Genomic DNA, 56,892 nt, shown 5'->3' on the forward strand with positions numbered 1-56,892 from the left:
TCCCCGCAGGCCGCCATGCGGATACCCCGAACTGAGCAAATATTGCGCAGCACCCTGTTTTTCTGGGAGAATGCACGGCTCGACTATGCCGACCCGACACCTCGGGCACGTTCGCGACGCGATGCGGACCTCACGGCAGACCCCGAAATCAACACCCTCCAGCATCGCGTGGCGCAAAGCGCCGCTGGGCCGATGTCGCCCTGGCTAATGGGCGGTACACCGATTACGGAGGTCATCATGGCCCGTGTATGTCAAGTCACCGGAAAGGGTGTGCAGACCGGCAACAACGTCTCGCACGCCAACAATAAAACCCGTCGCCGCTGGTTGCCGAACCTGCATGAGCGTCGCTTCTGGGTCCCGAGCGAGAACCGCTGGGTGAAGCTGCGCGTTTCCAACCACGCACTGCGCACCATCGACAAGAATGGCATCGAGGCCGTGATCGCCGACCTGCGTGCTCGCGGCGAAAAGGTCTGAGGATTGAGCCATGGCTAATAGCAAACAAGACAAGATCCGCCTGATCTCCTCGGCCGGCACCGGCCACTTCTACACCACGCAGAAGAACAAGAAGAACACGCCGGAAAAGTTCGAGTTCAAGAAGTACGATCCGGTCGTCCGCAAGCATGTGATCTACAAGGAAGGCAAGATCAAGTGAGTAACGGTCCACGCGCCTAGCGCGTGGCTTATACCGTTGCCCACCCCTGCGAAAGCAGGGGTCCAGCTCCTTCACAAAAACCCGCCGCAAGGCGGGTTTTTTGTTGCTCAATCCCACCGTCTTTCTTCGCTCCTTCTCCCCTTTGGGGAGAAGGAGTCCGCTCGGGGTTGGCCCGTCGAGTCTTGGCCACAACGCAGCAGCCAAAAAAAGCCCGCCTTGCGGCGGGCTTTTCATGACTTCGGCAGCAAGGCCAATCAGGCGTTGGCGACCGAATAGCTCTTCAGGCGAGAAGCGAACTCCTGCAGCGAGCGGATGCCGCTCTGCTCCGCTTCGGCGATCCACTGTTGGAGACCCTTCAGTGCCTGGTCGGCACCGCGCTGCTCCATCAGGGCGGCGAGGCGGGCGCGGAAATCGCACACCGTGCTCAGGGTCGGGCGCTTGGCCAGCACGGCCTGCATGCGGTCGCGGCCTTCGCTGTCCAGCCAGCGGCCACCGTCGGCCAGGGCGCGACGCATGCGACGCGGCACCGACTTGATGTTCTCGCCCGCGTGCTGCGCTTCGTCGCGCATGGTCGGGATGATCACGTTGCGGTAGTAGTCGGTCATCGCCTGGAAGCGATGGGTGAGCACGCCCTTCAGCGTCTCGGCATCCGGCAGGTGCACGTTCGGGCGGACGTCCAGCGACGGCGCCACGCGCAGCACCTTGGCCAGGCCCACTGCGCGCAGGACGCAGATGGCGGCCCAACCGATGTCGAATTCCCACTTGCGCAGGGCGAACTTCGCCGAGCTCGGGAAGGCGTGGTGGTTGTTGTGCAGCTCTTCGCCGCCGATCCAGAAACCCCAAGGGATCAGGTTGGTCGCGGTGTCGGCGCTTTCGAAGTTGCGGTAACCCCACCAGTGGCCGATGCCGTTGACGAAACCGGCGGCCCAGAACGGGATCCACATCATCTGCACGGCCCACAGTGCGGCGCCGATCACGCCGAACAGGGCGAAGCTGATCACCAGCATCAGGGCCGGGCCCCAATACGGATGGGCGCCATAGACGTTGCGCTCGAGCCAGTCGTCCGGCGTGCCGCGACCGTACTTCTCGAGGTCTTCCTTCACTTCGCTGGCGTCGCGGTACAGCGAGACGCCGTCCCAGAACACCTTCTTGATGCCGTAGATCTGCGGGCTATGCGGATCTTCCTCGGTCTCGACCTTGGCGTGGTGCTTGCGATGCACGGCCACCCACTCCTTGGTGACCATGCCCGTGGTGAGCCAGCCCCAGAAGCGGAAGAAATGCGATACCACCGGGTGCAGGTCCACACCGCGGTGCGTCTGGCAGCGGTGCAGGTACAGCGTCACCGTGAAGATGGTGAGCTGGGTCATGACCAGCATGTAGATCAACATGCTGAGCCAACCGGCATGCGTGATGCCGTTGGACAAGAAATTGAGGACTGCGTCGAGCATGGGAAACACCCAGGTATATGAAATATCAGTCTATGCGAGAGGTTTCCGTACCCGCCAGCATGGACAGCGCAAAATATTGTCGCACCTCTTTCGTGCGACAAAGTTAATGTGCTGTGCCACGCATTAGGGCCCTCACCCAGTTGTCTATATGTGGGGGTCCCGTGACAATCATGCAATGACCGCGCCTACCGCCGTACTGCAACTGGATCACATAACCCGCCACCGCGCCGGGCGACCTGCCGTCACCGATCTCAGCCTGCAGCTGGATTCGGGACAGGTGCTGGGTTTGCTGGGGGTCAACGGGGCGGGAAAGTCGACCACGTTGGCGATGGTGGCCGGGGCCTTGGTGCCCGATAAAGGCAGCATCCAGCTGAACGGCAAGGACTTTGTCGAGCATCCCGAACTGGCTCGCCGCGCCATCGGCTGGCTGCCGGAACGTGCCCCAATGTGGCCAGAACTGACCGTCAGCGAACATCTTGACGCCCACGGGCGCCTGCGCGGCCTGCACGGTGCGGCCCTGGCGCAGGCCTCCCGGAAGATCATCGAGCGCCTCGAGCTGGGCTCGCTGGCCCGGCGACTGGCCGGCGTCCTGTCGCAGGGGCAACGGCAACGGCTGGGACTGGCCTGCGCGCTGCTGCACGAGCCGTCCCTGCTGGTGCTGGACGAACCGGCCAACGCGCTCGACCCGGTGCAGGTGGCGGCATTGCGCGGCGTGATCCGCGAACAGGCTGCGGCCGGCACCGCCATCATTCTTTCCACGCATCTGCTGGCCGAAGTGACGGCCGCCTGCGATCGCGTGGCCATCCTGCATGAAGGCCAGTTGCGCTACGACGGCCCGATCAAAGACGACGACCACCGCATGCTGGAACAGACCTTCTTCGATATCGCCATGCGCGGCGACGAGAACAGCGACCGGATGCAAGCCGCATGAGCCTGCCTTTGATGGGCGTGTTCGCGGTCACGCGGCTGGAACTGCGCCGCCTGTTCGTGCGACCGCTGGCCTGGGTGCTCGCTGCCCTGACCCTGGCCCTGCTGGCCTGGCGCTTCGTGTTGCTGCTGGGCGGCTTCCTGGCCAGCCAGATCAAGCTGGCCGCGCTACCCGGCGGTCCCGGCTATACCGACCTGGTCGGCATACCTATGTTGAGCAGCATCCTCACCGGCGGCATCCTGCCATTCGGCGTGGCCGAGCTGGCGCTGGTGATCGTGCCGCTGCTGGCCATGTCGACCCTCGCCGGCGAGCGCAGCAACGGCACCTTGCCGCTGTGGTTCGCTGCCGGCCTGCCCGCCTCGCATATCGTGCTGGGCAAGTACTTCGCGCTGATGCTGTGGCTGCTGATGTGGCTGGCGCTGGCGCTGCTGATGCCCTTGAGTCTCGCGCATGGCGTCACCCTGGACTGGGGCAAGCTGGCGTCCGCATCGCTGGGCCTGCTGCTGATGCTGGCCACGCTCGCCGCCATCGGCGTGGCCTGCTCGGCCTTCACCACGCTTCCCGCCATGGCCGCCGCCACGAGCCTCACGCTCGGACTGGCCCTGGCCGGCGTGAACCTCGGTGCGCAGATGGCCGGCGTCGGCAACGGCTTTTTCAATTGGCTGTCGATGAGCGATCACCTGGAGTCGCTGTTGCGTGGACTGGTGTCCAGCGCCGACGTCTTGTGGTTCGTGCTGGTCATCGCGGTCGCGCTGGCGCTCGCCACGCAACGCCTGGCCTCCGAGCGGGAGCGCGGCTGATGACGCGCCTGCTCCGACATCTGAACAGCTGGCTGTTCGCCGTGGCCCTGCTGCTGGGCGCCGGCGCGCTGGGTTATCTCACCTCGCGCTACGAGTTCGCCTCGGACTGGACCTACGGCGGCCGCGCCAGCCTGTCCAGCGAAACCCGCGCCGTCCTGGCGACGCTCAGTGGCCCGGTGGAAATCGTCAGCTACGCCAGCCCGCAAGGGGACCTGCGCAACACCGTCAGCCTTTTCGTGCAGCGCTACCAGCGCTTGAAGAAGGACCTGTCGCTGCGCTTCGTCGATCCGCAACAGGACCCGGCCGCGATGCGCGAGCTGGGCATCACTGTCGATGGCGCCCTGATCATTCATTACCAGGGTCGTGAGCAGCGGCTGGACGAATTGTCCGAACGCAGCATGACGAATGGACTGGAACGCCTGGCACGTGGTGGCGAGCGTGTCGTGGCCTTCGTGTCCGGCGACGGCGAGCGCCGCGCCGATGGCAAGGGCAATGCGGACCTCGGCACCTTCATGGCGCAGCTGGAAGGCCGCGGCATGCGCGCGGTGCCGCTGAACTTCTCGCAGGTGACCGCGGTGCCGCAGCACACCGACCTGGTGGTACTGGCGAGCCCGGAGCTGGCGTTGCCGGACGCCGCCGTCAAGGCGCTGACCGACTACGTCAGCAATGGCGGTAACCTGCTGTGGCTGACCGAACCCACCAACGATGACCTGCACCTGCAGCCGCTGGCCGATGCGCTGAGCGTGCGCGTGCTGCCTGGCGTCATCGTCGATGGCCAGGGTGCGACGCTGGGGCTGAAAGATCCGCGCATGATCGCGCTGGGCAGCTACCCGGTGAACCCGATCACGCGCGGCCTCATGCTGACCACCTTGTTCCCGCAGGTTTCCGCCCTGGCGGTGACGGCACGCAGCGACTGGACCGTGATGCCGTTCCTGCGCTCCAGCGCGCAAAGCTGGACCGAGTTCAAGCCGATCGACAATGCGCAAAGCTCCACGGTCCAGTACGACGCCAGCCTCGGCGAGCTGAAGGGCCCGCTGGACTTTGCCTTCGCGATGACCCGGCTTTCGCCCAGCCCGGACAAGAAAGAGCAGCGCGTGGTGCTGATCGGCGACGGCGACTTCCTCTCCAACACCTTCCTCGGCAACGGTGGCAATCGTGCCTTGGGTGAACGCGTGTTCGACTGGGTGCTCGGCGACGATGCCCTGGTCAACCTGCCGCCGCGTGGCGCGCCGGACCGCGTGCTGCAGATCTCGCAGGCACAGTTGAGCGGCGTGACCCTGGGCTTCCTGGTCCTGTTGCCGCTGCTGCTGCTCGGCATCGGCGGCTGGATCACCTGGCGCCGGCATCGCGCATGAAGCGGGCCGTGCGCCAGTGCTTGTGGATGATCGGCGGCGCGGCGGCGCTGCTCGCGGCGGCTGGCTGGCAATGGCAGAGCGATCGCGCCAAAGATCCAGGCACCTTGCTGGGTATCGCGCCCGCTGCCGTGTCGCAGGTGGAGCTGAGCCTGGGCCAGGGTCCTGCCGAGCATTACGCGCGACGTGATGGCCATTGGTGGCGCACCGACGGCACGCCGGCGCGTGCCGATGACGGGCGTCTTGGCGAGATGGTCGATACGGCCGCGGCCGTCGTACTCAGCTGGCGCCCGGCCAGCGACTTCGTTCCCGCCAAGATTGGTTTGTCCCCGCCGCTGGCGGTATTGACCCTGGACGGTCAGCGGCTGGAATTCGGCGAAACCTCGGTTACCGGCCCGCAGCGCTATGTGCGCGTGGGTGAGCGCGTGGCGCTGATTTCCGTGCGCTACATGCCCCGGCCCGTCACTCCCCACGCGACCAAGGCACCCTGAGCACCTTGCACCGCGAACGGGTCTCCCCATATCAGGTGGACTTCTTGCAGGAGCAATGACATGAGTCAGCAGGCAATCGGCGTGGTCGGTATGGCCGTGATGGGCAGCAACCTGGCTTTGAATATCGAGAGCCGCGGCCACGCCGTGTCTATCTTTAACCGTCACCGGGAACGCACGGATCAGGTCATCGCCGAGAATCCCGGCAAGCGACTCGTGCCGACCTACACGTTGCGCGAATTCGTCGATTCACTGGAAAAGCCGCGACGCATCCTGCTGATGGTGAAGGCCGGCGAGCCCACCGACGCCACGCTGGCCGAGCTCAAGCCCCTGTTGGACAAGGGCGACATAGTGATCGATGGCGGCAACACGTTTTTCCAGGACACCATCCGTCGTGAACGCGAGCTCGGTGCGGCGGGCCTGCATTTCATCGGCACGGGCGTTTCGGGTGGCGAGGAAGGCGCACTGCACGGTCCGTCGATCATGCCGGGCGGCCCGCGCGATGCTTACGATCTGGTCGCGCCGATCCTCACCGAGATCGCGGCGCGCGCGCCGGATGGCGAACCCTGCGTCGCGTATATGGGCCCGAATGGTGCCGGCCATTACGTGAAGATGGTGCACAACGGCATCGAATACGGCGACATGCAGTTGATCTCCGAAAGCTACGCGGTGCTGCGCAACGTGCTCGGGCTTTCCAATGACGAACTCGCTGCGGTTTATGGCGACTGGAACAAGGGCGAGCTGGACAGCTACCTGATCGCCATCACGGCGGACATCTTCACCAAGAAGGACAGCGACAGCGGCAACGCACTGGTCGACATGATCCTCGATCGCGCCGCGCAGAAAGGCACCGGCAAGTGGACCAGCCAGAGCGCGCTCGATCTGGGCGTACCGCTGCAGCTGATCACCGAGTCGGTCTTCGCACGCCTGCTGTCCTCGCTGAAGGACGAGCGCGTGGCTGCCAGCCAGGTGCTGCCTGGCCCGAAGGCTTCCACGTTCACCGGCGACCGTACCGCCTTTATCGAAGCCGTGCGGCGTGCGCTGTACTTCAGCAAGATCGTGTCTTATGCCCAGGGCTTTGCCCAGCTGCGCGCCGCCTCCGAGGAATACCAGTGGCAGCTGCCCTACGGCACCATTGCGCGCATCTTCCGCGCCGGCTGCATCATCCGCGCCCGCTTCCTGCAGAAGATCACCGATGCCTATGCACGCGACGAGCAACTGAAGAACCTGCTGCTCGATCCGTATTTCCGCGATATCGCGGCGCAGTATCAGGATGCCTTGCGCGACGTCGTGGCCACGGCCGTGCGTGCCGGCGTAGCCGTGCCGTGCTTCGCCTCGGCCATCGCCTACTACGACAGCTATCGCGCCGAACATCTGCCGGCCAACCTGCTGCAGGCGCAGCGCGACTATTTCGGCGCGCATACGTTCGAGCGCATCGACAAGCCCGGCAGCTTCCACGCCGACTGGAGCTAAGCGCGCTCCTACACATGACACGCCTCGAGTAACCACGTGCCTGAATTGCCCGAAGTAGAAACCACCCGCCGAGGCATCGAGCCGCACGTCGTCGGGCGACGCGTGACCGGAGTCACCCTGCGTCGCCCCGATCTGCGCTGGCCCATTCCAGCGCAGATCAGCGAGCTGCTGCCGGGCCAGCGCATCGAATCCGTCGAACGGCGCGCGAAATACCTGCTGTTGCACACGCAGGCCGGCAGTGTGCTAGTGCATCTGGGCATGACCGGCGTACTGCGCGTGCTGCCTCCCGACGCGCTGGTCGGCAAGCATGATCATGTCGATATCGCGCTGGAACCCACCGCCACCGAAGGACCACGCATTCTGCGCTTCACCGACGCCCGTCGCTTCGGTTGCGTGCTGTGGCAAGCACCCGGCGAAACGCACGAGCTGCTCGCCTCGCTCGGCCCCGAACCACTGACCGACGATTTCGACGGCGACCTCCTGTGGCAGCTGTCACGCGGGCGCAAGGCCGCGGTGAAATTGTTTCTGATGGATAACGCCATCGTGGTGGGCGTAGGCAACATCTACGCCAGCGAGGCCTTGTTTGCGGCAGGCATTGATCCGCGCAAGCCAGCAGGCAGCGTGTCGCGCGCGCGTTACGCGCGGCTGGCGGCGGAGGTGAAACGCATCCTCGCCTGGGCGATCGAGCGCGGCGGCACGACCTTGCGCGACTTCATCAATCCGGATGGTGCGCCGGGTTATTTCTTCCGCGAGTTGCAGGTTTATGGGCGGGAGGGTGAGCCGTGTCGGGTGTGTGGCACGGCGATTCGGCAGGTGGTGCTGGGGCAGCGCTCGACGTTTTGGTGTCCGCGCTGTCAGCGCTAGCTCTAGTTCGCCCTATTGAGCGCGAAGCATTCGAAAGCGCGAGCTCTCACTCCTTCTCCCCATCGGGGAGAAGGTTGGGATGAGGGGCGGGTGCTCGCGATGACGCAATGACCGAACGATTACGCCAGCTCGCCGCCTACGCAGCGGGCGTTTCGACTGTCTGCCGGTAGCCGAGTCACTTTTCTTTTGCTGGCCCAAAAGAAAAGTAACCCAAAGTAGTGGCCTGAAGAACTCATAGCATTGCGTTGGATGCGAGCCTGACGGGTGTGGCCAGCCAGATAGCTTGCGGCCCACGGCCGCTGCATAGCGGCTACACCGCAACGCGCCGAGGCGGAGAGGGCTTAAGGCGTGGGCTTGCCGTCATGCCCTTACCAAGCTGGAGACATGGCTCGGTTGTAGTTCTGTCGCGAGCACCCGCCCCTCATCCCGGCCTTCTCCCCGGAGGGGAGAAGGAGTCAGGGGCTGCGCGTTCAGTCCGGCCAGCGGAATTCTACGTAGGTGTTGTTGAAATCCGGATGTTCCATGCCACCGCCAAGCTGCGCGACCAGGTCGCCGACCAGGCCTTCGGCTTCGAGTTTCTGGCCGTCGGCGAAGTGCGCACCCAGCGCTTCCAGTTCCACCAGGCGTTCGCACAGCAGGCCGGCGCGATCGCTGTCGGCTTCCGGCACGTTGCGCACGCTGATGTCCGGGCGTCCAAACTTGCGCATGCCGCGGGTATGCACCCAGTAGCGTCCGGGCTGTTCTTCGGCGTCGCGCAGGATCAGCAGGTGGTTGCGGATCGGCGCGCCATCGCGCACCAGGAATTGCCGGCGCCAGCCATCGGCGTCCCAGAGGCTCAGGGTTTGCGGATCAAGGATGGCCTTGCCGCCGACGTCCAGCAGCGCCGCCAGCACACCCAGCGTATCGCGCAGGTAGCCGGTGTCCGGGCTGTCGGGGAGACGGCCGCGCACGACCAGCACCTCGGGTGAATCCAGGGCCAGCTTGTACGCTTCCGGTGCATCGTCCTTGAACATCCGGCCCATGCCGCCCTTCAGCGGATAGCCCTCCCACTGGCGCAGCGCGTTGTGGTGATGGCTGGTCAGTTCCATGCCCTCGGGCAAGCCTTCGCTGCCGTAGTCCAGGGTCGGCGCGCGCACGGGCTCGAACTTGCCGAATACGTAGAACTGCAGCAGGGCCTCCTCACTGCTCGGCTGCCAATGCGGGCGTTGCCAGGCGGGGATGGTGATCTTGGGCATACCTGTTCCTTTGAGTGGTCGCGTTGGGCTCAGTGCCCTTCGCCCAGCGGTAGCATGGGCTGCTGCAGTTCGATCCGACCGTGTCCTTCGGTGATGTTCTTGAACTCGGCGCGGCTCACCGAGACATAGCGGTCGTTGCCGCCGATCTCAACCTGCGGACCCTCGGTCACGGCGCGGCCCTGTTCATCGACGCGCACCACCATGGTGGCCTTGCGGCCGGTGTGGCAAATGGTCTTGATCTCTTCGAGCTTGTCGGCCCAGGCCAACAGGTAGCGACTGCCCTCGAACAGCTCGCCCCGAAAGTCGGTGCGCAGGCCGAAGGCCAGCACCGGTATGTCCAAACGATCGACCACGTCACTGAGCTGCCAGACCTGGGCCTTGCTGAGGAACTGCGCCTCGTCGACGAACACGCAGTGCAGCGGCCCACGCGCAGCGATATCGGCCTGCACCACGGCGAGCAGATCTTCGTTGGCGCCGAAGCGGCGCGCGTTTGCCTTCAGGCCGATGCGCGACGCGACCACGCCATCGCCGAAGCGATTGTCGAAGGCGGGCGTGAGGATGAGCGTGCGCATGCCGCGCTCGTGATAGTTGTAGGCGCTCTGCAGCAATGTCGTGGTCTTGCCAGCGTTCATTGCCGAGTAATAGAAATAGAGCTTTGCCATGGTCGTTCCTGTCGCGGGGCGCTGATGTTACCCGGTTGAGGTCCGTCTCACTCCCTATCCCAGGGCCGGCCCTTTCGAGCGATTTGGCCAACCCTTGACGAGCCTCAGCAAGGTAACCGAAAGCCGAGCCTGCGGGAGCCGACCGCCCGACGCCCTGCCGGCAGACCGTGCATGGCCGCTCCGGGCCTTAGCACACCCGCAGGCGCCATGGAATCCGTAGCCAAGTGGCCTCTGCGCCGGCGCGACCGAACGATCCGGGCCGCCTCTGCTACCATCGTGCGCCGCTCCACATACCGCGCTGACCATGCTCAATCCCCAACAATTGGCCGCCGTCGAACACTGCGACGGCCCGCTGCTGGTATTGGCCGGCGCGGGCTCAGGCAAGACCAGCGTGATCACGCAGAAGATCGCGTATCTGATCACCCGTAAAAAACTGTCGCCGTCGAAGATCGCCGCCATCACCTTTACCAACAAGGCGGCGAAGGAAATGCGCGAGCGCGTGGCCAAGCTGATCACCACGGAGGACGCCGCGGCGCTCACCGTGTGTACCTTCCACGCTCTGGGCCTGAAATTCCTGCAGATCGAACACGAGCGCGCCGGCCTGCGCCGCGGCTTTTCGGTGCTGGACGCCGACGATAGCGAAGGCATCATCAAGGAGCTGTCGCCCAAGGGCGTGAAGCCGGACGTGCTGTTCGGCATCCGCAACCTGGTCAGCCGCGCCAAGAACGGCGGGCTGTCGCCGGAAGAAGCCCTGGCCGCGGCGCGGAGTCCGCGCGAACTGGATGCGGCCACCATCTACGACATGTATCAGCAGCGGCTTGCCGCATTCAATGCGGTGGATTTCGACGACCTGATCCGCCTGCCACTGCGCATCCTGGAAAGCGACACGGAATGCCGCAATGCCTGGCGCGAGCGCCTGCGCTATCTACTGGTGGACGAATACCAGGACACCAACGACGCCCAGTACCGGCTGCTCAAGGCCTTGACTGGCGACCGCGGCGGCATCACTTGCGTGGGCGACGACGATCAGTCGATCTACGCCTGGCGTGGCGCCAACCCTGAGAATATCGACCAGCTCGGCCGCGACTGGCCGACGCTGCGCGTGATCAAGCTGGAGCAGAACTATCGCTGCGGCAAGCGCATCCTGCGCGCCGCCAACAAGCTGATCGCCAACAATCCGCATTTGCACGAAAAGAAACTGTGGAGCGAGCACCCGGAAGGCACGCAGATCCGCGTGCTGGAATGCAAGGACAACGAGAACGAAGCCGAGAAAGTCGCCGCCATCGCCGCCACCCTGGCCGAGAAGCACAAGGCGCGCTGGCACGACATCGCCATCCTGTATCGCGGCAACTTTCAGGCGCGGCCGCTGGAAAAGGCGCTGCGACTGGCCCGCGTGCCTTACCACCTCACCGGCGCGCTGAGCTTTCTCGATCGCGCCGAAGTGAAAGACCTGCTCTGCTATCTGCGCCTGCTGACCAATCCCAGCGACGACGCGGCGTTCCTGCGCGTGGTGAACGTACCCAAGCGCGAGATCGGCTCGACCACGCTGGAGAAACTGGGCCAGATCGCGCAGACGCGGCATGCACCCTTGCTCGAAGCAGCACGCAGCGACGCCGTGCTGCGCCAGCTGACGCCGCGACCGGCCGCCGCACTGGCTTCCTTCACCACGCTGATGGACGAATTGCGCAGCGCCTCGCTGCACGAAAGCGCCGCCGACCTGGTGGAGACCGTACTCAAGCGCACCGGTTACGCCGAGCAGATTGCCGCCACCACGACGGACGCGACCTTGCGTGAGCGCCGTCTGGGCAACCTGCGCGAACTGGCGGACTGGTTTCGCGCCATGCAGCGCGGCAACAACAGCGCCGGCGATCTCGCTGCACAGCTCGCCCTGCTCAGCCACGCCGACCGCGATGAGCCCGGCAATGCCGTGCGCATGATGACGCTGCACGCCGCCAAGGGCCTGGAATTCCGCTTCGTCTTCATCGTCGGCTGCGAGGAAGGCACCCTGCCCCACGACGGCGCGATCGACGAGGGCCGCATCGACGAAGAGCGACGCCTGATGTACGTAGGCATCACCCGCGCCAAGGAAATGCTGACGCTGTCGTGGTCGTCAAAGACCAAGCGCTACGGCGAAATACACAGCAACCAACCGAGCCGCTTCCTGCATGAGTTGCCGCAGGATGACCTGCACTGGCAAGGCAAGGACCTGGAAGCGGACAAGGAAGTGGTGCGCGAAACCGCCGAATCGCATATGGCGAAGATCGCCGCGATGCTGGCGGGTGGGTAATCACCGGCCATGAGTGAGCACGCGTTCACTGACGCGCAGCGTGAGGGACTTTATCGCGCCATCCACGAGCGACGCGACGTGCGCTCGCAGTTCCTGCCCGATCCCATTGCGCCCGACGTGCTTGCTCGCCTGTTGCGCGCCGCGCATCACGCCCCCTCGGTCGGCTTCATGCAGCCTTGGGATTTCATCGTGATCGACCGGCTGCAGACCAAGCAGGCGGTGAAGTCGCTGTACGATCGCGCCAATGCCGACGCCGCCGAAAACTACGCTGGCGATCGCGCTGCGCTGTACCGCCGGCTCAAACTCGAAGGCATCGTCGAGAGCCCGATCAACCTGTGCATCACCTGCGACCGCACGCGCGGCGGTCCGCACGTGCTGGGCCGCAACACCATGCTGGACGCCGACCTGTTCAGCACCTGCCTGGCCGTGCAGAATCTCTGGCTGGCCGCGCGCGCCGAAGGCATCGGCGTGGGTTGGGTCAGCATCGTGGATCCGGTGGAGCTGGCCGGCGTGCTGGCGTTGCCGACGCACGTGGTGCCGCTGGCCTATCTCTGCCTGGGCTATGTCAGCGAGTTCCTCGCACGCCCCGAGCTGGAAACTGCTGGATGGCGCGCGCGACTGCCGTTGGATAGCTTGCTGCACGGGAACCAATGGGCCGAGCCATTACGGGACGAAGCCCTGCTGCTCGCCTTGCGCGACTCCACTACCGACACGCCACGCTGACGCCCCACGCGCCAACCGCACTCAGATCATCCGCTCCGCTTCCAGCTCACTCTTGAGGTAGGCGTAGTAGATCGGCCCGGCGATCAGGCCCGGCAAGCCGAACGCGGCCTCCATGATCAACATGGCGACCAACAGCTCCCATGCACGCGCGCGTATCTGGCCGCCGACGATGCGCGCGTTGAGGAAGTACTCGAGCTTGTGGATCAGCACCAGGAAACCGAGTGCGGCGATGCCCACGCCGAGGGACAGCGACAGGCCGGCAATGGTGATGGCGGTGTTCGAAATCAGGTTGCCGATCACCGGCAGCAAGCCAACGATGAAGGTGACGATGACGAGGGTCTTGGCCAGCGGCACATGGATGTCCAGCAGCGGCAGCACGCCGAGCAGGAAGATCGCGGTGAAGACGGTATTGAGCAACGAGATCTTGATCTGCGCGAACACGATGTTGTGAAACGCTTCGGCCAGACGCTGGCAGCGCAGGCCCAGGGTCGCCGCCAAGGGACCGACCTGATGCGCCGGACGCGCCCGGCTCAGCGCCACCACGGCGCCCAGCACCATGCCGATCAGGATGTGCACGAACACCCGCGCGGCCTGCTTGCCGATGGTTTGCAGGCTCACCGAATGCTTGCGCGTCAGCTCCATCGCCATCACGCGTAGATCGTCCACGCTGTCGGGCAGCCAGCCCACCACGGAGGCGGGCAGTTGCTGGCGCGCCTTTTCCACCAGCGGCATCAGCTGCTGCTGCCACAGCACTTCGGGATTGCCGATTTCATTGCGCAGGAAACTCACCGCGCTCAGGATCAACAGCACCAGCAAGCCCACCACGATGGTGCCCAGCAAGGCGACCACCAGCACGCGCGCACGGTCGCTGGGTACACGCTTGCCCAGCAGCGGCGCCGTCGATTGCACCAACTCGTAGACAAGCAGTCCCGCAAACAACGCAGGCAGCAGGTGCAGCCCCAGCACCAGCAGCAAGGCCATGCCGGCCAACACATAACTGGACACCCGCACCGCAAGTGATGGCGAACGTTGGACGGTCGGGACTGGTTCCATGCAGTTTCAAACGCGCGGCGAGGGTCCGCCGAGTCTGTCAGCAGCACGGGGTAGCCGCCAGCCCCGTGCGACTCGGTGTGACTTTCCGCCACCTTCCACGGGGTGATGTGCCCTGAGGCAGACACCGCCCTGTCGTAAACTTGTTCGATCCTGCTCGCTCAAGTCTCCACGGGAATCCTGCATGTCTGTTCGTCTGCCGACGGCCCTGGCCGCCCTGGCCCTGCTCGCCGCTTGTTCTGCCGCCCCCACCAAGGCACCGTCCCACCCCATCACAGCCCCCGCTGCCGCGCCCACCACGCCCGCCGACGACAATCTCAATGCCGTCGCCTGGAGCCAGACCGCGATCGAGCACGACCTGATCTACCTGCAGACCTATCGCGATGCCGAAGCACGGCTGCTGCCCGCGCTGAACGACAAGCAATGGGACGCCCTGCCCAAGGACGACCGCGTCGCCCCAGCCAAGGGCCTCACGCCCGCCGTGGTCCTGGATATCGACGAGACCGTGTTGGACAACTCGCCCTACCAGGCGCGCCTGATCAAGAGCGGTGGCGAATTCAACGAGGCCGACTGGGCCGCCTGGTGCAAGGAAGAGCGCGCCCGCGCCCTGCCTGGCGTGGTCGAGTTCACGCAGTTCGCGGCCAGCCACGGCATTGCGGTGATCTACATTTCCAACCGTGCCAAGGATCTGGACCAGGCCACCTTGTCCAACCTGCGCAAGGCCGGCTTGCCCGTCTCCGGCCCTGAGGCCTTCCTCGGCCTGGGCACCTTTGTGGAGGACTGCGAGCAAGTTGGCAGCGAGAAAAGCTGCCGGCGCCAGCTGGTCAGCCGCAAATATCGCGTCTTGATGCAATTTGGCGACCAGATCGCCGATTTTGTTACCGTATTGGCCAATAATGCCGACGGCCGCCAGAAGGCCATGACGCCATATATGGGCTGGATCGGCACGCGCTGGTTCGTGCTGCCCAATCCGACCTATGGCGCGTGGGAGCCGGCTTTGTTTAATAATGACTGGAGCGCGCCACGCGACGAGCGACGCCGCCAGAAAATTCAGTCACTGCGCTTCGATTAATAAATAACAATAACAGTAAGTTACGCAGTGACACTTAAAGTATTGCTTTAACTTTCACGGGGAAGTAAGATCTTCCCCGCTGACACCTGCTGACCTTGAAAACTCCGCAGGCAAGGCCATTTCCCTTCCGGCTCTGCCGGATTACCCCGTGAGGCCCAACGCCCGCGGGGTTTTCTTTTTTTGGCGCCCGTCACCACACCGCCAGCTGGCTCTTGTTCACGCGGAGCTGACACCCTTACGCTCGGCCGACCGCCCCGTACGCTGGTCCACCGGGCGCTACCATCGCGAGACTCCATGCGTCGTTCATCCGTTTACTTCGCCGCCGCCCTCGGCGCCCTGCTCCTGCTCGCCTCGGCGGCTGCCCTGTTCATGACCTCGCACAAGCCTGCCCCGGTGGTCGTGACCGCGGGCGGCGAAACGCCCGAGGCTTCCGTGCAGCAGTCGCTGGCGCTGATCAAGGCTGGGGACTTCGCCGACTTCTGGAAACATTCGCTGCCGCCAGCCGACTTCGCCACGCTGCGTGCGGACTGGGTGCGTCCACGGCCCGACGCACAACCGATCAGCGCCGAGGACCGCGCCGACTTCATCAAGAACGTGCAGCAGCTGACGGCTCCGGATGCGGAGATCAAGCTCTACGCGCTGGCCCGGCCCAAGCTGAGCCAGCTGGAGGCGCAGTATCACGACCAGCTGCCGGTGATGATCGGCATCGGCCAGGCCATCGTCGCCACTGGCGTGGCCCAGAGCAAGGAACTGACCAGCCTGCAGAAGCAGCAGGCCACCGAAGTCATCAACGTGCTGGCGCCGTGGGCGCAGCAGGTTCCGTGGTTTGACCAGGGCAAGGCCAAGCAGGCGATTGCCGTGGTGGTGAGTACGGCGCGCCAGCTCGACCTGAAGACGCCCGAGGCACTGCGGGCGATGGATTTCGACACGGCGATGCAGAAGTACAGCATCGGCTTTCTCGGCATCAAACAGCTGCTGAGCATCTATGGCCTGTCGATCGACGACACGCTGGATTCGGTCCGGGTCACCACACTGGAAAACCGCAACGGCCATGCGCGCGTGCGCATCGACTACACCCTGCTCGGCAAGCCGCTATCCACCGAATCGAGCCTGATCGAGCAGGAGGGTCGCTGGTACAGCGAAGACATGCTGCAAAATGTTCGCGATGCGCACGACCGGCTGGTGGCGCCGCCTGCGCCGGCCAGCACGGCGGCAGCTCCGGCAGCGCCAGCCACCCCGGCCAGCGCGCCGACCCCCATGCAGACTTCGGCCAAGCCGCCGGCCAGCAACGCGGCAAACAGCAAGCACTAAGCGATCGAGGCGGTTTCGCCAACGCACCAGTTACAATCGGGGGATGCAGAATATGTCGACCACGGACACTCCCGCCCGTAGCCGCGCGCCCTGGTGGTTCAACCTGGCCGGGCAACTACTCGAACCCTGGGTGCGCATCCGCCGCGATCCCGCCGAACCGGCTGCCTTGCTGCAGGCCGGCGCGCCCGTTTGCTATGTGATCGAGCGCGATGGCTTTTCCGACGGCCTGATCCTCGAGCGCGCCTGCCGCGAGGCCGGCTTGCCCAGCCCGATGCAGCCGCTTTCCGGCACCCGTCGCAAGCGCTCGGTCTTCGCCCTGGCACGCCGCGATGGCTGGCTGTTCGGCCGCAACCGCAAGCGTTCGCCGAACGAGCCGCTGGGCCAACTGGTGCGCTCGCTGGAAGTCGAGCCGGACCGCGATATCCAGATCGTTCCCGTCTCCATCTATGTCGGCCGCGCCCCCACCCGCGAATCGGGCTGGTTCAGCGTGCTGTTCTCGGAGAACTGGGTGGTGGTGGGCCGCTTCCGCCGCCTGCTCGCCGTCCTGCTCAACGGCCGCGACACGGTGGTGCACTTCTCCACCCCGGTGTCGCTGCGCAGCGTGATGAACGAAGCCGGCGACATTCGCCCGGAGCGTTTCGCGCGCAAGATCGCCCGCGTATTGCGCACGCACTTCCGCCGCATCCGCGCGGCGGTGATTGGTCCCGACCTGTCGCACCGGCGCACCGTGGTCGATGCGGTGCTCAATGCCGAACCCGTCCGCGAAGCTATTGCCGCCACCGCCGCCAAGGAACACATCAGTCCGGCCAAGGCCTGGCGCAAGGCGCACGACATGGTGATGGAGATCTCCGCCGACTACTCCCACCCGGTGGTGCGCTCGGCGTCGTTCCTGCTCTCCAATTTCTGGAACAAGCTGTACGACGGCATCGCCATGCACCACTTCGAGAAGGCGCGCGCCGCGGCGCCGGGCCATGAAGTGGTGTACGTGCCCTGCCACCGCAGCCACACCGACTACCTGCTGATGTCCTATCAGCTGCATGTCTCCGGCGTGGTGGTGCCGCATATTGCGGCCGGCGTGAACCTCAACCTGCCGGTGATCGGCCCGATCCTGCGTCGTGGCGGCGCGTTCTTCCTGCGCCGCAGCTTCAAGGGCAATGCGCTGTACTCGGTGGTGTTCAACGAATACGTGGCGCAGCTGATCGACCGCGGCGTGCCGATGGAGTACTTCATCGAGGGTGGTCGCTCGCGCACCGGACGCCTGCTCGCGCCGCGCGCCGGCATGCTGGCGATGACCGTGCGCGCGTTCCTGCGCGCACCGCGCCGCCCAGTGCTGTTCCAGCCCGTGTACATCGGCTACGAGAAGCTGATGGAAGGCAAGAGCTACATCGGCGAACTCTCCGGCAAGCCGAAGGAGAAGGAATCGCTGCTCGGCCTGCTGCGCGGCCTCAAAGTGCTGCGCCAGCGTTATGGCCACGTGGCGCTGAACTTCGGCGAGCCGATCGAGCTGAATCCCCTGCTCGATGCGGCCAGCGCGAACTGGCGCGTCGCCACCGCCAATCCGGATCACAAGCCCGAGTGGCTGGGCCGCGTGGTGGACGAACTCGCCGACCGCATCCAGATCAATATCAACCGCGCTGCCGACGTCAACCCGATCAACCTGCTGGCGCTGGCGATCCTGGCCACGCCCAAGCACGCGATGGCGGAAAACGACCTGCTGGCGCAGCTGGAATTGATGAAGTCGCTGCTGGAAGAACTGCCGTATTCGGATCGCGTCACGCTGACGTCGATGGACCCGCCGGGCATCATCGCCTATGGCGAGCAGATGGGCTGGATCCGTCGCGTGCGCCATCCGCTCGGCGACGTGCTGATGACGGAGGGCGAGCAGGCGGTGCTGCTCAGCTACTTCCGCAACAACGTGCTGCACCTCACCGCCACGGCGGCCTGGGTGGCGTGCTGTTTCCTCAACAACCGCCGTATGTCGCGCGGCTCGGTGCTGCGCCTGGGTCGCATCATTTACCCGTTCATCCAGGGCGAGCTGTTCCTGCCATGGGATGCCGACGGCTTCTGCACCCAGCTGCAGGCGACCATCGACTTCTTCGTGCGCCGCGGCCTGCTCGAGGCCACCGGCGACGGCCGCGTACTGGAGCGCGGCCCGGGCCAGGACGACGCGGCCTACCAGCTCAAGATCATTGCGCGCAGCCTGATCCAGGCGTTCGAGCGTTATTACATCACCATCGCCGCCCTGGTGAAGAACGGCCCGCACACCCTCACCGCCGCCGAGCTGGAAAACGCCTGCGCACTCACCGCCCAGCGCCTCAGCCTGCTCAATGAGTTGTCGGCGCCGGAGTTCTTCGACAAGGCGCTGTTCCGCGGCTTCATCCACAAGCTGCGCGAGAGTCGCATCGTGTGGACCGACGAGGCCGGCAAGCTCGACTACGACCGCGGCATGGAAGACATGGTGCGCGATGCACGCGTGATCCTTGCCCGCGAAGTGCGCCACTCCATCCTCAAGATCACCCCCGGCGGCGATGGCGACAAGGAAACGCATGCGCCGGCCGAAGTCGCGAAGCAGGACGACGCCCGGCCGGTGCCGGCGGACGCCTCCAGCGAGGCACTGCACGAACGCCACGTGGTGTCGGAACAGCATGCCCATGCGCATGACGAGGTCACGCCGGTGGCGGCGGAAGCCGACAGCGACGCCCCGCCCAAGGACTGACGCCAGCGCCACAGGAAGCCGCGGAGGGGTGACAGAAGTCACGCCTCCGCGTGGGTCATGCAGCGCTTAGGATGATCGCTTCATCCCGGGGAGCTTCACCATGACCGCACGCGTCGCCATCGCCATTGCCGCCGCCCTTTCGTTGCCCACCGCCATCGCGGCCGACGCCATCCATACCAACCACGACGTCACCGTGCTGCACTGCGCGCGCATGGTCGATCCGGTGGCCGGCAAGCTGCTCGGCGAGACCACGCTGGTGATCGACAGTGGCCGCGTGAAGGAGATCCGTGCCGGCGCCGTCGACGACAAGCCCTATCGCGATGCAGCGGCAGCCGCGGGCGGCAACTTCGCCCTGGTCAACCTGGCCGACGCCACCTGCATGCCCGGCCTGATCGACGCGCACACGCACCTGACCTCCGAGACCAGCCCCACCGCCTATACCGACCAGTTCCGCTGGAACACCGCCGATTTCGCCATCCGCTCCACCGTCTACGCCCGCCGCACCCTGCTGGCCGGCTTCACCGCCGTGCGCAATGTCGGTGACGGCGACAACGAATCCATCGCCCTGCGCAACGCGATCAATGCCGGTATCGTGCCGGGGCCGCGCATCTTTACCGCGGGCAAGCCGATTGGCACCACCGGCGGCCACGCCGACCCCACCGATGGCTATCGCATGACCCTGGCCGGCAACCCGGACGCCAAGGACGGCATCATCAACAGCCCCGAGGACGCCTATAAGGCAGTGCGCCAGCACTACAAGGACGGCGTCGACCTGCTCAAGATCATGCCCTCGGGCGGCGTGCTCGACGAAAGCAGCAGCGCCGACAACGCGCAGATGACCATCGACGAGATCAAGGCGGTGGTCAGCGCCGCGCACGACTACGGCTTCACCGTCGCCGCGCATGCGCATGGCGCCGAGGCGATCCGTCGCGCCGTGCTGGGCGGCGTCGACTCGATCGAACACGGCACCTTCATGAACGACGAGGACATGAAGCTGATGAAGGAGCACGGCACCTGGTACGTGCCCACCATCATCGCCGGCAAGTACGTGCAGGAAATGGCCGCCAAGCCTGGCTACTACCCGCCGCAGGTGGCGGCCAAGGCGATGCAGGTCGGCCCGATCATCCAGGCCACCGCGGGCAAGGCCTACAAGGCCGGCGTGAAGATCGCCTTCGGCACCGACGCCGCCGTCTACCCGCACGGCCAGAACGCCAAGGAATTCCAGTACATGGTGCAGGCCGGCATCCCCGCCATGTATGCCCTGCAGGCCGCCACCACCCACGCCGCCGAACTACTGCACAAGCAGGACGAACTGGGCCAGATCGCGGTGGGCCGCCGCGCCGACGTGATCGCCGTGCCGGGCAATCCGCTGGATGACATCACCCTGATGCAGAAGGTCAGCTTCGTGATGAAGGATGGCGTGGTTTACAAGCAGGAAGGCAAGGAAGTGCTGTAACGCCGTCTTGCTCCCTCTCCCCTCCGGGGAGAGGGCTGGGGTGAGGGGCCAATCTAGCGAAAGGGCCGCATCAGAGCCGGCTCTTTTAGGCGCCACCGCGAGCACCCACCCCTCATCCCAACCTTCTCCCCGGAGGGGAGAAGGAGCTCGAGGCGCCGATCCGCTACCATGTACGCATGAGCGATCAGCAGCCCAACACCACCCATTTCGGATTCCGCGACGTGCCTGTCGCCGACAAGCAGAAGCTGGTCGGCCAGGTATTCACCTCGGTCGCGCGCAGCTATGACCTGATGAACGACCTGATGTCGTTTGGCGTCCACCGCCTGTGGAAGCGCCATTTCGTCAGCGTCAGCGGCGTGCGCCGCGGTGACCGCGTGCTCGACCTCGCTGGCGGCACCGGCGACATCGCCGCCCTGCTGCGTCCGGTGGTGGGCACGGAAGGCGAGATCGTGGTGGGTGACATCAACGCCGCCATGCTCGGCGTCGGCCGCGACCGCCTGACCGACCGCGGCATGGTGTCGGGCCTGCGCTGGGCCCAGCTCAATGCCGAGGCGCTGCCGTTCCCCGACAACAGCTTCGACGCCGTGACCATGGCCTTCGGCCTGCGCAATGTCACCGACAAGGACAAGGCGCTGGCCGATATCTGCCGCGTGCTCAAGCCCGGTGGCCGTGCCCTGGTGCTGGAATTCTCGCGCGTGCAGAGCGAAGTCTTCAGCAAGCTCTACGACTTCCACTCGTTCAAGGTGCTGCCCAAGCTCGGCCAGCTGTTCGCCGGCGACGCCGACAGCTACCAGTACCTCGCCGAGTCGATCCGCAAGCATCCGGACCAGGAAACGCTGAAGAGCATGATGGAGCGCGCCGGCTTCGGCCGCGTCGACGTGCGCAACCTCACCAACGGCATCGTGGCAATCCACCGCGGCTACAAGTTCTAGTCGCACGGCGTGATGGGGCGTCTCGCCGCACCGCCCGCCACAACGTCATAAGAAAGGCGACCATCCTTGCGATGGTCGCCTTTTTCTTCACACCTTCAACACCTGCGATGCAAGCACCTTGGTGCAATCGTTCGCCGCTTTTTCGAGCAACTGCTTAAGCAGCGCGGCATGATTGCTCAACAGCTCGTCCTTGGTTGGCGGGTTGTCATCACTCGAAGGCTGCGCCTTGCACATCGTTTCCGCCACCACGGTCCCGTGAGCTTCATCGATGAGGCGCAATCTCGCCGCATAGAACACGCGGTAGTGACTCCAATTGGTCGGGAAATAGGCGAAATTCCAGTTCAACGTTTTTACGTCCAGCAGATAGTCCGCATGCGGGAAATTGGTTATCAGGTCCGGGATCTTGTCCGACTTGGTCGGCGTCCCATGGCTCTCGACGTTATGCATGTGGTGCGAATCGACCAACATCGCAGCCAGATCGTTGTTGATCTTGATCGCCGGATCCGCAATTTGGTTCTGGCTGACGATATCGTTGCCAGCCTGGATCATGGCCATCGCTCCGAATAGGCCGAATGACGCTTTGCCCGCCGTCATCGCACTAAAATCGGGCGTAACGTAGGCGGTAGACGTCAATGTCTTCGATTCCAAGCCCTTTGCGGCACTATCGGTGACCGGCTTATTGTCGACGGTGACGCAGCCGGATAGGAGCATGGCCACGGCGGCCACACTTGCAGCTCGATTAAACATCCCCTTCCCCCTGTTGGTTCAATCAGAACCGCACATTGCATGCGACTCCCCCTGACCGCGCCCGGAAATCTGGTGAGGTCGGAAGGGGATTCTAGCAACGTGATTTCTCTCTGGACCAGGGCTGGGATCTTGGCGGCAAGAGCACCTTCAAACTTCGGTGAGCCACTTCCTAGGAGTGCATCTAACCCGGCATGATGCGCAGTGCCACGGAGACTTGGAATGTCGCAACCCTATCGCCTACTTGCCACGCTAGGCGCCCTGCTCGGCTGGTTCGGGCTGGTGTTGCAGTTCTGGATGTCAGCTCGCCAGACCGGTGGCGTCCTCGCCGGCCTTTGGTTGTTGCTGGGCTTCTACACGATCCTGACGAATCTGCTGGTGGCCGCGGCGCTGACGGCGACGGCGATCGGGCCGCGCGGCGTGGTCACGCGATTCTTCCTGCGCCCTGGCGTGCAAACGGCCCTGGCGATGAGCATCACCATCGTGGGCCTGATCTACAACGTGATGTTGCGCGGGCTGTGGCACCCCGAGGGCTGGCTGCTATTGGCGGACGTCATCGTGCATGACGTCATGCCCGTGCTGTACCTGGTCTATTGGTGGCTGGCCGTGGCGAAGAGCGACCTGCGCTGGTCCCAGGTACTGGTCTGGCAAAGCTATCCCGCCGCCTATTTTCTCTACGTGTTGCTACGCGGCGCCAGCGATGGCCGGTATCCCTACCCATTCCTGGACGTCCCTACGCTGGGATATCTGCAGGTGTTGATCGACGCCTGTTTCGTCCTACTGGCGTTTATCTGCGTAGGCCTGGTGCTGGTTGCCGTGGGCCGCTGGCAGGCGCGCCGGCACGGCATGAAGCGATATCCCAGGCCCGCGATCTAGGCTTGACGCAGGTCTTCGAGCACGTCGCCAAAATGCAGCGTTTCTTCCTCATGCGCATTGTCGCGCCAGGTTTCGGCGAGTGCCGCGTCGTACCAGCGACGCATGGACGGTAGCGCCAGCAGCCGTTGCGCGTACTCCGCGGCAGGGCGATCCAGCGCGAGGCCGTAAGTCTGCACGCGGAACGCCACGGGGGCAAAGAACGCATCTACGGCGGTGAATGCCTTGCCGGCGAGGAAGGGGCCACCGAAGCGCGACAGGCCTTCGCTCCAGAGTTCATTGATGCGGGCGATATCCGCGTTCAGCGCCGGCCCGATATCACGCAAGCGCACGCGTATGCCGCAATTCATGCCGCACTGGTCGCGCAGGGTGGCGAAGCCGGAATGCATCTCCGCCGCGGCACAACGCGCCCAGGTGCGGGCAACCGCATCGGACGGCCACACTTGCGGATGACGCTCGGCGAGGTACTCGGTGATCGCCAGCGAATCCCATACCACGGTGTCGCCGTCCTGCAGGCAGGGCACGCGACCGCTCGGCGAGAAGCTGCGGAAGCGGCTCCAGTTGGAACCCTGGTCGAAGGCCACCTGGTGTTCCTCGAACGGAATGCCGAGCTCGCTCAGCAATACCCATGGGCGCAGCGACCACGACGAGTAGTTCTTGTTGGCGATATAGAGTGCTGGTATCGACGGGGTCATGGCGTGTCAGTGTTGTTTGACGGGTGTCGTGGTCACCGGTGCGGCGGACGATGGCGCACGGCGACGGGCATTGGCAAGCACCACGCCGCCGACCGTCACCACGCCACCGACCAAGGTCAGCCAGCCCGGGCGCTCGCCGAGCCAGACCCAGCCGATCAGCACCGCGATCGGCGGCGAGAAGTAGATGAAGCTGCTGACCTGCGAGGCGGAGGCGCGGTGCAGCGCCGCGTTCCAGGTGACATAGCCGATGAAGGTGGGCGCGATGCCCAGCCACACCAGGGCCCAGATATGCGAGGCGGGCGCCACGGCCAGCGCATGCGGCAAGCCCAGGCCGAACGGCAGCGCGCCCAGCATGCCGGCGAAGAAGGTGAAGCCGGTGACACCCAGCATGCTGTTGCGGGCGAACAGCGGCTTCTGTCCCACGAAGAAGATCGCCGAGGCCAGCACGCTCACCAGTACCAGCGCGGCCATTGGCTCGAACTTCACGTCTTTGCCGCTGGCCAGAACCACCATCACCACGCCCACCAGGGCCACGCCGAGTCCGACCAGGGTGCGCGGTGACAGGCGTTCGCGCAGCCAGATCGCCGACAGTGCCGCGGTGGCGGCCGGCACCAGCGAAATCAGGATCGCCGCCGTGCCGCTGGCAACGCGGGTTTCGGCCGTGTTGAGGCAGAGGTGGTAAACGGTCAGGCCGATCACGCCCAGCAGGGCCAGCTGCGGCCAGTCGCGCCGGGCCGGCAACGGCACCCGCTTCACCAGCAGCAGCACGGCAAAGCACAGCGAGCCGATGGCCAGGCGCGCCAGCGCCACTTCGCCGGGGGTGAACGAGGCCAGGGCATAGGCGATCGCGGCATAGGCCGACGACCAGGTAAGCAGGGCGATGCCGATATAGCTGAGGGCACGCCCGTCCAGGCGTTCCGGGGTTTGCATGGGGAAAGGTTCCGTGGGAAAGCGTGCAAATCGTAAGTCGGAGGGCGGGTGCGCTTGAATGATGGATCAGCGTACGATGAGGATGTTTCGCCAACGAACGAAGTGTCCAATGAACGCACTGACCTTTGAATCGAAACCGATTTGGGACGCAACGGATTGGCAACTGCTGGAGGCCCTGCAGCAGGATGCTCGCCTCGGTTACGCGGAACTGGGACGCAAGGTGCGCCTGTCCGCGCCGGCCGTGGCCGAGCGCGTCAAGCGCCTGGAGGAGGCGGGCATCATCACCGGCTATCGCGCGGTGGTGAACCCGCGCAAGCTGGGCTACGAGATCGACGCCATGATCCGGCTGCGCTGCGATGGCGGCATTTGCGCCCGCGTGGGCAGCCTGGTGGCGGATATCCCCGAAGTGCTCGACTGCCGCCGCCTGGCCGGTGAGGACTCGGCTCTGCTGCGCGTGGTGGCGATGTCCATCTCGCATCTGGAAACCGTGCTGGACCGCCTGCTGAAGATCCACGCCAGCATCAGCACAACCACCCTGGTGGTGCTGCAGACGCCACACGAGAACCGGCCGCTGACGCGGACGATGTGGAATGCAGGGCGGGCGTTGATGCAGGACTGAGACCAGTCCAAGGCCTGCAAGTGGAGGCCACGCCAGCCTCGCGCGCAACCTCTCCTACTCGTCATCCCAGCGAAAGCTGGGATCCAGTACCTCTAGCCTTCCAATGGGCGTTGGCAAGTCAAAACAAGTCGCTGGATCCCAGCTTTCGCTGGGATGACGAGTAGGAAGGGGAGTCGCAAGCCATTACGAAGCCTGCGACCTTGGTCGCGCGCCTACCCAGTACTTTTGTCACGGTCGCACCCGGACCGCGATGCGCATACTCCAACGACATTACATCGATCCAATCGTTGCCCCGGGAGTTCGCATGCGCCGTTTGTTCTACCTGCTGCTGAGCGGCAGTCTGGTGTTGTCACCCTGTACCGCACTCCTGGCCAAGGATGCCCCCACCGACAAGGCCGCCGCCGCAAAGGACGAAGACGTCCAGGCGCCCAGCACCGAAAGCGCCGTGCGCACCAAGCACAGCGTCACCATCAATGGGCATTCGATCGCGTATACCGCCACGGCCGGCAACCTGATCATCCGCGACGAGAAGGGCCAGCCGCAGGCCAGCGTGTTCTACGTGGCCTACACGGTCGACAACGGCAAGGCCGAAAAGCGGCCGGTGACCTTCCTCTACAACGGCGGCCCTGGCTCTTCCAGCATGTGGCTGCACATGGGTTCGTTCGCGCCGGTGCGCATCGAGACCGCCAGCCCGCAGGCTACCGCGCCGGCGCCGTACAAGCTGGTGCCGAACAACGACAGCCTGCTCGACAAGACCGACCTGGTCTTTATCGATGCGGTCGGTGCCGGTTATTCGCGCCCGGTCGGCAAGGCCGAGGGCAAGGATTTCTGGGGCGTCGACCAGGACATCTCCGCGTTCTCGCGCGCGATCCAACGCTACGTCACCATCAACAACCGCTGGAATTCGCCGAAGTTCCTTTACGGCGAAAGCTACGGCACCACGCGTTCCGCTGCCCTGGTGGATGCGCTGCAGGACAAGGGCATGTCGTTCAACGGCGTGATCCTGATGTCCTCGATCCTCAATTACGGCGTGCGCATACCGGGCTACGACGAGATGTATGTCGGCTACGTGCCCAGCTACGCGGCCGCCGCCTGGTATCACCACAAGCTCGCCAACCAGCCGGCCGACCTGAAGAGCTACCTCGACGAGGTGCGCGCGTTTGCGCGTGGACCGTATGCCTCGGCACTGGCCAAGGGCCAGGACCTGCCGCCGGCCGAAGCCGATGCGGTGGCGCGCCAGCTGGCCAGCTATACCGGCATGCCGGTGAGCTACATCAAGGACGCGAACCTGCGCGTGGAGCCATCTCGCTTCCGCAAGGAACTGCTGCGCAATGAGCGCCGCACGCTGGGCCGCTACGACGCCCGCTTCGAGGGCGTGGATGAAGACGCCGCTGGCGAAACGCCGGACTACGACGCCTCCGATGCCGGCATAAGCGGCGCCTTCGTCACCGCGTTCCACGACTACATCACCAGCCAGCTGAACTATCACAGCGATCTCGAGTATCGCCCGACCTTCAGCGACATCGGCAAGGACTGGGACTGGAAGCACCAGGCGGCCGGCATCAAGCGCCCGCTGCCGACGGCGTATGTCGCCGGTGACCTGGCCCATGCGATGCGTACCAACCCGAACCTGCAGGTGTTGTCGGTCAACGGCTATTACGACTTCGCCACGCCGTTCTTCATCACCGAGTTCGACCTGTCGCACATGAACCTGGAGCCGTCCCTACGCGGCAACCTGCACTTCGTGTACTACCCCTCGGGGCATATGATTTACCTCAATACCGATGCGTTGAAGCAGCTCAAGGGCGACCTGTCCCGCTACTACGACAACACCACCCACCTTTGACCTGCGCCGTACCGGAGACGACCCCCATGCGCCACTACGCACTCACTTCGCTCGCCCTCGCCACCGTGTTGGCCCTGGGCACCCTGCCGCTGCACGCGGCCGACACCGACAGCAAGGACGCGCCCAAGGCGCAGGCCGACAAGAAAGACGCGGACAAGGCCGACAAGAGCGCCTCGGATGAACAACCGATCCCGGCCGAGCGCGCGGTAACCACCAAGCACAGTGTCAAGATCAACGGCCGAACGATCGACTACAAGGCCACCGCGGGCACCATGTTGATCCGCGATGAGAAGGGCAAGCCGACGGTGAGCTTCTTCTATGTCGCCTACACCGCCGATGGCGGCAAGGGCGGCAAGCGCCCGGTCACGTTCTTCTACAACGGCGGCCCGGGTTCGTCCTCCATGTGGCTGCACATGGGTTCGTTCGGCCCGGTGCGCGTGGCCAACGACGGCGACAAACCGATCCCGCCGGCGCCGTACCACACCGTGCCGAACGAGCAGAGCCTGCTCGACAAGACCGACCTGGTCTTCATCGATGCGCCGGGTACCGGTTATTCGCAGCTGGTAGGCAAGGCCGAGGGCAAGGATTTCTACGGCGTCGACCAGGACGCCGCCGCCTTCACCCAGTTCGTCAGCCGCTACGTGAGCCAGAACAACCGCTGGAACTCGCCGAAGTTCCTGTTCGGCGAAAGCTACGGCACCACGCGTTCGGCCGTGCTGGCGAAGTCGCTGCAGGAAAAGGGCATGGAGCTCAACGGCATCGTGCTGATGTCGTCGATCCTCGACTTCACCGTCGCCGCGCCCGGCATCGATCACGGCTATATCGTGAACCTGCCGACCGAGGCGGCGATCGCCTGGTATCACAACAAGGTGCCGAACAAGCCGGCCGATATCGGTGCGTTCCTGGCCGAGGTGCGCCGCTTCGCCTCGGGCGACTACACCCTGGCCCTGGCCAAGGGCGATGCCATCGATCCGGCCGAGCGCGACCGCGTCGCCAACCAGCTGAGCAAGTATCTCGGCCTGTCGCCGCAGTACATCAAGGATGCGAACCTGCGCATCGGCCCCAGCCGCTTCCGCAAGGAACTGATGCGTGACGACCGCCGCACGGTGGGACGTCTGGACGGCCGTTTCGTCGGCATCGATCCGGATGCCGCCGGCGAGACGCCCGATGGCGACACCGCCAGCGACGCCATCACCGGCGCCTATGTGGCCACGTTCAACCAGTACGCCGCCAACGAACTGAAGTTCACAGAAGACCGCCCCTACCTGCCGAACAACTACGCCGTAGTCGGCAAGAGCTGGGACTGGAAGCGCAAGAACAGCGGCGGCTGGACCCAGGCCACCTACGTCGGCAGCGATCTCGGCGATGCCATGCGCCGCAACCCGCACCTGAAGGTGTTCTCGGCGAACGGCTACTACGACCTGGCCACCCCGTTCTACGCCACCGAGTTCGATCTGACCCACCTGGGCCTGGAACCGGCGCAGCTGAAGAACATCTCGTACGGCTTCTATCCTTCCGGCCATATGATCTACCTGGACCAGAAGTCGCTGGAACAGACCAAGGTCGACCTGTCCCACTTCTACGAAGACGCAGCGCCGTGACCAAACAGACGCCACCGACTACCGACGCACCTGCTCCCGAGGAGCCTGTCGACCCGTCCCGCCGCCGCCTGTTGGGCGGCATGGCGGTCACGGGTGCGGCGCTGGCCCTGGGCGGTTACCAGGCGGCGGATGCCGCTGCATCCGCCGCCAGCAAGCCTACGCCGACGGCGCTGGATGAGGCGCTGCGCGCGCATATCCAGCAGGTGGTGGTGATCTACGCGGAGAACCGCAGCTTCAACAACCTGTTCGCCAACTTCCCCGGCGTGGAGAAGCCGCTCAGCGCGCTGAGGCCGGAGGAGTTTCTGCAGCGCGATCGCGACGGCTCGATCCTGAAGACCTTGCCGCCGATCTGGCATGGCCTGGTGCCGCACTCGCAGACGGTGAACCACCGCAACTACGAAGTGAAACAGGCCGACCTGCTCGGCCTGCCGAACGCCCCGTGGGCGCTGCGCACCGGCCAGGGCGAGCCCTTGCCGCACGGCGTGGTCACGCGCGACCTGGTGCACAGCTTTTACAACAACCAGCTGCAGATCAACGGCGGCAAGAACGATGGCTTCGTCGCCTGGGGCGACACCGGCGCTATGGTCATGGGCCACTACGGGGACAGTTCGGCCCACCTGCGCCTGTGGCAGCTCGCGCGCCAGTTCACCCTGTGCGACAACTTCTTCATGGGCGCCTTCGGCGGCTCCTTCCTCAACCACCAGTACCTGGTGGCGGCACAACCGCCGTACTACCCGCAGGCCGACCAGAGCCCCGCGCGCTTCAATATTGCCGTCACCGAAAGCGGCGAACCGACCGACGCGCGCCTGAAGCTGGCGAACGACTCGCCGGCCAGCGCGATGGAGGGCACGCCCCGCTTCGCTTCGCGCAGCTCGCTCACGCCGGATTTCTGGGCCGTGAACACGATGATGCCGCCGTATGCGCCCAGCGCCACGGAGTCAGGCAGCAACCCGGCCCTGGCCGATCCGGACAGCCCCAACACAGTGCCGCCGCAGACGCACAAGCACATTGGCGACGTGCTGTCCGCCGCCGGCGTCGACTGGGCCTGGTACGGCGGCGCCTGGCAGCTGGCCCTGGATGGCAAGGGCGATGGCGACCAGCATCAGTTTCCGCAACGCCCGAACTTCCAGATCCATCATCAGCCGCTGAACTACTTCAAGAGTCTGGCTCCCGGCACCGCGGCGCGCGCGCAACACCTGCGCGATGGCGGCGTGGGCGAGACGGCGCCGGACAATCGTTTCATCGCCGATATCGAAGCGGGCCGCCTGCCGGCCGTGAGCTTCTACAAGCCGCAGGGCGACCTGAACATGCACGCCGGTTATTCCGACGTGGATGCGGGCGATCGCCACATCATGCGCATCATCGACGCGCTGCAGAAATCGCCGGCGTGGAAACAGGTGCTGGTGGTGATCACCGTCGATGAGAACGGCGGCTGGTGGGACCACGTGGCGCCGCCCAAGGGCGATCGCTGGGGACCGGGCTCGCGCATCCCCGCCATCATCGTGTCGCCATTCGCCAAGAAGGGGCATGTCGACCACACCATCTACGACACCGGCTCGATCGCCCGCTTCCTGACCCGCCGCTTCAGCCTGGAAAAGCTGCCCGGCCTGACCCTGCGCGAGCAGGCCATGGTGGCTGCCGGTGGGCCCCCGCCCGGTGACCTGACGGCGGCGCTGGAGTTTGGCGCCGCCTGACACGCCTGTCCGCCCACCTGCTCCACTGGGGCGGGCGGGCACGAACCGCTCACGGCCGCGATAACATACTGGGCCCAGTAGTCGCCGGAGAGCATCGCCATGAATCGCACCCCATTTGCCGTTGCCATGCTCGCCACCCTGTTGGCCGTTTCAGCCAGTCATGCCCAGTCGGGCTACGGCGGCATCGCCAACACGGCGCAAAAGGCCATGAAGAACTTCGACATTGCCGACAAGAACCATGACGGCCTGTTGACCCGGGAAGAAGCTGAGAAGGTGCCGTTCATCAAGGCGCATTTCGACGAGATCGACAAGGCCCACCGCGGCGTGGTGTCCAAGCAGGATGTGCGCGACTACATCAGCTCGTTGCAGCGACCGGCGCCGGCAGCGGCCGGCTCCGTGCATTGATGTCACTTGCCGTGGCGCGGATCTAGGACGTGCTCGTCATCCCAGCCAAAGCTGGACAAGCGCGAAGCGCGCAGAACGCCCGTAGGGCGGCCCCGAAGGGGCGAGCGTAGCGAGTCATCCAGCAACTTCCGCCCTTGATCTAAGGCACTGGATCCCAGCTTTCGCTGGGATGACGGTGAGGGGGCTTGTGGCCTTCCTGGACCCGGCTTTCGTACGGATAACGGTGAGGGGCCTGTGCCCTCCCAGGGTGACCATCGGCCCCCGCGGCCATCACACCGTCGATGGCATACTCCGCGTTCCTGCTGATGGAGTCCCCCCGATGCGCCCGTTACATGTTCTTGCCATCGGCGCCCTCGTGCTGCCACTGAGCGCCTTCGCCGCCGACCCGCATTCCTTTGCCCAGCCCGACCAGGTCCGCGTGACCCACCTGGACCTGGACCTGAAGATCGACTTCCCGCAGAAACAGCTGGACGGCAAGGCCACGCTGACGCTGGAGTGGAAGAATCCGAAGGCCACCTCGCTGGTGCTGGACACGCGCGACCTGAAGATCGCCAGCATCGAAGGCATCGATGCCAAGGGCCACGCCAACGCGCTGAAGTTCGCCCTGGCCCCGCGCGACAAGGAGCTGGGCAGCAAGCTGACCATCGCCACGCCAACGCAGCCGGCCCAGGTGCGCATCGTCTATTCCACCGTACCGACCGCCTCGGGCCTGCAATGGCTGACGCCGGAACAGACTGCCGACAAGAAGTTGCCCTTCATGTTCTCGCAGTCGGAATCCATCCACGCCCGCTCGTGGGTGCCGCTGCAGGATACGCCGGCGGTTCGCTTCACCTACACCGCGAACGTGACCGCGCCGAAGGATGTGCGCGTGGTGATGAGCGCGATTAACGACGCCAACCATCCGCTCGATGGCAACTTCAGCTTCAACCAGCCGCACCCGATTCCGTCCTACCTGCTGGCGATTGCCGCTGGCGATATCGCGGCCAAGGAAACCGGCCCGCGCTCGGCCGTGTACGCCGAGCCCAGCGTGGTCGGCAAGGCGGCGAAGGAATTCGAAGACACCGAGAAGCTGATCGCCACTGCCGAGAAGCTCTACGGACCGTATGCCTGGGACCGCTACGACCTGCTGGTGCTGCCGCCGTCGTTCCCATTCGGCGGCATGGAAAACCCGAACATGACGTTTGCCACGCCGACCTTGCTGGTGGGCGACAAGAGCCTGGTCTCGGTGATCTCGCATGAGCTGGCCCATTCGTGGTCGGGCAACCTGGTGACCAGCGCCGCCTGGCGCGACATCTGGCTCAACGAGGGCTTTACCACCTATGTGCAGGGCCGCATCACCGAGGCGGTCTACGGCAAGACCCTCGCGGACGAGGAGGCGCTGCTGTCGGCGCGCAACCTGCAGAAGACCATCGGCGCGATGCCGGCGAACGCGCAGCGCCTGGCGCCGGAACCGCGCGGCATCGGTGCCGACGATTCGCTGTCCGAGGTGCCCTACGACAAGGGTTCGTGGTTTCTGCGCACGCTGGAGCAGCGCTTCGGCCGCGAGACCTTCGATGAGTACCTGAAGGGCTACTTCAATCACTTCGCGTTCCAGAGCATCACCACCGAGCAGATGCTGGACTATCTGAAGGCCAACCTGTTCGACAAGAACCCGGGCAAGATGAGCTGGGACGAAGTGAAGGCCTGGGTCTACGACCCGGGTATTCCGAAGAACGCCCCGTTGCCGGATTCCCCGCGCTTCGACGCGATCGACAAGGAACGCGCCGCCTTCCTCGCCGGCACCCTGGCCGCCGACAAGCTCGACGCCAAGAGCTGGAACACGCAGGAGTGGATGTACTTCCTCGACGGCCTGCCGGACGTGGCGCCGCTCGACAAGCTCAAGCAGCTCGATGCCACCTGGCACCTTACCGGCACGCCGAACGCCGAGATCGGCATGCGCTGGTACAGCCACGCCATCGCCGCCGGCGACAAGGACGTGTGGAACGCTGCCGCCGAACACATGAGCCGCATCGGCCGCCTGTACCTGACCATGCCGTTGTACAAGGCCTTCGCCAGGACGCCGGAAGGCCTCGCATTTGCCGAGCAGGTCTACGCCAAGGCCAAGTCGGGTTATCACCCGCTGACCCAGCAGGCGGTGCAAACCTTGTTCGCCAAGGCGAAGAAGGGCGACAAGACCGAGAAGTAAGACCTGCGCCCGCCTCCTTGCAAAAGGAGGCGGGCGACGCCATCGATTGTCGCGCCCTTCAACGTCCAGCGAGCAGCCCCATGACGCCACCTACCCCGCCCACGCAGGCCCCGGCCTCCACGCGCCCCTTGTGGCAGCGCCTGGCGCTGCGCCGCCTGAAGTTCCTGGCCTTTGTCGCCGTGCTGCTGGCGGTGGGGCTGGGCGGCTCCTACCTGTTCGCGCCGCAATGGCTGATGACGGCCGAGATCAAGCGTCAGGCCATGTCGGCCCACGTCGAGGAGCACTCGGTGCAGGTGGGCGACACCCACTGGGTGTACTTCGAAGGCGGCCAGGGCCCCACCCTGTTGCTGCTGCATGGCTTTGCCGCCACCAAGGAAGTGTGGCTCAAGCAGGCCGAACTGCTGACGCCGCATTTCCACGTGATTGCGCCGGACCTGCCGGGCTGGGGCGAATCCAGCCGCGTTGACGGCGCCAGCTACAACATCGATGCCCAAGCCTCCCGTTTGCAGGCCTTCGTCGAAGCGCTGCACTTGCCGCGCTTCGTGCTGATCGGCCACTCCATGGGTGGTGCGATCGCCGGTGTGTATGCGGCCGAGCACCCGGAGCATGTGGCCGAGCTGGCCTTGCTCAGTTCGTTTGGCCTCAAGACCAACGAGAACGACTTCTCGCGCGCGGCCATGGCCGGCAAGAATCCGTTCGTGTTTGACGATCGCGCCGGCTTCGAACGCGCCACCGCGTTGGCCTTCGTCACACCGCCCTCGATGCCGGGCCGTTTCGTCGATGTATTGGTCCAGCGCAACCAGGCCAACCGCGCCTTCATCGAACACACCTTCAACGAATTGCGCGAACCCTCGCAATACCTGTCCCTGCAGAATCGTCTCGACCAGCTGACCATGCCGGTGCTGGGCCTGTGGTGCCACGACGACAAGATCGTCGATATCTCCGCCCTCGACAGCCTGCGCAACGGCCTCAAGAACGCCAGCGCCATCAGCACCAGCGTGCTGAGCGGCTGCAACCACATGCCGATCTTGGAGAAGCCGGAAGAGACCGCGCGGATCCTGACTGCGTTTGCGCTATCGCATTGAGGACACCAGGCCGGCGGCCGTAGGCAGCCTGCCCCTGCCGCCCTTGGCCCCGGCGCCCCGTGTGGCGCCGGCCGCCGCCACGCCACCCTCAAGACCGCCCCATCAGCCGATGGGATAGCCCCTGTGGTTGCAAACCCGCCGGGTGCTGTAGGCTAGCCTGCGGGGATACAGGGGGAATATCGATGCGTTGGCTACGCATGATAGTCATGGCCTTCGTGCTGCCGATCGCATGGCCGGCTGCCGCGAGCGATCTGACCGTGAAGGTGATCGGTGGCGACGGCAAGCCCGTTAGCGACGCCGTGCTCACGGTGACCCGCGATGACCCGGCGACGGACTCGGCCAAGCCCCCCTCGGATGAGCATGCGGCTGCGGCCACCCGGATCATCGACCAGAAGAACGAGACCTTTCTGCCCTACGTCCAGGTGTTCCGGCCCGGCGACAGCGTGGTCTTCCGCAACAGCGACACCACGCGCCATCACCTCTACTCGTTCTCGCCGATCAAGTCGTTCGAGTTCGTGTTGCGGCCGGGCGAAAGCTCGCCGGCGCTGACCCTGGATCACGCCGGCATCGCCGCGGTCGGCTGCAACATCCACGATCACATGATTACGTACCTGTACGTGTCCGATGCAGAGAGCATCGCCGTGTCCGGGCCCGATGGGCAGGTCACGTTGCCGCACCTCACGGCGGGTCACTACACCCTGCATCTATGGCATCCGCAGTTGCACCCTGGGCGCCCCGACATCGTCCGCGCCATCCGTATCGACGGGAATGCGTCCCCGGAGCCCATCACCATGGCCTTGTCCTTGATCCCCGATCCGCGCCTGCAGATCGATCGCGAACACCTGGGATATTGACCGGCAACATGGCCATCATCGGATTCCGCATGCGCCTGGCCCTGTTCGTCGTGACGACGATCGTGGCCGTGCAGGCGTTGACGGCCGTGTTGGTTTCCGAGGTCACCCACCGCCAGCTCGTCGCCGAAGGCAAGCGCCAGCTCACCGCATCGGCCGACGCCTTCGTCGATCAGCTGGACGATATGTCTGCCCGCGTGGCCGAAAGCGTGCAGATCCTCGCGCTCGATTACGCACTGCGCGCCGCCATCGCGCAGCACGACAAGGACACCGTATTCTCGGTGCTGCGCAATCACGGGCGGCGCGTGGGTGCCGCGCGCATGCTGATGATGGGCCTGGACGGGACCATTCAAGTGGACACGCTGGAGGGACCGTCTTCGCTACGGCGCTTCCCCTTTCCGGACCTGATCGATCGCGCATTCAGCCAGCGCACGGCGGCCGTCGTGGCCTTGGACGGCAAGGCGTACTGGATGGTGGTGGTGCCGATTTACGCACCCCAGCCGGTGGCCCTGGTAGGCGCCGGCATCCCGATCGACGACGCCTTCCTGGCGCGCATGCAACATCTATCGGTGCTGCCCAAGGACATCGAACTGGTGGCGCGGACGCCGGCATCGCGATGGGATGTGGTCGCCCGCAGCGACTCACGCGTCGACCTGACGGGCAGCTTGTCATCCCTGACGCCCGAACCTGCGGTCGAAAAGGTCGGCCGGCACGAGTATCTGGTGCTGGCGCGCCCGCTAAGCCCGCTGCAGGAGAGCGCGCCGATCCAGGCGGTGATTGGCTATTCGCTTGATGATGCGCTGCGTCCCTACCATTCGGTGCTTTCGACCTGGCTCGGCCTGCTCGCCCTGGGCCTGGTGCTGGGCTTGCTCGGCGCCTGGCTGATCGCGCGTGGCGTGTCCCGGCCGATCGAAGCGCTGGCGGCATCCGTGCGGCGTATCGAGCAGGGCGACTACAGCGCGCCAACGGCAGTCGAACGCCAGGACGAACTGGGCCAGCTGGCCACGGCGTTCTCCACCATGACGCAGTCGATTCGTCAGCGCGAGGACCGCATCCGCTTTCAGTCCCTGCACGATGCCACCACCGAACTGCCCAACCGTACCGCGGCGGAAGCATTCATCCAGCGCAGCCTGCAGGAACAGGACCAGGGCGCGCTGTTGATGGTCGGCCTCACCCGCATTCCCGAGATCATCAAGACCGTGGGGCATGCGCTGAGCGAGCGACTGATGCGCGATGCGGCCGAGCGCATCCGCCAGACCGCCACGGCAGGCTTCGCCGCACGTGCTTCCGATACCGCGTTTCTGATCTGGCTGCCGCATGCGGGCCGGGCCGAGGCCATAGCGCTGTCGCTCCACTTGCTCGAGGTGCTGAATAAGCCGTACCAGGAGCCCGACGTTTCAATCGATACGGTGCCGGCCGTGGGCATTGCGATGCATCCGGACCACGCCCGTGGCGCGAGCGAGCTGTTGCAACGGGCCGAGATCGCCTTGTTTGCCGCCCTGCGCGTGCCGCAAGCCGTAGCCTTCTACGATGCCGCCAGCGATCCGCATCGCCCCGAACGCCTGTCGCTGATGGGCGACCTGCGCGACGCCATCGAGCGCAACGAGGTGGTGCTGCACTATCAGCCGAAAATGAGCCTGCGCGAACAGGCCATCGACGGTGCCGAGGCGCTGATCCGTTGGCAGCATCCAAAGCTTGGCTTCGTGCCGCCAGATGCCTTCATTACGCTGGCCGAAGAAACCGGCAACATCCATCGCGTGACACGCTGGGTGCTGGCGACCGCGATATCGCAACTGCAGCGCTGGTCGTCGCAGGGGCTGAACTGGCATGTGGCGGTCAATCTGTCCGCGCGCGATCTGCACGATCTCGAGCTGCCGCGCCGCGTCGCCCATCTGCTCACCCTGCATAAGGTAAAGGTCGAGCAACTGCGACTGGAGATCACCGAAAGCGCGGTGATCGGCGAACCGGTGATCGCGATTCAGGTCCTGCGCGAGCTGGCCGATCTCGGCTTGCGCATCGCCATCGATGACTTTGGCGTGGGCCAGTCATCCCTTGCCTATCTGCGAAAGCTGCCGGTGCACGAATTGAAGATCGACAAGATGTTCGTGCAGGGGCTCGCCACGCATGCGGACGACCGGATGATCGTGCGCTCCATCGTGGAGCTCGCGCATCGCCTTGGTTATGGGGTTACCGCCGAAGGCGTCGAGGATGCCGCGGCCCTGGCCTATCTGACCAAGATCGGTTGCGATCATGCGCAAGGTCATTTTCTTGCCCCGGCGCTCGACACCGACAGTTTTGAGAACTTCGCCATCGGCTTCGAAGTCGGAGCTACGCAATGAGGCGTGCGGTGGACCGTGCCTGCACGCACCCGGCATGGCGAGCACTTGGACCGCCGACCCGATTTGCCGACACCCAGACGCCTTTGGGCGTTCGTTTGACCGATTGATCCAAACTCTTAGTCGGCAACGTCCGCAATCAGCCGGTCGAGTTCGGTCTTCAGCCAGGCGCCATTGAGGCGCAGCCAGTCACGCTGTTCGCGCCAGTCAGGAAAAATGCCTTCCACCTGCACCCAGAAGCGCGGCGAATGGCTGCGCACTTTCAGGTGACAGAGCTCGTGGGCCAGCACGTAGCGAAGTGCAGCGGGCGGCGCCAGCGCCAGTGCGAGATCGAGATTGATGCGATCGCGCGTATCCAGGCTGCCCCACAGGCTCTTCATGGCGCGGATGCGCAAGGCGGTTGGTGCGAGACCGAGTTGCGGTACGTAGCCGGCAAGCCAGCGCGACACGTCGCGGCGCATTTGTGCTTCGAAGAAGGACGCGAGCAGGCCACGCGCCACCGGTACGGCGCGTGTGTGTGGACGTGGAATCACCAGGGTGATGGCACCTTCGCTGGCGTCGACGCGCGGGTACGGACCTTCGGCCCAGTCCAGTTGCACGGTTTCGCCGCGCAAGGGAAATTCGGTGGGCACGCCGACGCGCAACGGTGGCAACGGCTTGACGATGAGATGCAGTTCATCGAGCTTGCGCTCGAGCCAGTCGGCGTGATGACGCAGGAAGGCCGACACCTGCGCGGGATGCGTGCCATGCGGATACGACAAACGCGCACCCTTCGGCGTCACGGTAAGACGCAAGCGGCGCGCACGCGGATGCGCGGCCTTGAGCACGCGGATCGTACTGCCGCTCGCGGTCGCCAGTTCCAGCCAATCGCCTTCAAGATGCTGCGTCATGTCCCGCCTGCCCTGCTGCTACCTGGCGTCCCGGCCGCTAGTGTCCCCTAGCTGATGTGGGGGAAGCATGCAGGCTTCGCAAGACGGGCCCATGACCGGACCGGCGGCCGCACGGCAGCTTCCGCGCGGAACGATGGCGATAAATTCAACAAGAATAATGACTTACCCACAACCAACCGCCCCGGCCGGGGCGGTATCCGGGCTAACACCGGGTCCGCTCAGCCTTCGGCCGGGCGCGGCAGGCCAAACCACTCCTCCAGCTTGCCCAGCAGGCGCTCCAGCTCCAGGGTAAGCAGGGCAAAGCTGGCGTCAGCCTCGGCGGCGGCGTCCTGGTGGCTGTCGCCCATCTCGTCCAGGACCACGTCGAGGAACTTCAGCTTGCGCACGATCAGGTCCTCGCCGAGCACGAAGCTCATGCGCTCATCGAAGATGAGACCCAGCTGGAAGACCTGCTTGCCGTTGCGCAGGTGCTCCTTCACTTCCTCGCTGTCCAGGTCCTGGCGGCGGCACTTGGCGATGGCGCCGGTGGCGGTGGCCGGATCGCGCAGCTCCACTTCGTCTCCCAGGCTCAGGCCAGCCGGCAGATTGCCGTTGGCCAGCCAGTCGGTCATCAGCACGCGCGGGCCTTCCTCTGGCGCCAGCGGCACGGCAGGGAAGCTGCCCAGGGCCTCACGAATCTGGGTCAAGGCGTTCTCGGCCGACTTGCGACTGGACGTATCCAGTACCAACCAGCCGTGCTTCCGGTCGACATAGGCCTTCATGCGCGAGCTGCGGATAAAGGCGCGCGGCACCAGATCGTTGAGCACGTCCTCCTTGAGGCGCTTGCGCTCACGACCACCCACCTTACGGCCTTCTTCTTCGGCGATCTTCTGCACACGGCGATGAAGTTCGTCGTTTATCACCGAGCTTGGCAGCAGCTTGTCCTCGCTGCCCACGGTCACCATGGTGCAGGCGTTGACCACGTGGGTCAGCGCCGCCTCTTCGCCGCGACCCACCGGCGGCACAAAGCCCTTGGTGCCCATTTCCAGCGGACCGCAGGGACGCAGGCGATGCTCGGGCAGCGCCTCGTCCAGGCGCTTCAGGTCTTCGGCAACGGCGGAGGAAAAGCGGAACAGCGTGAGGTTGCGAAAAAACATTCGGTATCCGTTCTTAGGCCATCATCCCAGCGGTTCTTAACAGCCGAATGGCTGGTCAAGCTGGGATCCAGCGTCTTTGGTCGTGCGCACAAGGCACTGGATCCCAGCCTTCGCTGGGATGACGGTGAGGTAATTCGAGGCTCAGCGGCTAACGGCAGCGACGGCGTTCACCACCGTATCAAGGTTCGCCCGGTTCAACGCGGCCACGCAGATGCGCCCCGTACCGACGGCGTAGATGGCGTACTCCTCGCGCAGGCGATCGACCTGGGCCTTGCTCAGGCCCGAGTACGAGAACATGCCCGCCTGCTGCTGGATAAAGCCGTACTGCGGCTCGCCCGCCGCGGCCAGCTTCTCCACCATGCCGGCACGCATGCCGTGGATGCGCTCGCGCATCTCGCCCAGCTCCTGCTCCCACACCGCACGCAGCTCGGCGCTGTTGAGCACGCCGGCGACCAGGGCGCCGCCATGCGTGGCCGGGCTGGAATAGTTGGAGCGGATCGTACGCTTGACCAGCGACTGCACGCGCAACGCTTCCTCGCGGCCCTTGCCGACGATCGACAGCGCACCCACGCGCTCGCCATACAGCGAGAACGACTTGGAGTACGAGTTGGCCACCACGAACGACTCGATGCCCGACTCGGCGAACAGGCGCACGGCCATCGCATCGGTCTCGATGCCCTTGTCGAAGCCCTGGTAAGCCATGTCGATGAACGGCATCAGGCCACGCTCCTTCACCAGGGCGACCACCTGCTTCCACTGCTCGAGGGTCGGGTCCACGCCGGTCGGGTTGTGGCAGCAGGCGTGCAGCAGCACGATGCTGCCCGGCTCCAGCTTGCCCAGGTCGGCCAGCATGCCGGCGAAGTCCAGGCCATGCGTCTCGGCGTCGTAATAGGCGTAATTGACCACCTCGAAGCCAGCCGAGCTGAACACCAGCCGATGGTTTTCCCAGCTCGGGTTGCTCAGGGCGACCTTCGCGTTCGGCAGCACATGCTTGAGCAGATCGGCGCCGATACGCAGCGCGCCGCTACCGCCAATGGTCTGCGAGGTGGCCACGCGACCGGCCGCCAGCAGCGGCGACTCCGCGCCAAACACCAGCTTCTGCGTCGCCTGGTTATAGGCCGGCATGCCGTCGATCGGCAGGTAGCCGCGGGGCTTGGCTTCCCGCGCCAGCGCCTGCTCGACATCGCGCACGGCGCGCATCACCGGGATACGGCCCTGTTCGTCGTAATAAATGCCCACGCCCAGGTTGACCTTACCCGGACGGGCGTCGGCCACATAGGCCTCGGAGAGTCCCAGGATCGGATCGCCCGGGATCATTTCAACGGATGCAAAAAGAGACACGGCGCTACTCGACTATGTAGGTTGAGGGGTTCACGGCTCGTCCGGCGGCGAACCGGCAAGCCACTGACGCGCATCGGCGCGGGCACTACCTTCGCGCGCGCCGAGCGCGGCGAAGTCGAACAGATTGCGATCAGCCAGCTGGGAGGGCGATACCTGCCCCAGTGCACGAAAAATATTCTCGCTACGCCCTGGCTGCTGCTTTTCCCAGTCCTCCAGCATGCGCCGAACCGCCTTGCGCTGGAGATTTTCCTGCGAACCGCAAAGATTGCACGGAATGATCGGAAATTGCTGCTGCGTCGCGTACTCGGCGATATCGCTTTCCCGACTATAGGCCAACGGCCGGATCACCACGTGACGGCCATCGTCCGAGCGCAATTTCGGCGGCATCGCCTTGAGCTGGGCCTGGTAGAACATGTTCAGGAAAAACGTGGCGAGGATATCGTCGCGATGATGGCCCAGCGCAATCTTGCTGATCCCGTTGTTGGCCGCCCACTGGTATAGCGCGCCGCGCCGCAGGCGCGAGCACAGGCTGCACATGGTCTTGCCCTCGGGAATCACGCGGGTGACCGTGCTGTAGGTGTCCTGCTCGATGATATGAAACGGCACGCCGCGGCCGGTGAGGTATTCGGGCAGCACATGCTCGGGGAAACCCGGCTGCTTCTGGTCCAGGTTCACCGCGATCAGCTCGAAGCGCACCGGCGCCTTGGCCTGCAGGGACAGCAGGATATCCAGCAAGGTGTAGGAGTCCTTGCCACCGGAGAGGCAGACCATCACCTTGTCGCCGTCTTCGATCATGTTGAAATCGGCAATGGCCTGGCCCACCTGGTGGCGCAGGCGCTTGGCCAGCTTGGCGGCCTCGTAATGCTGCTTGCGGGTGGCGTCGGGCTGGGCGGACATGGTCAGGATCGAGCGGGTCGGCCTCTCATTGTAGCCGGCTGACCGCCCGCGGTCCGTCGGCGGTACAATTGCGCATTATTTCCTAGCTGCCGCCGCCCCCATGCAGGTCCAGGACCAAGCCGAGATCGCCCATCTGCTGGCCGAATTGCGGGTCGAGCACCGCGATCTCGACGTTGCCATCGAGCACCTGGCCGACTCGCTCGGCCGCGACGAGCTGCAGCTCACCCGACTCAAGAAGCGCAAGCTGCTGCTGAAGGATCACATCGCCCGTCTGGAAAGTAGACTGATTCCCGATCTGGACGCCTGATTCGAAACGGATCGGAAACCTGCCGGCACACCCGGCGGCGGGAAACCCGTCCGTCTTTCCCGAGTTGGCGGCCTCGTGGTGTGGCAGGGAATCATCGACGGGGTCGCTCAGTCGTACGTCATGGTAAAGACCATTGATGACTCCGCCTGCCCCCCCGCGCTGACGGTGGCGCTCGTCTGGTAATGACGCACCTTCATCGGAATGGTGTAGTCGCCGCCGGTCCTGTTGTAGCCACCGAAGGACTTGCGCGTGATCAACGGAAACACGGGGCCCACACCATCCGGCAACTGCACGCCCACGCCCGTCGCGGTCGAGCCGCTATCCAGGACCAGGACGGACTGACCGCTGCTGAGCACGTGGGTGACCAGATCGATCCGATACTGGATTCCGTTCAGACCGGCCGGACAGGCGTCCACGACGATGTCGAGGCAGCCCGCTGCCGTCGTCGAACCGATGCCGTCGCTGGCACAGCAGATGGATGTCGATAAGCCGCCAATAGCCGCGGCGTCCAGCACAGATTATGGAAAGCCGGGACGCAGTCCTATGAGAACTCTCTGAAAATGTGTGAAAACCCCGGCATCGATTTGGGACAAGCCCGACCACGATACGGCTACATTCAGACAGGAACCCCACCGGAAGCCTCGGGCGTCCCATTTGCGAGCCCGCCGCCGCCCTGTTTGAATCTCCTGCCGCGACGCGACCCTTGGGGTCGGCGCTGCAGGCCGTCCTTTAACCGCCGGAGTCCCCATGCCCCCGCTCGCCCCGCTGTATCTGCAAGATGACTACGTCGTGCTCGAACCCATGACGATGGAACACGCGCTCGCCCTGGAAGCGGCGGCGGCGGACGGCGAGCTGTGGAAACTATGGTTCACCAGTGCCCCCGCACCCGGCGAAGCGGCCGCTTACATCGCCAAGGCGCTGCAGGGCCATGCTGCGGGCCACATGCTGCCGTTCGCGATACGCGAGAAGACGACGGGCGAGATCATCGGCAGCACCCGCTTCTACGATTTCGTAGCGGAGCTGCCGCGCATTGCGATCGGCTACACCTGGTATGCCAAGCGCTGGCAGAAAAGCCACGTCAACACGGCCTGCAAGCGCCTGTTGTTGCAGCATGCGTTCGAGTCGCTGGCTTGCGTGGCGGTGGAGTTTCACACCGACGGTCGCAATCTCGACTCGCAGCGCGCCATTGAACGCCTCGGTGCGCACCGCGACGGCGTGCTTCGCGCGCACAAACGTCGCCCTGATGGCACGCTGCGCGATACGGTCTGCTACAGCGTCATCGCCAGTGAATGGCCCGATGTCTGGCGGTGGTTGAGTTTGCGACTGGAGCGCCTGGCCGGCTGAATCGCCAGGATCGGCTTGGGATGCCCACGCCTAGGGCGACGACCGGCGCGACTTCGGCAAAATTCGTGAATTCCCTTCATAAAACCTGCACAAAGGCCAGTCCACGCGGATTCGGGCTGTCGCAAATTTCAGCCCTATATCGAAAGAAAGCCTCGCTCCAGGCGTAATTAATTGCGACAATCGCTCGTCCCCAGGCTGGCGCAGAACGCCGCGCCCGGAGTGGCAGCCAGAGAGGAGCACGAGCGTGGATCTTTTCGAAGCAAAGAGCAGCGCGGGCACCCATGTCGAGGCCGCAACAGCCCTCGAATCGCTACTGGATCAGCAGCGCCGGAATGGACTTTTGCAAGGGGACGCCAAGGCCCTGGCTGAGCGCCTGGTGTCCCAGGTCTGGGCGCAGAAGCCGGAGCTGTTTGAAGGCAGGATCGGTCCGCAACCTCACCCCATTGCCATTGCCGCCATTGCCCTAGCTGCCGGTGCGCGGCTTGAGGCCTATCGCAACAACGACGCACTCCGCTGCTCGTACACCTTCGCGCTGGGCCTGGTCCTCGATGACATCGCCACCCATGCGCCCGCTTATTCATTTCAGCCCGTGGACCATCTACTGCTCGATGCAGCGGCCGCTACGTTCGCGGAACCCACAGCCGATTTGCAGCTCTCGCCGCTGTTCGAATCCTTCGGGCTCTGACACCACAAAACTTCAACCAGAAGGCGCCATGGATTATGGCGACCTGTTCGCCCCAGCGCGCGCGCGGCGCCGCAGACGATATTCCTCTCTCCCCACGTAGAAAGCAGCCGCGGCAACCATCAAGGCAAGCAGGTACCAGGTGATCAGGTAGACGAGGTGGTTGTTGGGAAACGAAATCACCGTCAACCCACCCACCGGCCACGAGCGTTGGCCGTTGGCCGCGGGCGTTGCAGCAGCATCGGCATCGGCGTCGACGAAGTAAGGCGCGACGCGTTGCAGGCCACGCGCACTGGCAATCGCCGTCACGTCGCGCGTGTACCACCGATTCTGTGCGGGATCATTGCGCCGAAGCATCACTGACGGTTCGCTGATGCGCAGCAGTCCTGTCACCGTCACTTCGCCGCTGGGCCCTGCTGGGCACTGTTTACGAAGTGCGCACCAATCCGTCGGCACGAAGCCGCGATTGACCAGCACGATGGCACCGTCCGCCATCTTCAGCGGCGTCACCACCCAGTAGCCGCTGCCCAGGTCGGTAGCCGCCCACACCAAGGTTTGCCGATCGTGGAGAAACTCGCCGGTAAGCCTGACGCGAAGGTATTCGTCGGCTTCGGCAGTGACATGAGCCCATTGCCCGGGCCCCGGCGCCGCGACGGGCGGCGCGTGGACGCGCTGGTCCACACGCTCGATAAGGTCGCGCTTCCAGGCCAGCCGCTTGACCTGCCACGTACCCAGGGCCACGAAACCGGCAAACAACACCAGGGCGAAAACGGCAAGCAAGCTCAGCCCAAGCGGGCCTCGCGGACCGCGCACGACCTCATCGGGTGACGCCGGGGTCGATGTCATGATCGAGCGATGATCGGCTTGGATTGGCGCAGCGTCACGGCAGGTTCGCCGGGTCCTGCATCTGCGAAGGCATCATGTTGCTGTTGAGGTGGTACATGATCCAGATCGATCCGCTCAAGGTGATGACAACCAGCACGATGGTAAAGACCAGGGCCAACATGTTCCAGCCGCCCTCGGACTTCGTGTTCATGTGCAGGAAATAGATCATGTGCACCACGATCTGCACCGCGGCGAACGCCAACACCACCAGGGCCGTGGTGCTCGACTTTTCGAAGCCGCCGCTCATCACCAGCCAGAACGGGATGATGGTGAGGATCGCAGCGAGCACAAAGCCGGTGAGGTAACCCTTCAGGGTGGCATGGATGCCCAGGTCGTCGTGGCCATGCGCATCGGCCTCGCCGTGGCCATGGGACGACTCGGTGTGAGCACTCACGGCAGCACCCCCATCAGGTAGACAAAGCTGAAGACGCCGACCCAGACGAGGTCGAGGAAATGCCAGAACATGGACAGGCACATCAATCGACGTTTGTTCGCCGAGATCAGGCCCTTCTTGCTCACCTGCACCATCAGCACGATCAGCCAAAGGATGCCGCTGCTCACATGCAGGCCGTGGGTGCCGACCAGGGTGAAGAACGACGAGAGGAAGGCGCTGCGCTGAGGACCGGCGCCGATCGAGATCAGGTGCGCAAACTCCCTCAGCTCCAGCGTGATGAAGCCGGCACCCAGCAGCCCGGTGACGGCCAGCCACACCATCATCGGGTTCTGCCGATCGCGCTGCATTTCGAGCACCGCAAAACCATAGGTGATCGATGACAGCAGCAATAGCGTCGTGTTGACCGCGACGGTGGGAAGCTCGAGCACCTCGGCGGCCGTCGGGCCTCCCGCGAATTCGCGGCCAAGCACGCCGTACGCCGCGAACAGGCAGGCAAAGATGAGGCAATCGCTCATCAGGTAGACCCAGAAGCCCAGCAAGGTGCCGTTCTCCGGGTGATAGTCGGCCGCCACGTGGAAGCTCAAGGCCTCCGGCGACCCGCCACCGGCGCTCATGGTGATCGATGTGTCAGACATGGTTGGCCAGCAGCTCCGTGCGGGATGCTTCGACGCGATGCACTTCGTCGGCCGGTATGTAGTACTCGCGGTGGTAGTTGAAGGTGTGGCCAATCGCCACGGCCAGCAAGGCGATGAAGGACAGTGCCGCCAGCGGCCACATGTACCAGATCATGGCGAAGCCAAACACGAAGCTGATGCCGCCAAGCAGGATGCCGGCCGGGGTGTTCAAAGGCATGTGGATGGGCAGGAAGCCATCCGTCGGCCGTCGATAGCGGTGCTGCTTCATCTGCCACCACGCATCGCCCTCATGCACCTGCGGGGTGAACGCGAAGTTGTACTGTGGCGGCGGCGACGACGTTGACCATTCCAGCGTGCGGCCACCCCAGGGATCGCCGGTGACATCGCGCAGCTCGTGACGACGACGGAAGCTGACCCAGAACTGCATCAGCATGCTGATGATGCCGAGCAGGATCAGGAAGGCGCCAAAGGCGGCGATCTGAAACCAGATCTGCAGCGACGGATCATCGAAGTGGCTGAGCCGGCGCGTCACGCCCATGAAACCAAGCCAGTACAGCGGCATGAAGGCGAAATAGAATCCCACCACCCAGAACCAGAACGAGCACTTGCCCCAGAACGGATCGAGCTTGTAGCCGAACGCTTTCGGGAACCAGTAGTTGATGCCGGCAAACAGGCCAAAAACCACGCCGCCAATGATCACGTTATGGAAGTGGGCAATCAGGAACAGGCTATTGTGCAGTGAGAAATCTGCCGGCGGCACCGCCAGCATCACACCGGTCATGCCGCCGATCACGAAGGTGACCATGAAGGCAACCGTCCACATCATCGGCACTTCGAACGCCACGCGGCCGCGATACATGGTGAACAGCCAGTTGAAGATCTTCGCCCCGGTCGGAATTGAAATGATCATCGTGGTGATGCCGAAGAACGAATTGACGCTGGCGCCCGACCCCATGGTGAAGAAATGATGCAGCCATACGAGGTAGGACAGCACGGTGATCACCACCGTGGCGTAGACCATCGACGCATAACCGAACAGCGGCTTGCGGCTGAAGGTCGATGTCACCTCGGAGAAAATGCCGAACACCGGCAGCACCAGGATGTAGACCTCGGGATGACCCCAGATCCAGATCAGGTTCACATACATCATGGCGTTGCCGCCAAGCTCGGTAGTGAAGAAGTTGGTACCCACGTAGCGATCCAAGGCCAGCATGGCCAGCACCGCGGTCAGCACCGGAAAGGCCGCGACGATCAGCACATTGGTGCACAGCGCCGTCCAGGTGAAGATCGGCATCTTCATCAAGGTCATGCCAGGCGCACGCATCTTGACGATGGTCACCAACAGGTTGATGCCCGATAAGAGGGTTCCTACACCTGCGATCTGCAAGGACCAGATGTAGTAGTCCACGCCCGCGTCGGGACTCGATGCAATATCGGACAAGGGCGGGTACGCCAGCCATCCCGTACGCGCGAATTCCCCAATGAACAACGATGACATCACCAGCATCGCACCGGCGACGGTCATCCAGAAACTGAAATTGTTGAGAAACGGAAAGGCCACGTCGCGCGCGCCGATCTGCAAGGGCATGACGAAATTCATCATGCCCGTCACCATCGGCATGGCGACGAAGAAGATCATGATCACCCCGTGCGCGGTGAAAATCTGGTCGTAATGCTCGGGTGGCAGATAGCCGGCTGAATCACCGAAGGCGATGGCTTGCTGCGCACGCATCATGATCGCGTCCGAAAATCCGCGCAGCAGCATCACGATGCCAAGGATCATGTACATGATCCCGATCTTCTTGTGGTCGATGCTGGTGAACCATTCCCGCCATAGGTAGCCCCACAAGCGGTAATAGGTGATGACGGCAAGCAACGCGATGGCACCCAGCATCACCACGACGAAGGTCCCCAGCACGATGGGCACGTGCAGAGGAAGCTCCTGCAAGGTCAGGCGACCGAAGATCAGCTTGGTAAGGTCGAGATGATCGGACATCTTGGACACCCGCAGCGCGAATGGTCAGTCAGTGGGATTACCTTGGATGGGTCATGGACATGGCTTGCATGCCTTCCGTGCCCTTGGCAGCTTCGTTGGCGCCGCCCGGCGTCTTCATCGGTTTCATGCACGAGGGACTGTCTGGCTGCACGCAATGCGTGACGATGGCGAGGAAGAGACCTGGCTCCACCCCGGCAAAGCGACGGACAGGATCGTTCTGGCTGGGCTCCGCGAGCTTCACATAGGTTTCACGATCCAGGGTGCCGCCACCGGCTTTCGCCAGTTGCACCCACTTCGCGAACGCTTCTTCGCTGACACCGTGGAAGAGAAAGTGCATGCCGGAAAAACCCTCGCCGCTGTAATTGGCGGAGAAGCCCTGGAATTCACCCGGCTTGTTGATCACCGCCTGCAACTTGGTTTCCATGCCGGGCATGGCGTAGATCTGGCCGGCCAGGGCCGGGATGAAGAACGAGTTCATCACCGTCGACGCCGTAATCTTGAAGCGGATCGGACGATCCACCGGCGCAGCCAGTTCGTTCACGGTGGCAATGCCTTGTTCGGGGTATATGAAGAGCCACTTCCAATCGAGCGCGACGACCTCGACCGTCAGCGGTTCTACACCCGCAGGCACTGGACGGCCGTATGACAGGCGCTCGAGCGGACGGAAGGGATCGAGCTTGTGAGTACTGACCCAGGTCACCGCACCAAGCGCGATGATGATCAGCAGCGGAGCCGACCAGATCAGCAGTTCCAGCATGGTGGAATGGGACCACTCCGGATCGTAAGTGGCTTTTTTGTTGGACGCCCGGTAGTGCCACGCGAACAGCAGCGTAAGCACGATCACCGGCACGATGATGATCATCATGAGCAGCGTCGAGGTAATGATGAGGTTGCGCTGCTGCAGGGCAAGGTCGCCGGAAGGCGACATGACCACGGTGCTACAGCCCGTGAGCAAGGCAGCCATGGGTAGCAGCAGTCCGCGGAGAGCCTTCATGGACATAACCGACGACGCAACCGACTCAGGATGTTTGAAAACGGTACGCCAATCGGCGTGATACCGGAACAGGTCACTTTCCAATAACGCTGTGAGGCGTGGCGGTGCCATACTGCGGCGGCCACATCCTCCCTCATTCTGAGTAACGATGATGTCAAGCAGCATGCCGGAAGATCATCGCCAACCCGGCGGCACCTCGGCCGCGGAAATCGGGCGCTTGCAGACTCACGCGAAGGTCGCGCCAGGCGAAATCGCCATTGGCGTGGTGATTGGCCGAACGTCGGAGTATTTCGATTTCTTCGTGTTCGGCATTTCCTGCGTGCTGGTCTTTCCGACGGTGCTGTTTCCGTTCGAAACGCCGCTGCACGGCATGCTGTTTTCCTTCACGATATTTTCACTGGCCTTCATCGCGCGGCCGCTTGGCACCGCCACGTTCATGTTGTTCCAGCGCCGCTGGAGCCGCGGCACCAAGCTCACCATTGCGTTGTTCCTGCTAGGCAGTGCCACCGCGGGCATGGCGTTCCTGCCCAGCTATAAAGACATCGGCGCCTGGTCCATCGCGCTGCTGATCCTGTTCCGCATCCTGCAAGGCATAGCGCTTGGCGGTTCCTGGGACGGCCTGCCGTCCCTGCTCGCACTCAATACGCCGCCACAGCGGCGCGGCTGGTACGCCATGCTTGGGCAGTTGAGCGCGCCCATCGGCTTCATGGTCGCCAGCGCCCTGTTCCTGTTCCTGCACGCCAACCTGGATCACGACGACTTCATCGACTGGGGCTGGCGCTATCCGTTCTTCGTTGCGTTCGCGATCAACGTGGTTGCCTTGTTTGCCCGCCTGCGACTCGTCGTCACCGAGGAGTACACGCGTTTGATGGAGGAACGCGAGCTGGAACCCATCGGCATGTTCGACATGCTGCGCGCGCAGGGCGGCAATATTTTTCTTGGCGCTTTCGCTGCACTGGCCAGCTACGCGCTATTCCACCTGGTCTCGATTTTCCCGTTGTCGTGGATTGCGCTGGGCACGACGCAGTCGGTCGATGCCGTGCTGGTCGTGCAGATCGTCGGCGGCGTGGCCTGCATTCTTGGGGTGATCACATCGGGCGTCATTGCCGATCGTATCGGCCGCCGCACCATGCTCGGCACGGCGGCCGCCCTGATCGGCATCTTTGCGCTGTTTGCACCCTTGCTGCTGGGCGGCGATCGACACGCGCAGAATGCCTTCATCATCATCGGTTTCGCCCTGCTCGGGCTGTCCTACGGGCAAGCGGCCGGCAGCGTGACATCCAATTTCGAGAGCCGCTTCCGCTATACCGGCGCGGCCTTGACCACGGATTTCGCCTGGTTGATTGGCGCAGCGTTCGCACCTCTGGTGGCGCTCGGTTTGTCGACCCGCTTCGGCTTGGTGGCCGTGAGTGCCTATCTGCTATCGGGTGTGGCCTGCACGCTGGTGGCCTTGCGGGTCAATCGCGCACTGGCGGCACGTGATTGATGGGCAGCGCGATCCGCACCCGCGCATCGTGCGCGGTTCGCGTCGTGAGGGGCCGGGGATGCTGCAGGAAGGCGGGGCACGTAACGGGCGAATGCAGCGATTCGCCGCGAGGCTGCGCTCCCCCCTGCCGCCCGCCTTTCACCGTAGTTCTACGGTTTTTCTCCACCTGACCTGGGTGTCAAATGAAGCACTGGCCGTTAGGCCGGCCGGTTTCCAGCCACGCTCTTTTCCGACAAGGGGGCATGCATGTCCGCCGCATCCGCACGACACACCGCCAAGCGCGCTTCCAAGTCCAAGGCCAGTGACACCAAGCCCAAGTCGGCCACCAGCAAACGATCGCACCTGTCGCAGGACAGCTTTCACCAGGCGGTGGAAATCAGGCAGGAGATGGCGAAGAACATACGCGACAAGTGCTCGCGCAAGTCGCTGGGTGGCTGGCGGGCGCCAAAACCCCGACGTGACCCGGTCGACATCCTGATCGAAACCTCGAAAGGCCGGGTCGAGTCGTTGGTGCCAATCCGTTATGCCCGCATGATGGCCTCGCCCTTCGCCTTTTATCGGGGCGCCGCCGCGATCATGGCCAGTGACCTTTCCTCGACCGCAAGCACGGGCTTGCACCTGCAGATCTGCGGGGATGCGCACCTGGTGAACTTTGGCGGCTTCGCCACGCCGGAACGCAAGCTGGTGTTCGACATCAACGATTTCGACGAGACCACCATCGGCCCGTGGGAATGGGACGTGAAGCGGCTCTGCGCCAGCCTGGTCGTCGCTGCGCGCGCCAATGAGTGCCCGGCCGATGATGCACATGACATCGCCTGGGCAGCCGCCGCCGCTTATCGTGATCACATGGCTGAGTACGCGGTCATGCCGCTGCTCGATGCCTGGTACGACCATATCGACATGGAGGCAGTCATCGGCCGCATGCAGGACGAGCAAATGAAGAAACTGACGACCAAGAACGTGCGCAAGGCCAAGGAGCACACGGCCCACATGAAGGAGTTCGTCAAGTTGACGGTGGCGGGCGGCTCTCCTGCACGGATCCAGGACGAACCACCCTTGCTGTATCACGACGCCGACCTGCAAAACGAGATCAGCGTGGAAGAGCGCGCGCGTGCCTTCGAGTTCTATTTTGATTCGCTGCAGCCGGAACGAAGGGTCTTGCTGGATCGCTTTGAGGCCGTCGACGCCGCCGTCAAGGTCGTCGGCGTAGGCAGCGTGGGCACCTACTGCGGCATCATCCTGTTCGTATCCGGCAGCGGCGACCCCCTGTTCCTGCAGTTCAAGGAGGCGCGGGAGTCGGTGATCGACCCGTTTGTCGGCAGGAACCCTTATGCGCACCAGGGGCAACGCGTGGTTGCCGGCCAGCGGCTGATGCAGTCGGCGAGCGATATATTCCTTGGCTGGACCCAAGGGCCGAAGCGCCAGTTCTATTTGCGTCAACTGCGCGATGCCAAGATCTCGCCACAGGTCGATCTGATGAATACGGCGAATCTGCGTCGTTATGGGCGACTGTGTGCCCACACCCTGGCACGTGCGCATGCGCGATCGGGAGATGCCTTGCTGCTGGCCGCCTATCTTGGCAAGAGCGACGCCTTCGCCGACGCCATCGCATCATTCTCGGTGGCCTACGCCGACCAAAACGAAAGCGATCATGCCGCCATGGTCAAGGCAGCCCGGGCGGGGCGCATTCAGGTCGCAACGATCGACTAAGGCAACCGCTGCTGGTCGATCCTTGTCAGCCATGGCAGTCTTCGCGCCGGGCCGGGAGACCCTACGGATGCAAACGCATGCCGTCTTCGGCAAACACGACGGGCCCTTGGTAATGCGCGCGGATGGACGCCTCTACGCTCGCGCGCTGCTGATCAATCGAGGGTGACAAGTGGCTGAGCAGCAGTTTTTTCGTTTCGCTGCCGGCAGCCACCACGCCTATCGTCCTGGGCGGCGTGTGCAAGGTGTAGAGCACGGGCCGCGAGCCGGGTGGATCGAGCACCACGCAATTGAAGACCAGCAGGTCCGTGTGTTGGGCAATTCGACTCAGATTGTCGATGCCCTTGGCATCGATGTCACCGCTGAACGTGATGCTTTGATCGCGATAGTCAATGCGATAGATCACCGCGGGCGCATCGCCGTGATGACCTGCTATCGCGCTGATATTCAGGCCATGCTCTGAATAAATGGTCTGCGGCGTCTTGGGGGCATTCGCGGACGCATCGAGATCGGTCGCCTTGATCGTCATTGGCGCGGCAAAGTCGCGCAGGTAGCTATACGCGCCCGCCGGCCCGAACAGCAGATCGATGTAGCGGCTGGTGGCCGGGAAGGTCGCATCCTCACCTTCGCCATGATGGCCCGTCGGTCCAAAGACCCGGAGATTGACCGGGCCACTGGCTGAAATCGCCCGCGCCTTGAACAGCCCCGGCAGTTCCCCGGTGTGGTCGATATGCAGATGCGTCAGCAAGACGATATCGACCTTGTCCAGGGACAGCTTTGCCTCGCCCAGTCGCACAAACGTGCCGGGCCCTGCGTCAACCAGGATGCGCGGCTCGCCATCCACGAGCACCACGTATCCCGCGCCGGCACGACCCGTCGCGCCGGGGCCGCCGGAGCCGAGCACCACCAGGTCCAGTGGCGGCGCCACCGGCGCTGCAACACTGCTGAGCGTGGCGAATATCAGGATCGCCGCAACCAGGGTCAGTTTGAACATGGGCCTTCTCCAGCGGAGTATGGACAGCCTATCAAGCGACGTCGCCAGTCACGTGAGCGTGATCGTTCGCGCGGACGGCGCCACGCCTATTCCGGCTGGCGCCGCTTCCACCAGCGCCAGACCACGGCGCCGGAGCCGACGATGAGCCATCCGGCGTAGACGATCATCAAGCCTACGCCAAGCGCCCTTGAATGCGTGGCCACGCCCCAGCCAAGCAGGCAGCAAAAGAGGATGAATCCCAGCAATGCGATGGGACTGAACACGCTGCCTCGCGTTGGCTTGTCCTTCACGACCGACCCTCTGCTGACCGGCGCCGGCACCGGCACCGGCAATGCCGCCACGATGGCGCCGGGGATGTACTCCGCGGATCCCCTACGAACGTTCCAGGGTCCCATGCGCCGACCGAAAAGCAATCAATGACGGCGCTAGTACAATCGGCCGACCTGCCCCATCGGCGGTCGGGCGTGGAACGTACTGACTGCCTTTCCCCGCCGTAGCAATGTAAATCCACCGGAAGAAGTGACGATGAAGAACTATTTCGCCTGCGCCGTTATCGCGACACTCCTCGCGGGATGCACCAACGCGCTGTCGTTGCGTGATTCGGCGCCAACCGCCACGTATGCCGGCAGCGGCAGCGCCGAAGCCGTGGCCGATTGCGTCGTCAATGCCTGGTCGGCAAAGTCGCTCAGCCTGCAAAGAATCGTGCTGTACAGCGGGACCACCATTGAAATCCGCGAAACGGAAAAGAGTCCCGTCATCGCCCTGGTCGACATCAAGCCGGTGGGTGAAAATACCATCGCCAAGTACTACTCGAATTTTCCGACTGACGACTCGTGGTTCTTCGACCACATCGAAACCTGCATGAATGTGACGCCCGCCGACGGCTGATCGGCTCGCGCGCGGATGACCGAACCTCGCGACCCCGCCCACCCGAGGCCAGCATGATGAGAATGCCTGGCGCGCCCTGACCGCGCGCCAGGCGTCTTTTCACTAAGGCGTGGGTTTGCCCTGGTCCCGGCCCCTGTCCAGCACCCGCCGCTGCTGCACGTCGATGCTCGCGGTCATGCCGGCCGCCAGCACGACATCGGCGGGAATGCTGGCTTCGTCGATGTCGATGCGCACCGGCACGCGCTGCGCCAGGCGCACCCAGTTGAACGTCGGGTTGACGTCGGCCAGCAGATCCCTGCCGGTGGGATTGTCGCGATCGGTGATGCCGCGGGCGACGCCGGTGATGCGGCCGCGCAGGCGCACGCCGCCGCTCAACAGGCGAATGTCGACCGGGTCGCCTACGCGAATGCTCGGCAACTTGGTTTCCTCGAAATAGCCATAGATGTAGTAGCTGTGGCGATCGATCAGCGCCAGGCGCGGACTGCCCGCGGCGGCATAGTCACCCACGCGTACATCGAGGTTGGTCACGTAACCGTCGACCGGCGCGCGCACCTCGGTGCGTGCGACGTCGAGCTTGGCGCGCTCCACGGCAACCTGCGCCTGCACCACCGCCGCCTCGGCCTGTTCACGCGCCGCCGTGGCCTGGTGGCCGCTGGCCTGGGCCTGCTGCCAGACGGCACGCGCCGTATCGGCGGCGGAGCGGGCGTCGGTACGCTCTTCCTTGGGCACGACGTCGGCCAGGTCCTGGCGACGCCGCGCCTGGTCCTGGCGCATGTCGTACTCGGCCCGACGCGCGGCGGCGCTGGCCAGCACGGCATCGATATTGGCGCCAGCGGCCCGCGCACTGGCTTCGGCGGCAGCAAGATTGGCCTGGGCTTGTGCCAGCGCGATGTGGAAGCGCTCGGGGTCGATGACGAACAGCACGTCACCCCGGTTGACCACCTGGTTGTCGACCACCGCCACGCGGGTGACCAGGCCGGAAACGTCGGGCGCAATGCGCGCCACTTCGGCGCGCACGCGACCGTCGCGCGTCCACGGCGAATACATGTAATGCCGCCACAGCGCGTGGCCAAGCAACAACGCCACCACGACGACGACGGCGGTGATAAGAAAGCGGAGCAAGGGCTGGGTCTGGATCTTCATTTCTATGACTCAGGGGTATAACAACAGGCCGGCAGCGCCGAACAGACAAAAGAACAAGGCGACGCGGAACAGGGAGGGATGCCAGACATAGCGGTACAGGCCATAGCGACCGACGATGGTATCGACCACCCATAACACCAGCAGGCAGCCGAGATATACCAGCAGGATGCTGGGCACCAACGCGTCGGCGAGGGCGATTTCACGGGGCATGGGATGGCTCGGGCGATTTGACGATATAGGGGGCGAGCGCGGACTCGTCGTCGCGCAGCGCCGTGCGTAGCTGCAACAGGTGCGCCAGCGCCGGCTGGCAGCTGGCGCGCGCCTGCGGCAAGGTTTGCGTGGTCAGGGTAATGGCATGGTCGACCGCGCGATCCGCCTGCTGCCAGCGCGCGGCGTCCGGCTCGTCATACAACTGGGCCAGCGCCAGCACGGCCTGCTGCATGATCTCCAGCAAGGGCGGCGGCAAGTCCGCATGCAGCATGTCCTGGCGCAATTCAATCACCGCGCGGCCGCAGTCATGCACGGCCAGGGCCCAGGCCAGCAGTTCCTTGGATTCGTCGCTTTTCGGCTGGGTGAACGACACGATCTGCTGGAACAGGTCGCGGTTGGCACTCTCGAAGCGGTAGAGCAGGCCTTCCATCGGGCCGGTGGCGGCGAGCGTCACCTGGCGACGCAGCTGTTGCAGCTGGCGCCGACGCAGCCAGCGCGTGCCGATCAGGGTCGGGATCACCATGAACGCCACGCCGCTCATCATCAAGCCAAACAGCGAGGCGATGCCATCGTTGATGAAACGCTCCGGGTTGTACTCCATCGGGTTCTTCAACGCGAAGATGTAGACAAAGCCCAGGGTATAGCCGGCACCGACGCCCGGCAGGGTCGCGTTGCGCGTAGTCAGATAAGGCCCGATCAGCAACAGCGGCGTGGTCGCGAGGATCAGCATCGTGAAACCGTCGCTACCAGGCAGCAGCCAGAACGTCACGATGTAAGCCGCCGCCATGCCCAAGGCATAGCCGACCCAGGTGTTGGCCGTGGCCGCCAACGGCGTGGGCGAGGTGGCCAGCAGGCCACTGAAGACGGTGGCCAGGATCAAGGCGCCGGGGCCAAACGGCCATGCCGTCGCCAGCCAGAACACGCTCAGCGTAAGCATGGTGAGGAAGGTACGCACCACCGCGATCAGCGGCGTGGCGTAGTCGTTGGCGCGCTTGAAGTCGACGCGCTCCACCGTGCCCTGCAAGCGTCCCTGCGTTTCACGCAGCGTCGCCTCCAACGCCGTGAAGTCGCGCAGCTCGTTGACGAAGCGGCGCAACAGCGTGGTTCCGCTGTCGAACTCGAGCAACAGCTCCGGGTCCTGGCGCAGTTCGTCACGCAGCTTGGCGGCCAGGGCCGGCAGCTTGGCCTCGCTCGCCTCCAGGCGCGTGGCCAACATGCGTGGCATCGCGCTTTCGCCCGGTTCCGGCGAAAGCGCCTCACCGACGGGTGCATAGAGCTTGATCAGCGCGCCCGCCGTACGCGGATGGTGGTTCCGTTGCAGCCGGTTGATCAGGTGGTGCAGCGACTGGAAGCTGGTGGCCGCGGCCATGTAGCGCAGATTGAGCAGCTGCAAGCGGCTGCTGCGCGCGCGGGCCTCCGGATCTTCGAAGATCACGGTCGAGCGCAGGTCCTCCAACTGCACGGCGGCACGCACAACGCGCAGGTGCGCCTGCTCCATCTCGGAACGGGGAATGTGGCCTCCCAGGCTGCCGCGTGCGAATTCGATGAAGTGCCCGAAGTGCTCGCGTGAACTGCGGCGCAGTACCTCGCGCAGGCGTTCGGGCAGCACGATGTCGCTGACCAGGCCGGCGATGATGATGCCGAGCATCA

At 64.5% G+C, this 56,892-nt stretch carries 53 protein-coding genes (1 of these 53 running past the window's edge); 31 read left to right on the forward strand and 22 right to left on the reverse strand.

All coding sequences use genetic code 11. The features are described 5' to 3' along the window. The first annotated feature begins 237 nt into the window (after positions 1-237). Both rpmB and rpmG read left to right on the forward strand, forming a co-directional pair. Positions 238-474 (forward strand): 50S ribosomal protein L28, encoded by a 237-nt coding sequence (gene rpmB, locus OUZ49_RS13395; RefSeq protein WP_266150965.1) that lies wholly within the window; start codon positions 238-240, stop codon positions 472-474. Positions 475-484: 10 nt separating this feature from the next. Continuing rightward, positions 485-652 carry a 50S ribosomal protein L33 gene (gene rpmG / locus OUZ49_RS13400; protein ID WP_008211962.1) on the forward strand — a complete coding sequence of 56 codons (168 nt, stop codon included), beginning with the start codon at positions 485-487 and terminating at the stop codon, positions 650-652. A gap of 254 nt (positions 653-906) precedes the next feature. On the opposite strand, the gene OUZ49_RS13405 is transcribed toward rpmG, so the two are convergent. Continuing rightward, positions 907-2,100 carry a DesA family fatty acid desaturase gene (locus tag OUZ49_RS13405; RefSeq protein WP_266150968.1) on the reverse strand — a complete coding sequence of 398 codons (1,194 nt, stop codon included), beginning with the start codon at positions 2,098-2,100 and terminating at the stop codon, positions 907-909. A 175-nt stretch (positions 2,101-2,275) separates the two neighbouring features. Here OUZ49_RS13405 and OUZ49_RS13410 point away from each other — a divergent pair, with 175 nt between their 5' ends. Genes OUZ49_RS13410 through mutM form a run of 6 tightly spaced genes read left to right on the forward strand, consistent with a single transcriptional unit; the run spans position 2,276 to position 8,005 of the window. Beyond that, positions 2,276-3,031, forward strand: coding sequence for an ABC transporter ATP-binding protein (locus tag OUZ49_RS13410; RefSeq protein WP_266150969.1), 756 nt, complete (start codon positions 2,276-2,278; stop codon positions 3,029-3,031). After that, complete coding sequence (locus OUZ49_RS13415; protein WP_266150970.1) at positions 3,028-3,828, forward strand: ABC transporter permease; 801 nt, start codon at positions 3,028-3,030, stop codon at positions 3,826-3,828. Before OUZ49_RS13410 ends, OUZ49_RS13415 begins: the two co-directional genes overlap by 4 nt. Next, positions 3,828-5,183, forward strand: a complete 1,356-nt coding sequence (locus OUZ49_RS13420; RefSeq protein WP_266150971.1) for a GldG family protein — start codon at positions 3,828-3,830, stop codon at positions 5,181-5,183. Before OUZ49_RS13415 ends, OUZ49_RS13420 begins: the two co-directional genes overlap by 1 nt. Next, positions 5,180-5,671, forward strand: coding sequence for a hypothetical protein (locus OUZ49_RS13425; protein WP_266150972.1), 492 nt, complete (start codon positions 5,180-5,182; stop codon positions 5,669-5,671). Before OUZ49_RS13420 ends, OUZ49_RS13425 begins: the two co-directional genes overlap by 4 nt. Before the next feature lie 60 nt (positions 5,672-5,731). After that, complete coding sequence (gene gndA, locus OUZ49_RS13430) at positions 5,732-7,141, forward strand: NADP-dependent phosphogluconate dehydrogenase (RefSeq protein WP_266150973.1); 1,410 nt, start codon at positions 5,732-5,734, stop codon at positions 7,139-7,141. 36 nt (positions 7,142-7,177) lie between these two features. Further along, positions 7,178-8,005 carry a bifunctional DNA-formamidopyrimidine glycosylase/DNA-(apurinic or apyrimidinic site) lyase gene (gene mutM, locus OUZ49_RS13435; protein ID WP_266150974.1) on the forward strand — a complete coding sequence of 276 codons (828 nt, stop codon included), beginning with the start codon at positions 7,178-7,180 and terminating at the stop codon, positions 8,003-8,005. Positions 8,006-8,475: 470 nt separating this feature from the next. On the opposite strand, the gene OUZ49_RS13440 is transcribed toward mutM, so the two are convergent. Together OUZ49_RS13440 and OUZ49_RS13445 are read right to left on the reverse strand one after the other, a co-directional pair. After that, the gene (locus OUZ49_RS13440; protein WP_266150975.1) at positions 8,476-9,240 is read right to left on the reverse strand and encodes a hypothetical protein; all 765 of its coding nucleotides are present in this window, start codon (positions 9,238-9,240) and stop codon (positions 8,476-8,478) included. A gap of 29 nt (positions 9,241-9,269) precedes the next feature. Further along, entirely contained in the window at positions 9,270-9,902 is a 633-nt protein-coding gene (locus OUZ49_RS13445; protein WP_266150976.1) for a thymidine kinase, read from the reverse strand. A gap of 304 nt (positions 9,903-10,206) precedes the next feature. Here OUZ49_RS13445 and OUZ49_RS13450 point away from each other — a divergent pair, with 304 nt between their 5' ends. After that, on the forward strand, positions 10,207-12,189 hold the full coding sequence (locus OUZ49_RS13450; protein ID WP_266150977.1) for a UvrD-helicase domain-containing protein: 1,983 nt from the start codon (positions 10,207-10,209) through the stop codon (positions 12,187-12,189). Between the two features lie 9 nt (positions 12,190-12,198). Then, complete coding sequence (bluB, locus tag OUZ49_RS13455; protein ID WP_266150978.1) at positions 12,199-12,912, forward strand: 5,6-dimethylbenzimidazole synthase; 714 nt, start codon at positions 12,199-12,201, stop codon at positions 12,910-12,912. 21 nt (positions 12,913-12,933) lie between these two features. Here bluB and OUZ49_RS13460 read toward each other — a convergent pair whose 3' ends face one another. After that, entirely contained in the window at positions 12,934-13,965 is a 1,032-nt protein-coding gene (locus OUZ49_RS13460; protein WP_266150979.1) for an AI-2E family transporter, read from the reverse strand. Between the two features lie 181 nt (positions 13,966-14,146). On the opposite strand from OUZ49_RS13460, the gene OUZ49_RS13465 reads away from it, so the two are divergent. The 5 genes from OUZ49_RS13465 (at position 14,147) to ubiE (ending at position 21,449) form a co-directional block, all read left to right on the forward strand. After that, positions 14,147-15,034 (forward strand): 5'-nucleotidase, lipoprotein e(P4) family, encoded by an 888-nt coding sequence (locus OUZ49_RS13465; protein WP_266150980.1) that lies wholly within the window; start codon positions 14,147-14,149, stop codon positions 15,032-15,034. A gap of 294 nt (positions 15,035-15,328) precedes the next feature. Next, positions 15,329-16,345, forward strand: coding sequence for a hypothetical protein (locus tag OUZ49_RS13470; RefSeq protein WP_266150981.1), 1,017 nt, complete (start codon positions 15,329-15,331; stop codon positions 16,343-16,345). 43 nt (positions 16,346-16,388) lie between these two features. Then, positions 16,389-19,061, forward strand: a complete 2,673-nt coding sequence (gene plsB, locus OUZ49_RS13475; protein ID WP_380003838.1) for a glycerol-3-phosphate 1-O-acyltransferase PlsB — start codon at positions 16,389-16,391, stop codon at positions 19,059-19,061. Between the two features lie 100 nt (positions 19,062-19,161). Then, positions 19,162-20,517 (forward strand): metal-dependent hydrolase family protein, encoded by a 1,356-nt coding sequence (locus OUZ49_RS13480; protein WP_266150984.1) that lies wholly within the window; start codon positions 19,162-19,164, stop codon positions 20,515-20,517. A 176-nt stretch (positions 20,518-20,693) separates the two neighbouring features. Then, a complete protein-coding gene (gene ubiE / locus OUZ49_RS13485; protein ID WP_266150985.1) occupies positions 20,694-21,449 on the forward strand; it encodes a bifunctional demethylmenaquinone methyltransferase/2-methoxy-6-polyprenyl-1,4-benzoquinol methylase UbiE in 756 nt (251 codons plus the stop codon). 87 nt (positions 21,450-21,536) lie between these two features. Here the strand turns inward: ubiE and OUZ49_RS13490 are convergent, their stop codons facing one another. After that, positions 21,537-22,196, reverse strand: a complete 660-nt coding sequence (locus OUZ49_RS13490; protein WP_266150986.1) for a hypothetical protein — start codon at positions 22,194-22,196, stop codon at positions 21,537-21,539. 219 nt (positions 22,197-22,415) lie between these two features. On the opposite strand from OUZ49_RS13490, the gene OUZ49_RS13495 reads away from it, so the two are divergent. Further along, positions 22,416-23,069, forward strand: a complete 654-nt coding sequence (locus tag OUZ49_RS13495) for a Pr6Pr family membrane protein (protein ID WP_266150987.1) — start codon at positions 22,416-22,418, stop codon at positions 23,067-23,069. Here OUZ49_RS13495 and OUZ49_RS13500 read toward each other — a convergent pair. Then, complete coding sequence (locus OUZ49_RS13500; protein WP_266150988.1) at positions 23,066-23,761, reverse strand: glutathione S-transferase family protein; 696 nt, start codon at positions 23,759-23,761, stop codon at positions 23,066-23,068. The genes OUZ49_RS13495 and OUZ49_RS13500 overlap by 4 nt on opposite strands. Before the next feature lie 6 nt (positions 23,762-23,767). Continuing rightward, the gene (locus OUZ49_RS13505) at positions 23,768-24,691 is read right to left on the reverse strand and encodes a DMT family transporter (RefSeq protein WP_266150989.1); all 924 of its coding nucleotides are present in this window, start codon (positions 24,689-24,691) and stop codon (positions 23,768-23,770) included. Between the two features lie 109 nt (positions 24,692-24,800). On the opposite strand from OUZ49_RS13505, the gene OUZ49_RS13510 reads away from it, so the two are divergent. The 9 genes from OUZ49_RS13510 (at position 24,801) to OUZ49_RS13550 (ending at position 37,316) form a co-directional block, all read left to right on the forward strand. Next, the gene (locus OUZ49_RS13510; RefSeq protein WP_266150990.1) at positions 24,801-25,310 is read left to right on the forward strand and encodes an Lrp/AsnC family transcriptional regulator; all 510 of its coding nucleotides are present in this window, start codon (positions 24,801-24,803) and stop codon (positions 25,308-25,310) included. A 304-nt stretch (positions 25,311-25,614) separates the two neighbouring features. Continuing rightward, entirely contained in the window at positions 25,615-27,156 is a 1,542-nt protein-coding gene (locus OUZ49_RS13515; RefSeq protein WP_266150991.1) for a S10 family peptidase, read from the forward strand. Positions 27,157-27,182: 26 nt separating this feature from the next. Further along, entirely contained in the window at positions 27,183-28,757 is a 1,575-nt protein-coding gene (locus tag OUZ49_RS13520) for a S10 family peptidase (RefSeq protein WP_266150992.1), read from the forward strand. Further along, positions 28,754-30,451 (forward strand): acid phosphatase, encoded by a 1,698-nt coding sequence (gene acpA / locus OUZ49_RS13525; RefSeq protein ID WP_266150993.1) that lies wholly within the window; start codon positions 28,754-28,756, stop codon positions 30,449-30,451. Before OUZ49_RS13520 ends, acpA begins: the two co-directional genes overlap by 4 nt. Positions 30,452-30,550: 99 nt before the next feature. Beyond that, positions 30,551-30,856 carry an EF-hand domain-containing protein gene (locus OUZ49_RS13530; protein ID WP_266150994.1) on the forward strand — a complete coding sequence of 102 codons (306 nt, stop codon included), beginning with the start codon at positions 30,551-30,553 and terminating at the stop codon, positions 30,854-30,856. A gap of 319 nt (positions 30,857-31,175) precedes the next feature. Beyond that, positions 31,176-33,041 (forward strand): M1 family metallopeptidase, encoded by a 1,866-nt coding sequence (locus OUZ49_RS13535; RefSeq protein ID WP_266150996.1) that lies wholly within the window; start codon positions 31,176-31,178, stop codon positions 33,039-33,041. An 80-nt stretch (positions 33,042-33,121) separates the two neighbouring features. Then, the gene (locus tag OUZ49_RS13540; RefSeq protein ID WP_266150997.1) at positions 33,122-34,126 is read left to right on the forward strand and encodes an alpha/beta fold hydrolase; all 1,005 of its coding nucleotides are present in this window, start codon (positions 33,122-33,124) and stop codon (positions 34,124-34,126) included. A 182-nt stretch (positions 34,127-34,308) separates the two neighbouring features. After that, positions 34,309-34,980: a cupredoxin domain-containing protein gene (locus OUZ49_RS13545; RefSeq protein WP_266150998.1), complete on the forward strand. Its 672-nt coding sequence runs from the start codon at positions 34,309-34,311 to the stop codon at positions 34,978-34,980. A gap of 8 nt (positions 34,981-34,988) precedes the next feature. Continuing rightward, complete coding sequence (locus OUZ49_RS13550) at positions 34,989-37,316, forward strand: putative bifunctional diguanylate cyclase/phosphodiesterase (protein WP_266150999.1); 2,328 nt, start codon at positions 34,989-34,991, stop codon at positions 37,314-37,316. Between the two features lie 116 nt (positions 37,317-37,432). Here OUZ49_RS13550 and OUZ49_RS13555 read toward each other — a convergent pair whose 3' ends face one another. The 4 genes from OUZ49_RS13555 to ttcA form a co-directional block, all read right to left on the reverse strand. Further along, positions 37,433-38,203 carry a M48 family metallopeptidase gene (locus OUZ49_RS13555; protein WP_266151000.1) on the reverse strand — a complete coding sequence of 257 codons (771 nt, stop codon included), beginning with the start codon at positions 38,201-38,203 and terminating at the stop codon, positions 37,433-37,435. A 218-nt stretch (positions 38,204-38,421) separates the two neighbouring features. Beyond that, positions 38,422-39,339, reverse strand: coding sequence for a recombination-associated protein RdgC (locus OUZ49_RS13560; RefSeq protein ID WP_266151001.1), 918 nt, complete (start codon positions 39,337-39,339; stop codon positions 38,422-38,424). Positions 39,340-39,480: 141 nt separating this feature from the next. Continuing rightward, positions 39,481-40,680, reverse strand: a complete 1,200-nt coding sequence (locus OUZ49_RS13565; RefSeq protein ID WP_266151003.1) for an amino acid aminotransferase — start codon at positions 40,678-40,680, stop codon at positions 39,481-39,483. A gap of 30 nt (positions 40,681-40,710) precedes the next feature. Next, positions 40,711-41,577 (reverse strand): tRNA 2-thiocytidine(32) synthetase TtcA, encoded by an 867-nt coding sequence (gene ttcA, locus OUZ49_RS13570; RefSeq protein WP_266151004.1) that lies wholly within the window; start codon positions 41,575-41,577, stop codon positions 40,711-40,713. Between the two features lie 100 nt (positions 41,578-41,677). Between ttcA and OUZ49_RS13575 the strand changes: the two genes are divergently transcribed. Then, entirely contained in the window at positions 41,678-41,884 is a 207-nt protein-coding gene (locus tag OUZ49_RS13575; protein ID WP_266151005.1) for a YdcH family protein, read from the forward strand. A 107-nt stretch (positions 41,885-41,991) separates the two neighbouring features. Here the strand turns inward: OUZ49_RS13575 and OUZ49_RS13580 are convergent, their stop codons facing one another. Next, positions 41,992-42,399: a fimbrial protein gene (locus OUZ49_RS13580; protein WP_266151006.1), complete on the reverse strand. Its 408-nt coding sequence runs from the start codon at positions 42,397-42,399 to the stop codon at positions 41,992-41,994. A gap of 232 nt (positions 42,400-42,631) precedes the next feature. On the opposite strand from OUZ49_RS13580, the gene OUZ49_RS13585 reads away from it, so the two are divergent. Continuing rightward, positions 42,632-43,228: a GNAT family N-acetyltransferase gene (locus OUZ49_RS13585; RefSeq protein WP_266151007.1), complete on the forward strand. Its 597-nt coding sequence runs from the start codon at positions 42,632-42,634 to the stop codon at positions 43,226-43,228. Between the two features lie 244 nt (positions 43,229-43,472). Beyond that, a complete protein-coding gene (locus OUZ49_RS13590; RefSeq protein WP_266151008.1) occupies positions 43,473-43,913 on the forward strand; it encodes a hypothetical protein in 441 nt (146 codons plus the stop codon). Positions 43,914-43,946: 33 nt separating this feature from the next. On the opposite strand, the gene OUZ49_RS13595 is transcribed toward OUZ49_RS13590, so the two are convergent. From OUZ49_RS13595 to cyoA, 5 genes are all read right to left on the reverse strand, one after another. Continuing rightward, entirely contained in the window at positions 43,947-44,690 is a 744-nt protein-coding gene (locus OUZ49_RS13595; RefSeq protein ID WP_266151009.1) for an SURF1 family protein, read from the reverse strand. A 100-nt stretch (positions 44,691-44,790) separates the two neighbouring features. Further along, on the reverse strand, positions 44,791-45,189 hold the full coding sequence (cyoD, locus tag OUZ49_RS13600; protein ID WP_266151010.1) for a cytochrome o ubiquinol oxidase subunit IV: 399 nt from the start codon (positions 45,187-45,189) through the stop codon (positions 44,791-44,793). Beyond that, on the reverse strand, positions 45,186-45,803 hold the full coding sequence (gene cyoC, locus OUZ49_RS13605) for a cytochrome o ubiquinol oxidase subunit III (protein ID WP_380003891.1): 618 nt from the start codon (positions 45,801-45,803) through the stop codon (positions 45,186-45,188). Before cyoC ends, cyoD begins: the two co-directional genes overlap by 4 nt. A gap of 13 nt (positions 45,804-45,816) precedes the next feature. Further along, positions 45,817-47,820, reverse strand: coding sequence for a cytochrome o ubiquinol oxidase subunit I (gene cyoB, locus OUZ49_RS13610; RefSeq protein ID WP_266151012.1), 2,004 nt, complete (start codon positions 47,818-47,820; stop codon positions 45,817-45,819). 37 nt (positions 47,821-47,857) lie between these two features. Next, positions 47,858-48,979 (reverse strand): ubiquinol oxidase subunit II, encoded by a 1,122-nt coding sequence (gene cyoA / locus OUZ49_RS13615; RefSeq protein WP_266151014.1) that lies wholly within the window; start codon positions 48,977-48,979, stop codon positions 47,858-47,860. On the opposite strand from cyoA, the gene OUZ49_RS13620 reads away from it, so the two are divergent. Both OUZ49_RS13620 and OUZ49_RS13625 read left to right on the forward strand, forming a co-directional pair. Further along, positions 48,966-50,300, forward strand: coding sequence for an MFS transporter (locus OUZ49_RS13620; protein ID WP_266151015.1), 1,335 nt, complete (start codon positions 48,966-48,968; stop codon positions 50,298-50,300). The genes cyoA and OUZ49_RS13620 overlap by 14 nt on opposite strands. Before the next feature lie 246 nt (positions 50,301-50,546). Further along, positions 50,547-52,010, forward strand: a complete 1,464-nt coding sequence (locus OUZ49_RS13625) for a DUF2252 domain-containing protein (RefSeq protein WP_266151016.1) — start codon at positions 50,547-50,549, stop codon at positions 52,008-52,010. Between the two features lie 61 nt (positions 52,011-52,071). Here the strand turns inward: OUZ49_RS13625 and OUZ49_RS13630 are convergent, their stop codons facing one another. Together OUZ49_RS13630 and OUZ49_RS13635 are read right to left on the reverse strand one after the other, a co-directional pair. After that, complete coding sequence (locus tag OUZ49_RS13630) at positions 52,072-53,001, reverse strand: MBL fold metallo-hydrolase (protein WP_266151017.1); 930 nt, start codon at positions 52,999-53,001, stop codon at positions 52,072-52,074. An 86-nt stretch (positions 53,002-53,087) separates the two neighbouring features. Then, positions 53,088-53,342 carry a hypothetical protein gene (locus tag OUZ49_RS13635; protein WP_266151018.1) on the reverse strand — a complete coding sequence of 85 codons (255 nt, stop codon included), beginning with the start codon at positions 53,340-53,342 and terminating at the stop codon, positions 53,088-53,090. A 184-nt stretch (positions 53,343-53,526) separates the two neighbouring features. Here OUZ49_RS13635 and OUZ49_RS13640 point away from each other — a divergent pair, with 184 nt between their 5' ends. Next, on the forward strand, positions 53,527-53,889 hold the full coding sequence (locus OUZ49_RS13640) for a hypothetical protein (RefSeq protein WP_266151019.1): 363 nt from the start codon (positions 53,527-53,529) through the stop codon (positions 53,887-53,889). 102 nt (positions 53,890-53,991) lie between these two features. Here the strand turns inward: OUZ49_RS13640 and OUZ49_RS13645 are convergent, their stop codons facing one another. The 3 genes in view from OUZ49_RS13645 to OUZ49_RS13655 are tightly spaced (at most 9 nt apart) and all read right to left on the reverse strand, a layout consistent with a single transcriptional unit that may run on beyond the window. Then, complete coding sequence (locus OUZ49_RS13645; protein ID WP_266151020.1) at positions 53,992-55,032, reverse strand: HlyD family secretion protein; 1,041 nt, start codon at positions 55,030-55,032, stop codon at positions 53,992-53,994. Between the two features lie 9 nt (positions 55,033-55,041). Beyond that, a complete protein-coding gene (locus OUZ49_RS13650; protein ID WP_266151021.1) occupies positions 55,042-55,242 on the reverse strand; it encodes a DUF1656 domain-containing protein in 201 nt (66 codons plus the stop codon). Next, a protein-coding gene (locus OUZ49_RS13655) for an FUSC family protein (RefSeq protein ID WP_266151022.1) crosses the window boundary here: on the reverse strand, positions 55,232-56,892 show its 3' portion. The gene runs 481 nt beyond the window's last position; 1,661 of the gene's 2,142 nt are visible here — the last part of the coding sequence; the start codon falls outside the window, past its right edge; it ends in the stop codon at positions 55,232-55,234. Before OUZ49_RS13655 ends, OUZ49_RS13650 begins: the two co-directional genes overlap by 11 nt.

The organism is Dyella halodurans (genome assembly GCF_026283925.1).
GTDB classification, from domain to species: domain Bacteria; phylum Pseudomonadota; class Gammaproteobacteria; order Xanthomonadales; family Rhodanobacteraceae; genus Dyella; species Dyella halodurans.

What these genes read in the sequence shown, in the direction of transcription:
- bluB (WP_266150978.1), top strand. Translation starts at nt 12,199, where the DNA reads ATGAGTGAGCACGCGTTCACTGACGCGCAGCGTGAGGGACTTTATCGC.
- OUZ49_RS13645 (WP_266151020.1), bottom strand. Translation starts at nt 55,032, where the DNA reads ATGAAGATCCAGACCCAGCCCTTGCTCCGCTTTCTTATCACCGCCGTC.
- OUZ49_RS13625 (WP_266151016.1), top strand. Translation starts at nt 50,547, where the DNA reads ATGTCCGCCGCATCCGCACGACACACCGCCAAGCGCGCTTCCAAGTCC.
- OUZ49_RS13560 (WP_266151001.1), bottom strand. Translation starts at nt 39,339, where the DNA reads ATGTTTTTTCGCAACCTCACGCTGTTCCGCTTTTCCTCCGCCGTTGCC.
- plsB (WP_380003838.1), top strand. Translation starts at nt 16,389, where the DNA reads ATGCAGAATATGTCGACCACGGACACTCCCGCCCGTAGCCGCGCGCCC.
- OUZ49_RS13575 (WP_266151005.1), top strand. Translation starts at nt 41,678, where the DNA reads ATGCAGGTCCAGGACCAAGCCGAGATCGCCCATCTGCTGGCCGAATTG.
- OUZ49_RS13495 (WP_266150987.1), top strand. Translation starts at nt 22,416, where the DNA reads ATGTCGCAACCCTATCGCCTACTTGCCACGCTAGGCGCCCTGCTCGGC.
- OUZ49_RS13545 (WP_266150998.1), top strand. Translation starts at nt 34,309, where the DNA reads ATGCGTTGGCTACGCATGATAGTCATGGCCTTCGTGCTGCCGATCGCA.
- OUZ49_RS13540 (WP_266150997.1), top strand. Translation starts at nt 33,122, where the DNA reads ATGACGCCACCTACCCCGCCCACGCAGGCCCCGGCCTCCACGCGCCCC.
- OUZ49_RS13550 (WP_266150999.1), top strand. Translation starts at nt 34,989, where the DNA reads ATGGCCATCATCGGATTCCGCATGCGCCTGGCCCTGTTCGTCGTGACG.
- OUZ49_RS13450 (WP_266150977.1), top strand. Translation starts at nt 10,207, where the DNA reads ATGCTCAATCCCCAACAATTGGCCGCCGTCGAACACTGCGACGGCCCG.
- OUZ49_RS13410 (WP_266150969.1), top strand. Translation starts at nt 2,276, where the DNA reads ATGACCGCGCCTACCGCCGTACTGCAACTGGATCACATAACCCGCCAC.
- OUZ49_RS13535 (WP_266150996.1), top strand. Translation starts at nt 31,176, where the DNA reads ATGCGCCCGTTACATGTTCTTGCCATCGGCGCCCTCGTGCTGCCACTG.
- rpmB (WP_266150965.1), top strand. Translation starts at nt 238, where the DNA reads ATGGCCCGTGTATGTCAAGTCACCGGAAAGGGTGTGCAGACCGGCAAC.
- OUZ49_RS13510 (WP_266150990.1), top strand. Translation starts at nt 24,801, where the DNA reads ATGAACGCACTGACCTTTGAATCGAAACCGATTTGGGACGCAACGGAT.
- OUZ49_RS13445 (WP_266150976.1), bottom strand. Translation starts at nt 9,902, where the DNA reads ATGGCAAAGCTCTATTTCTATTACTCGGCAATGAACGCTGGCAAGACC.
- ttcA (WP_266151004.1), bottom strand. Translation starts at nt 41,577, where the DNA reads ATGTCCGCCCAGCCCGACGCCACCCGCAAGCAGCATTACGAGGCCGCC.
- OUZ49_RS13440 (WP_266150975.1), bottom strand. Translation starts at nt 9,240, where the DNA reads ATGCCCAAGATCACCATCCCCGCCTGGCAACGCCCGCATTGGCAGCCG.
- OUZ49_RS13420 (WP_266150971.1), top strand. Translation starts at nt 3,828, where the DNA reads ATGACGCGCCTGCTCCGACATCTGAACAGCTGGCTGTTCGCCGTGGCC.
- OUZ49_RS13515 (WP_266150991.1), top strand. Translation starts at nt 25,615, where the DNA reads ATGCGCCGTTTGTTCTACCTGCTGCTGAGCGGCAGTCTGGTGTTGTCA.
- cyoB (WP_266151012.1), bottom strand. Translation starts at nt 47,820, where the DNA reads ATGTCCGATCATCTCGACCTTACCAAGCTGATCTTCGGTCGCCTGACC.
- OUZ49_RS13425 (WP_266150972.1), top strand. Translation starts at nt 5,180, where the DNA reads ATGAAGCGGGCCGTGCGCCAGTGCTTGTGGATGATCGGCGGCGCGGCG.
- OUZ49_RS13620 (WP_266151015.1), top strand. Translation starts at nt 48,966, where the DNA reads ATGTCAAGCAGCATGCCGGAAGATCATCGCCAACCCGGCGGCACCTCG.
- ubiE (WP_266150985.1), top strand. Translation starts at nt 20,694, where the DNA reads ATGAGCGATCAGCAGCCCAACACCACCCATTTCGGATTCCGCGACGTG.
- OUZ49_RS13470 (WP_266150981.1), top strand. Translation starts at nt 15,329, where the DNA reads ATGCGTCGTTCATCCGTTTACTTCGCCGCCGCCCTCGGCGCCCTGCTC.
- OUZ49_RS13480 (WP_266150984.1), top strand. Translation starts at nt 19,162, where the DNA reads ATGACCGCACGCGTCGCCATCGCCATTGCCGCCGCCCTTTCGTTGCCC.
- OUZ49_RS13640 (WP_266151019.1), top strand. Translation starts at nt 53,527, where the DNA reads ATGAAGAACTATTTCGCCTGCGCCGTTATCGCGACACTCCTCGCGGGA.
- OUZ49_RS13460 (WP_266150979.1), bottom strand. Translation starts at nt 13,965, where the DNA reads ATGGAACCAGTCCCGACCGTCCAACGTTCGCCATCACTTGCGGTGCGG.
- OUZ49_RS13585 (WP_266151007.1), top strand. Translation starts at nt 42,632, where the DNA reads ATGCCCCCGCTCGCCCCGCTGTATCTGCAAGATGACTACGTCGTGCTC.
- OUZ49_RS13650 (WP_266151021.1), bottom strand. Translation starts at nt 55,242, where the DNA reads ATGCCCCGTGAAATCGCCCTCGCCGACGCGTTGGTGCCCAGCATCCTG.
- OUZ49_RS13505 (WP_266150989.1), bottom strand. Translation starts at nt 24,691, where the DNA reads ATGCAAACCCCGGAACGCCTGGACGGGCGTGCCCTCAGCTATATCGGC.
- OUZ49_RS13630 (WP_266151017.1), bottom strand. Translation starts at nt 53,001, where the DNA reads ATGTTCAAACTGACCCTGGTTGCGGCGATCCTGATATTCGCCACGCTC.
- OUZ49_RS13500 (WP_266150988.1), bottom strand. Translation starts at nt 23,761, where the DNA reads ATGACCCCGTCGATACCAGCACTCTATATCGCCAACAAGAACTACTCG.
- cyoA (WP_266151014.1), bottom strand. Translation starts at nt 48,979, where the DNA reads ATGCTGCTTGACATCATCGTTACTCAGAATGAGGGAGGATGTGGCCGC.
- gndA (WP_266150973.1), top strand. Translation starts at nt 5,732, where the DNA reads ATGAGTCAGCAGGCAATCGGCGTGGTCGGTATGGCCGTGATGGGCAGC.
- OUZ49_RS13520 (WP_266150992.1), top strand. Translation starts at nt 27,183, where the DNA reads ATGCGCCACTACGCACTCACTTCGCTCGCCCTCGCCACCGTGTTGGCC.
- cyoC (WP_380003891.1), bottom strand. Translation starts at nt 45,803, where the DNA reads ATGAGCGCCGGTGGCGGGTCGCCGGAGGCCTTGAGCTTCCACGTGGCG.
- OUZ49_RS13465 (WP_266150980.1), top strand. Translation starts at nt 14,147, where the DNA reads ATGTCTGTTCGTCTGCCGACGGCCCTGGCCGCCCTGGCCCTGCTCGCC.
- OUZ49_RS13415 (WP_266150970.1), top strand. Translation starts at nt 3,028, where the DNA reads ATGAGCCTGCCTTTGATGGGCGTGTTCGCGGTCACGCGGCTGGAACTG.
- OUZ49_RS13490 (WP_266150986.1), bottom strand. Translation starts at nt 22,196, where the DNA reads ATGTTTAATCGAGCTGCAAGTGTGGCCGCCGTGGCCATGCTCCTATCC.
- OUZ49_RS13530 (WP_266150994.1), top strand. Translation starts at nt 30,551, where the DNA reads ATGAATCGCACCCCATTTGCCGTTGCCATGCTCGCCACCCTGTTGGCC.
- OUZ49_RS13555 (WP_266151000.1), bottom strand. Translation starts at nt 38,203, where the DNA reads ATGACGCAGCATCTTGAAGGCGATTGGCTGGAACTGGCGACCGCGAGC.
- OUZ49_RS13405 (WP_266150968.1), bottom strand. Translation starts at nt 2,100, where the DNA reads ATGCTCGACGCAGTCCTCAATTTCTTGTCCAACGGCATCACGCATGCC.
- rpmG (WP_008211962.1), top strand. Translation starts at nt 485, where the DNA reads ATGGCTAATAGCAAACAAGACAAGATCCGCCTGATCTCCTCGGCCGGC.